Below are 57,671 nucleotides of genomic sequence, written 5' to 3'. Positions count from 1 at the left end.
TTCAAAATAATGAAAGGAAATGGAACTCCAATTCTTTTTGAAGCGGGCGCAGGTAACGATGGTTCTGTCTGGGACAACATTTTGGAAAAAATCCATAAAGTTACGGGTACAACATTAATTACCTATGACCGCTCTGGATTTGGACAAAGTGAATTAAATCCAAAATTGAAAAACGATTCAGATTACGGAATAGAAAATGGAATTAAAGAACTGGAGACGTGTCTTTCAAAGTTGGGGTACGATAATGATATTATTTTGGTTTCCCACTCGTATGGTGGGTTGTATAATTTGCTCTATGCAAATAAACATCCTAAAAAAGTAAAATATGTGGTTTTAATTGATGTAACGCTCAACAATTTTTGGAATGATGAATTACTGACAATGAGAGATAACAATGTTGATATTAGTACAATACCTAATCCTTCAGGAGACTATTTTTTAAATGCCAATTACAATGAAACCATGCGATATGCGAGAAATATACATTTCCCAGAAAGCATACCATTACTAAATATTTTTCCTGAAAACTCTTTACCAGGTTTACCAGAGGTACTTTCGACTAGATGGAGAAAACTTCACGAAGAACTTGATGACAATAAGGATAATGTTACAAACATTATCGCCAAAGGAAGTGGTCATGCCGTATTTCAGGATAATCCTTCGTTAATTATCAATGCAGTTATTAAAGCGTACTCAGAAACATTGGATAAAGAGCAACAAATTGAGCTGTTACCAAAGGCTTTAGACAATGCCATGGAATTATCTGTTGAAACTAAGATGAGTAATCGTTCAGAACAAGATTTGAATGCATTAGGATATTCATTTTTAGGAAATGAAGAATTAGATAAGGCTTTAGAAGTTTTCAAATTAACTACAATTTTATTTCCAGATAGCTCTAATGCATATGATAGTTATGGAGAAGCTTTATTGAAGGCAGACAAAAAAGAAGATGCCGTTAAAATGTATGAGAAATCAATTGAATTGAATCCAGAAAATGAGAATGGAAAAACAGTTTTGCAACAATTGAGAGAAGAATAACTATGTACAACAAAAGCAACCATTTCACAAACCGCTGGATAAGTCAAAAAATAGATTCACATAGGCCCCTTTAGGGCTTTTTTTTATGTCCAACAAGAAGCGTTTGGGCAGCCTTAAAACCTAACCCTAAATCAAACTTAAGAGAATCTAAAAAATACACTTGGTTAGATATTGACTATTTTTTTGCAAACAGAGATAATTAAACTACAGTTGTTTGACAAGATATTTGTACCAACAAAGATTTGGTATGAAATGACATTACAAGAACAACTAAAACAAATGCGCCATGCTTCTATGGAAAGGATGCCGCAATCAATAATGAAAGTCTTTACCGATAGTATTGCTAACATCAGAAAAAGCCAGTTAAAAGAAAATACTCTACAGGTAGGAGACTATGTTCCCGACATGAATCTTCAAAACAGCAATGGAAACAATTTATGGTTAAGCAATTTAATAGAACAGGAATTTCTAATTCTAAACTTTTACAGAGGTGGCTGGTGTCCATATTGCAACATGGAGCTTAGAGAGTATGAACGATTAAGAAAATCTTTTAATCAACTAAATACGGACATTGTTGGAATAAGTGCGGAAATACCCGAACTCGCTAATACAACTACCAATAAAAACGGAATATCCTTCCCGGTTTTAACAGATGTAGATGCACAATCTATGAAAGCTGTTGGTATTGTTTTTCAGCTAGATGAAGCCTCCAAAAAGGAATTCAAAAACTTTGGTATGGATTTTACCAAAATTCATGGCAATAGCAATTTTGAACTGCCAGTGCCGGCCGTCTATGTAATTAATAAAGATATGCAAATCGTGTACACTCATTTTGAAGAAGATTATATGACACGACTTGAACCCACAGAACTTTTAGAAAATTTAAAAAACAATTTGATAACAGAAAACACTTAATATCATGAAAAAAAACAAAATTATTTACTGGGCTTCTACCATATTACTCTGTGCCTTATTCATAATGGGTGCCATGATGTATATTTTTAATTACCCAAGAGCAGAGGGCTTTTTTATAAGTTTAGGGTTTCCTACTTGGATTATCTACCCTTTAGCGATACTCAAAATATTAGCTCCCATTGCCATTTTAACTAAAAAATCAAATTTCTTAAAAGAGTTGGCATACGCCGGTTTTCTATTTGATGCTGTTTTAGCGTTTTTTGCCCATTTGATGGTATCAGACGGAGAATACCTGTTTTCTACTGTAGCTCTTATATTGACCATAATTTCATGGATATACGACCGTAAGGTGTTCGGGAATTTTGTACAAAATTTAAATATCTCTAAAAAATAATAATATGACACAGCAATCTAAAATAGGTGTAAAAGAAACCATTGAAAATCTCATTAAAACAGCCACCAGCTTTGATGTAAATAAACTAGAATCTATATATCACGATAATATTCAGGTTATTATGATTGACCCTTTAGGGCAAAAAACGATTTCTGACAAACAAACATTCATGAATTTATTCAAATCCAAACGAGACAATGGAGATGCTCCTTTAAATACCTGGGCAGAGTTTAATCATATAGAGCATAATGGAAATAAAGGTCATGTTGTTTTAAAACGAAAAGTAAATTTGACTGGAATGGAACAAAAAATAGCCCTAAGTATTGATCTAATTTGGGAAGAAAATCGTTGGCAAGTAACTCGTGAAGTTATTTTTGCACAATTCGATTGATAGTCCAATAAGAGTTAATTTTAAATTCATTGGCTACAATAAACAACTGGGTTAAAAGGTACCGGAGCAAAAAATTATACTTCTTTGTTAACGGAGTCAAATTGTTAATTTTGTTCTGTGTAGATTCAAAAATTAGCACCTTTTAAACACTACGTGTCACGCACTAACCGTTGTTAACGCCAAAAAAATGAACAAAACTTTACAAACAGACTTATTAGAAATTGAATCACTACTTGAACAAGTTAAAAAGCAGGGAATTGATTATCTAAACAAAATAGATGAAAGACAAACCTCAGCAAATATTCACAAAACTGAATTGATTAATCTAGGTTCAAAAGGTCTTGGTGCGCGTAATACTTTGCAATTATTCAACCAAAGGTTCGAACCAACAATAGTATCCTCTTCTGGACCTAGATTTTGGGGTTATGTTATTGGCGGGTCTACGCCAGCATCTATTATGGGAGATTGGCTGGCAACAATCTACGACCAAAATCCGCAAGCAATAAATGGAGAAGGAGATATATCTGCAAATATTGAATTAGAAACCATACAATTAATTTTAGACCTTTTTAATCTTCCCAAATCTTTTGTTGGTGGTTTTGTAACAGGTGCGACCATGTCTAATTTTACTTGTCTAGCTGTGGCCAAACAGTGGTTTGGTAAAAACTTTGGTAAAGATTTTGCCAAAGAAGGTATTACTGAAAAAATAAATATCCTAACAGCCACACCGCATTCTTCTGCTCTAAAATCACTTGCTCTATTGGGCATTGGCAGCAATAACATTACAAAAATAAATACAATAGAAGGAAATAGGGAAGCTATTTCAATAGACGATTTAGAAGCCAAAATTAAAGCCTTAAATGGGCAACCTTTTATTCTTATATCAAGTGCGGGAACAGTAAATACAGTTGATTTTGATAATTTTAATGCTATAAACAAACTAAAACAGAAGTATAATTTTTGGTGGCACACAGATGCTGCTTTTGGTGGTTTTGCTGCTTGTTCTGACGCCTACAATCACTTTGTACAAGACTGGGAGTATTCTGACAGCATAACCATTGACTGTCATAAATGGCTAAATGTACCCTATGAAAGCGCAGTGTTTTTGGTAAAAAGAGAACATAGTTCATTACAAGTTGAAAGTTTTCAAAACTCTAATGCCCCCTACCTTGGAGACCCAATGGAAAATTTTAATTATCTGAATTTTCTTCCTGAAAATTCAAGACGACTAAAAGCTTTACCCGCTTGGTTTTCATTAAGGGCATACGGAAAAGAAGGTTATAAGCAAATTGTAGAAAATGCAATTGATTTAGCTAAACATTTTGGAGCTAAAATAGAAGAATCCGAGAATTTTAAATTACTAGCACCCGTAAGATTGAATAATATTGTTTTTAATCTCAACAGCCCTCAGAACGAAGAAAAAGTTGGTACATTTTTAACTCAATTAAACAAAACGGGAAAAGTATTTATGACACCAACAGTCTATAGTCACCAAAAAGGAATTAGAGTGTCTTTTGTAAATTGGAGAACAACCAAAAATGATATTGAGCTAGTATTTAAACAAATGAATGAAATAATAAAAGAAATGTAGCTCAATAAGCTCATTGTCCAAAACTCAAACTTAATTTTGGGGTTGAACATCATTGATTCTTTACTCCACCCTTTGCCCTTGAGCTGTATATACATATGATTCTCATCATGCACCAGTGCCAATGTAGAAATGTAGGAGTTATAGAATTCAAGAAAACACAAGACAGAACAGAAAATTGCCAAAATAGGTAAGCGCCATTTAAACGTATGAACCCAAAAGAGAATCTAAAAAAACTGAACCTTGAACTTCCAGAAGTATCTACACCGGGTGGGAGCTATGTTTCTGTTAATGTTAGAGGAAATATAGCTTACATAGCCATTCAATTTCCTATATTAAATACAGAATACCGCTATCAAGGACGGTTAGGAAATGAAATTTCTACAGAACAGGGCTACGAAGCAATGAAATTATGTGCTTTAAATGTTTTAGCTCAGGTAGAGGCTAAAATTGGATTTAACAACATTGTTGGCCTTAACCATATTGATGCTTATTTTCAATCAGGAGCCAATTGGGACGACTCCCCAATTGTTGTAGATGGAGCTTCGGATATATTCGTAAAAGTGCTGGAAGAAAAAGGCCAACACTCAAGAGCTATTTTTGGGGTTGAAAAATTACCGCGAAACTTTAGTGTTGGATTGACAGCATCATTTACGGTAAAAACAAAATAGGAGAATAACAAAGATTTCTCATGGCGTTGATGAACATTGGACAACCCCATAAGGTTGAGAACAACGACTTTCACCACCGTTTCTCTTCTCTAGACAACTTAACAATCTGCTGTTTTAAAGGGTAAAAAAAAGCATCAAGAAATATTTGCTGATTGTTTATGCAAAGTATAATCTTAATGATAGCATAGATTTTAAAAGATTTCAATGTAATTTACAATTAGAATTAACCGAAAACCGTATAGCACACATTATCCAATTGAATGCAAAAAGTAGAGAAATTTTCGCCAGAAATTAATAAGGTATACTTCATAGAAAGTCATACCCTTATTCATATTCTTTCAGGAAAAGGAAGCATTCAGGTTGACTTTAAGAACTATTTTGATTGGCAGGACAAAGCCATATTTTTAGAAAAAGGACAATACATAAAATTCTTGTCAGATGATTTTATTGTTAGAAAAATTGTGTTCTCTAACGAAAACAAGTTTTATGACAATGATGTAAGAGTATTGTTTAAACACCTAATATCATTAGGTTATATAGACTTAATAGAGTGTGAAGATTGTAATACCTTCCTGTCTGAAACTGCATTAACAGATAATTCTGCAGACATTATTGACATATCTTCTAAACAATGGTTTTGGCAAAACCCTTTTAAGGCCAATAAAGAAGAATATCAAGTTATTTTTGATGCTAAGGAAATCATAGACAAAGAATATTCTAATAAATTAACTAGTGGTGATTTAGTAAATCTAATTAATGATAGAGGATATAATGCCCAAGCATTAATTAAAAATAAAGTTGGCTTATCGGTCAAAAATTTAATGACCTCCAAAAAGCTTCAAGAAAGCCTTAAAGAAGTTGCCTTCACAAGTAAAAACATTCAAGAAATATCTTATGATCTAGGATATAAAGACGATGCTTATTTCAATAGAGTGTTTAAAAAATCAATCGGTCAAACACCTAAACAGTTTAGAGAAAATTTCGATTTTAAAAACAGAGATTTATTTACACAAGATATTTTAGAACTTCTACAAAAATATCATACACAAGAAAGGTCTCTTGAGTTTTATGCTAATGAAATGAACCTCTCTATAAAAGCATTATCTAACAAAGTGAGGGTTAAAATGAATACTTCATTAGGCCAGCTCATTCGTATAGAATTAATCAACTCTGCAAAATTGATGATACTAGAAGGACAATCAATTGCGTCAATATCTAGACAATTAGGCTTTGAAGAACCAAATCATTTCTCGAGATTCTTTAAACATTATTCAAAATTAAGTCCCACAGAATTCAAACTAAAAAAGTACAATTCTTAGTCCTTTTTTTGTAGCAGTAAAACTTCATTTCGTTAACATCTTTGCATTGTATAATCATAAATACAATCAAGATGAATATTAAAGAACAAGTACTAAAAATGGATGCGATAGTATCTCAAGGAGCTATTGTAGATGCCGTAAAAAAATTCTTTGCAGATGATGCAAACACTTCTGACTACGGAAACGGAGGAACCAACGGAAAACCAGAAATGATTACTAAAATGGAAGGTTTTGCTGGTGCAATTGCCAAAGTAAATTGTATAAAACATCATCATACTATTGTAGATGGAAATGTATCAGCATCTGAATTTACTTTCGATTTTGACATGAAAGATGGCAGTAAAATTTATTGGCATGAAATCATTCGTAGAATTTGGAATGATGAAGGAAAAGTAACTCACGAAGAATACTTCAACGCAGCATAGAGCTTAATCTTAAGCAAATTGTCATGCGGACAATTTTAATAAAGAAGCAGCGCAGAAGAGTTTAATAATAACGATAAAAAATAAAAACAATGAAAAGATTAATAAAAACAACGGTTTTAGGATTAACACTTGTAATGGGTTCAGTAGTATTTGCTCAAGATAAAATGGCGAATAATATTGATAATAGTAATATTGCCCTAGAAGGCTACAGTCCGGTTTCTTATTTAGATTTAGGTTTAGCTCAAAAAGGAAATAAAGCATACAAGTCTGAACACAAAAAAGTAGTCTATTACTTTACCTCAACGGATCAAAAAGCAACATTTGATAAAAACCCTGAAAAATATCTTCCGCAATATGGTGGGTTTTGCGCATTTGGATGTTATGCCGGAGCAAAATTTAGAGTTGACCCAAATAAATTTTTAGTAGAAGATGGAAAATACTATCTGTATTTAAACAATGTTGAACTGGATGCGAAACAACTCTGGTTAGCCGAAAACAACCATAACAAATTAACGGGTGTTGCAGATAAGAACTGGAAAGACCTAAGTAAAACCCATAATTAAAAATTATAGTTATGAAATTTGTAACCAAAAGAATTCACGCGTTTTTAGATTACCCTGTTGCTATTGCATTAATAATACTTCCGTTCTTGCTTGGCTTAGGAGCTACTAACCCATTAGCCTTACAGCTTTCAGTCGTAACAGGAGTAGCTGCTTTTATTCTAACACTGCTAACAGACCATCATTTAGGCGCAATTAAAGTGATCTCATATAAAATGCATTTACTGGTAGATTTTATTGTTGCAATAGTATTTATAGTTGCACCACTTATTTTCGCATTTGAAGGAATGGATGCCTATTATTATTGGATTAATGGCATTGCAGTTCTTACCGTAGTAAGTTTACATAAATCTGAGGTAGTAACTTAAAAACCATTTGAATAAAATAACCAGCACACAGCCCTAGAATAATTGAAATAACAACTATCATAACCGCCTTTTAAGGCGGTTATGTAATTTGGGGATTGAAACAACCTACAATGTTTAAGGAACTAAAACAATCTTTTAAGTTTGTCCTAGCCCAATAAAAATAGACAAACAGCTTTCTTGCTCCCTTGGCCCAATCTTTTTTGTTAACTTGTACAATAGGAGGCAATGGCTTTATGCCGGCGTCGGGCATTATCAAAACTCTAACAACGTTGCTAGTCTAGAACAGTAAAAACAAAACAACACGTTTTAACTTGGGGTGCAACGGTATACTACCTCATTTAGGGAAACCCTTAGCACCAACTTATTGAAAATAAAATGAAAGTTACACCAGAAAAAAACGAAAAGGTTGCCAACATGATATTTCCCTCCATTTATCCGCTTTACTTATCTAGGTTGGAGAAAAATGGAAGAACAAAAGAAGAACTTGATCAAGTAATTGAATGGTTCACCGGTTTTGACCAAAATGCTTTACAGGCACTTATTAATGAAAAAGTAACCTTTAGAACATTTTTTGAAAAGGCTAAAATACACCCAAACGCACATTTGATCAAAGGAGTGGTTTGCGGTTATCGGATTGAAGAAATTGAGGATGAGTTTGAGCTGTACAAACAATGTAGACGTCTGGAAAAACTCATAGATGAATTGGCAAAAGGCCGTAAAATGGATAAAATTTTACGTGAAGAAAAAAAATAGTAACCGTTATTCTGCCAGCAAACAGATATTTTTAAGCCCCTTCACGGGGCTTTTTTTTGTTTATGATTAGAAATGAAAACGTATTTTTAGGTTGTGGTATTGTAAGCTCAACATTCGGCTTGACACCGAACCAATCTTATTGCTATTGACAGAAGAAAAATACATAAAGGACTTAAAACTAAAATTTGAAAGCTATACTCAAATTTCTGCCCAATCTTGGTCTTTAATTCAGTCTATAGTAACGTTTAGAAAGCTGAAAAAAGACGAAACCCTACTCCAAAACGGGCAAGTAGCAAAAAGCATTCATTTTGTATGCAAAGGAGCACTACGGGCATACGTAACGGATGCCGAAGGCAATATTTACAATAAAAACATTTTTTTGGAAACCGATTTTGCCGGTTCTACGGTTTCCTGCCTTTTGGGCAAGCCCTCAAATTTTACCCTAGAAGCTTTAGAGGATACCATTCTCATAAGTCTAAATTATAAAAAGTACAGAGAATTCATTAGCCGCCAAACCGACTTGAAAGATTTCTATATTGCTTATCTAGAATATAATTGGGTCATAGAAAAAGAACAAAGGGAAATTTCCTTGGTTATGGAAAATGCCACGGAACGGTATTTAAAATTGCGTGCCAAACACCCCAATATTGACCAAAGAATACAACAACTCCATTTGGCCTCCCACTTAGGTATAACGCCTACACAGCTCAGTAGAATCCGTAAAGGTTTAAAAAAAAGAGCCTGAATCAACATATGTAAATGCTTGAGGTTTTCCGTTCGGATATTTTTGTCCAATCAATTTAAAACAAGAATATCATGAATTACATAGACCATCTAAAATGGCGCTATGCCACCAAAAAATTCGATGCCTCAAAAAAGATAGCTCCGGACAATCTTGAAAAAATAAAGGAGGCCATTCAACTATCCGCTTCATCATACGGTTTACAGTTGTACAAGGTGCTTATAATTGAAGATCCGTCAATAAGGGAACAGTTAAAAACTGCTTCTTGGGGGCAAGACCAAATTACGGACGCTTCGCATTTAATAGTCTTTTGTAATTATACCCATGTAGAAGATGTGCACGTAGATGATTTTCTACACCGGACGGCCATCACACAGAACATTGAAATGAACAACCTAAGTGACTATGGCAACTTTATGAAAGGGAAAATTAAGGCAATGACAGCATTGGAGTCTTTTCATTGGACGGTCCGGCAGACCTATTTGGCCCTTGGTAACTTGCTCAGTGCCTGTGCCGAACTAAAAATTGACTCCTGCCCTATGGAAGGTTTTGAGGCTGATAAATACAACGCTATTCTAGGCCTTACCGAAAAGGGCTTGAATGCCGCCGTAGTTGCAACCATTGGCTACCGCTCCCATGAAGACCACACCCAACATCGCCCTAAGGTTAGAAAACCATTGGAAGAATTATTTGAAGCTGTATGAACCAGACCGGATTATCTTTGCTAGCCGTGTTAGGTGGAGTTTTTTTGGCTGCGCAAGGTGGTTTCAACTCCAATTTGGCCGTGCTGTTAAAAAATCCCCTATTGGCATCTGTTGCCGCATTTTTTAGCAGTACCATTTTTGCGGTGGCCTTTGTACTCTTAAGTTCTAAAAGCTCCGCAAATTGGACCGAGGTAAAACAGATACCCCTTTACCTTTGGTTTACCGGTGGATTATTTAGTGTAATGGGAATAAGCCTCTACTACTACACCATTCCAAAACTGGGCATATCTACAATGATATCTTTGGGTTTGTTCGGGCAATTGGCCTTTTCTATTGTTGCCGGGCACTTTGGATGGCTAAACCTACCTGTAGAACCCATAACATTTAAGAAAGGGGCAGGTTTTGTTATACTCATTTCAGGAATTATTTTAATCAATATAAAATGAAAACAAGGGCGGAATTAATACATACGAACATAAAGAATCTAACATCGCTCTGGGAAACCGCCGGAGCGGCCTTTGACAGCTACCATAAAACACCGGTTTTTGAATATTGCGAGATTCATGCTTCTGAATGGCCTAATAGGTTATGGCTACATCAACCTATAAATCAAGAAACAGTTGACTTGATCAAACAGAAAATAGGGGAAATGGCCGCACCTATTACCTTACCAGTTTGGGATATTTATGATGATAACCAAAGTGCGCTTTTAGAGAATAACGACTTTGTTTTCATTTTTGAACAAGTGGGCATGTCCTTAAAACCTTCGCACTTTTTTGATATTCAGGGCGATGTAAATATGGAACGGGTTACGGATTCTACCGATGCTAAGTTATGGTCCGTGCTCTTTCAAAAATCGTTCGGATATGAAATTAGCCTGGAGACCGTTAGTAAAACACTCAGTGAACTTGAGTATTACATAGCCTATTCCGATGGACTTGCTGTGGGAACGGCCATACTGCACCAAACCAATTCGGTTATGGGCATTCATGCCATTGGCATACCTCCAGAAATGAGAAGAAGAGGCTACGCAGACCAAATTATGAGATTGCTGATAAACAAAATCATCAAAAACGGATTTGAGTATATAACACTGCAGGCTTCCAACATGGGGTTAAACCTATATCTAAAACTAGGTTTTGAGGAGCAGTTTCTAATAAAAAATTATAGGCTTGCACAACGGTAATCATCCTGCAAGCCTATACTAAACCAATCGTACTTGCTTTGTCTTTGTCCAAAGCACATATAACTTTCAAGAAATAGGCAATTGCCAAAATGGGCCCTCCTTTAATGCCTCATTTAACCCAATTTGGCTTTTGCCTTGTCTTGTACCCAGCGTACTTATGCTTCCAATAGTTGCTTTAATTCCTTGGCCGCCTCTGCAGGGTCTTCTGCTCCGTATATGGCCGCCCCAGCTACCGCTACGGTTACACCGGATTGTTTAACGGCAGTTATACTGCCTTTGTTAACACCACCTGCAATAGAAACGGATACTCCAGATCTTGCGGCTTCATCTATCAAAACCTGAATTGAATAACCATCTTCCGCCTGCTCGTCCAAACCGGCATGTAACTCTACAAACTCAGCACCCAAAGCTATGGCTTCCTGTGCACGCTTTACCCTATCCTTTACTCCAATGGTATCTACCACTACACCTTTACCATGTTCCTTTCCTGCTTTTACTGCTCCTGCTATAGTAGAGTCTCCGGTTGCTCCCAATACGGTAATATAATCCGCTCCAGCCCCAAAAGCCATATTAGCTTCCAACTCACCTGCATCCGCAGTTTTAAAATCGGCCAAGACCAATTTATCGGGAAAAGCATCTTTCATTTTTCTGATTCCGGATAGACCTTCACTTTTAATAAGCGGTGTACCCAATTCAATAATATCAATGTAAGGTGCCACTTTTGTTGCCAATGCAATGGCATCCTCAATTTTTAATAAATCTATTGCTACTTGTAACTTTGCCATAATTTGCTATTTAAATGTTCTATATGTATTTATATTCAAAATCTGTTATTCCATATTTGCGTGTCGCTTCCAAAGCTCAGAGGCAGAACCGCCTTCCAAACCCCATAGCGTCTGTATAAGTGCATCAAACACCAACAGTAACGATTGCTCAAACAAGCTACCTGCGTATTGTTTGGAAATAGTTTCATTGCGCTCCTGTTTCTGCGCGGCAGGTATGGTTACCGTATGGTCTGCCAAAAGCGCTAAACGAGAATCGGCATTAGTGGTAAAACAAAGGACACCCGCACCCACTTTTTCAGCAGTTTCCGCAGCCCTAACAATTCCGCTTGTTGTACCCGAACCTGAACCTGCTATAAGGACATCTCCCTTTTCAATGGCCGGTGCCGTAGTTTCTCCAACTACATGCACTTTATACCCCAAATGCATTAAACGCATGGCCGCGGCCTTCATCATAAGCCCCGTACGCCCCGCTCCCATTATAAAAATGTGTTCTGCATTGGTAATTGCGGGAATCAACTTTGCTATCTCGGAATACGAGATGGTATGAATTAGTTTTATATGCTCATTTATGATGGTATTCAAAGCACTTTCAACCAATTCTGCGTCTTTTTTTTCCAGTACATTTTCCATAACTCGATCAGCTCTAACTATTTCTATTCATTAACGAGTACAAAGTTATCCTAGCAAATAGCCTTTACACTGATACTATTTGACAGATGACTGGTACAATCTGCCCATATGCATTTTATGTGTGGTGTTATTCGCTACTTTTGTGGTACATTTTGGAAATCGTAAATTTTACGGCCGATTTTTCGCCTTTAAACCGCGCCCCTTTCAACCTCTAAAAAACAGCACAGTTATGCTCAGTGATAAAGTATTGTACATCCGAGATTTGGGAAATTGTCCTCCTGAATACTTGAACGATCCGGCAAGACGGGATTTTTATGAAATTGTTTGGTTGCAAAATGAAGACGCCCTTCACGAACCACAACATGATTTTCAGACGCTAAGAGGAGATTGGATTTATTTAATTCCGCCCTATCGTGTACATCAACTTAATAAGGCCGGAAAAAATGGAGTCCTTATCTCATTTAAACAAGAGCTCTTGGAAGGTGATTTAAAGGAATTTTTACTGGACGTTTTCCGTATGTTCAACATACAGGGCGAATTCTCCTGCCTGCAGGTTAACACTGAGAGTTCTAAGGGCTTGGCATCCGTACTCCAGCTTTTAGAAGAAGAGTATAACCAAGAAGCCATTAATCTGGTACTGATAAAAGCTGTTTTAAAGGTATTTCTCTTAAAATTGATTCACTTAAAAGAACAACATTTTACCTTACAGGATATTAATGAAAAACGTGTTTACGAATTCATGCTCTTACTTGAAGCAAATTACAAGACCCAAAGAAATGCTCGGTTCTATGCAGAAAAATTGGGTATAAGTGCAAAACGCCTGAATCAGATTTTAAAGGAAAAACTGGATAAAACCGGAGTACAGCTTATTCACGACCGACTTATACTGGAAGCGAAAAGGCAAATTATACATAGTGAGAATACCATTAAGGAAATAGCGTACAATCTGGATTTTAAGGATCATTCTTATTTTAGTAGGTTTTTTAAACTACACGCAGAGCAAACTCCCCAAGAGTTTCAGAACAAGGTAAAGGAGCACGTAATATCCCATGAAAACACCCTGTATAACTAACACGCTTACTTATAACACTGTTGGATGTAACCCTGCTTAAGCTAAAAATTATATATCCGGGTACTCCATTTTCCTTTGTATTGATTATTTTTCCAAACCGAATATTTCCGCTCAGTAAACACCAATTATGCGTAAAGAAATAGCCATTGAAACTTGGTACAGAAAAGACCATTTTGAATTCTTTTCAAAGTTTGATGAACCCTTCTATGGTATAACCGCGAAAGTAGATTGCACCCAAACCTACACCACCGCAAAAGAGAAAGGCCATTCTTTTTTCCTGTCCTATCTGCATAAATCTTTGGTGGCCGCAAACAGAACGGTTCAATTTAGGTATAGAATTGTTGATGGCAAGTTGTACGAATACGAAACTACGGACGCCTCACCCACCATAAACAGGGCAAACGGCACGTTTGGTTTTTCTCATTTAAAGTACCGCGAAAACTTTGAAGACTTTCTTGACTTAGCGCTTCCCGCCATAGAAAAAGTACGTAATTCTAACCGGCTTATGCCTTCGGAATCCGGCGAAAACGTGATACATTGTTCTGCTATTCCTTGGATAGATTTTACTTCCATATCCCATGCTAGGCATTATGCACGCCCGGACAGTTGCCCCAAGTTTGCCTTTGGAAAAATGACATCTGAAGGCGACAGGTTGTTCATGCCCGTTTCCGTTCATGTACACCATGCCTTGGTAGACGGTTATCATGTAGGCCAATTTATGGAAGAACTCCAAAAACTAATGTAAGCGAAAATCTTGCTTATTAAAACACGATGTTCACAAAAGGTAGTATGGGACTGGTATAAACACTCTCATCTTTGTCATACAAAACATTATACTTTGCACCAATAGCAATTTTATCGGTAATATTCAATCCTGCGCCAATGAACAGTGCAGAATCCCAATAATCTTGTTTTATATCTCCCGTTACCGCCTCTGTTTTAGTGTTTACCTTAAGTTGAGCAAACTCCAAGAGCATAGTAAATCTCTCAACAGGACGATATTGTGTGAGCACATTACCCCCAAAAGTTGTAGTATTCTGCAAATCTTTAATAGAAGTGTAACTTCCTTGAACACCTGCTCCTATACTTACTTTGTTGCTTACGCTATAAACTAAATTTGGAGATAGGGCTATGTTTGTTCCACCAACAAAACTTAAACCAAATCCGCAGCCAAACCTCAGGCGTTTATCAACAACATCCATACTGTCCTTTACGGCAATATCCGTGACCTGTGCAGATGTATCTATTGAAAAAAAGAGCATTCCTATTACTAATGCTAGCTGTATACTTAGTTCTTTCATTTTAAATATTTTCATAATGTGTGAGATAAAATGGTTAGGCTATCGGGATAAATATAAAGTTTTTGTCATTAATTTTAACATTTCCTTTAGATTCTTTTTGTGAATAGAACTAGCACTAAGCAAAGAAAATTAGAGACAAGACTCCTGAAATACTATTCGCTACGCTGAATAATTACTTTTGGAAATATTTAAATGCAACATAATCAAACAAAAAACACTTTACTTTTTTAAAATTTACGGTAGATTGTAGAGAATTACACCAATTTATCCGTACTTGATAAGTTCCATTCAGGCTCCAATAAAAATCATTTATAAAATTTTATGGATTGAGGTATGTTTTTTTCTTTTTGCTTCTATAGATGTGTTTACTTTTTCATTACTTGCTTTAAAACATTTATATAAAAAAGCTATGATAAGAAAAGGAACAGAAGTAAAATGGAAATGGGGCTCAGGAAGCGCCACGGGAAAAGTAGAAAACACTTATGAGGAGTCCGTAACCCGAAAAATTGATGGTAATGAAGTTACCCGTAACGGATCAAAAGACAATAAGGCACTTTACATTAAACAAGAAGATGGAAGCAAGGTCTTAAAGCTTGAGAGTGAAGTTGAGCGCGCAGATTAATTTATTAGGTGAAAGCGTTTTCTTAATTTAGGATTTTGCAAACTCCATTCAAGAAATTGTAACATTCTACCAATTCGTTTTCCGCTTATGAGCAAGCCCTTTATTACAGACAAGACTTATACATCACAGGATTTTACGGGCAGTAAATTGGCAAAAGGAGATTATGAAAACTGCGTTTTTGAAGGATGTAATTTTGCCGATGCCTATCTGGACAACCAGAATTTTATGGACTGTGAGTTTATAGATTGTAATCTAAGTAATGCCAATATTAGGCATACCACCTTTAACGAAATTTCATTTTCCCATTGTAAAATGATGGGACTAAAATTTGAAGATTGCAATACGTTCTTAATGAACTTTAGTTTTAACAATTGCAATTTAAACTATTCGTCTTTTTACGGGCTAACGCTTCTTAAGCAACAATTTATTTCGTGTAAGTTGATTGAGGCCGACTTTACCGAAGCAACTTTAAAGAGTGCATTTTTTGATGATTGTGATTTGCAAGCCGCTATTTTTGCACGTACCGATCTTGAAAACACAGATTTTAGAACCGCCATTAACTATGTCATAGATCCGGAAACAACAAACCTTAAAAAGGCTCGCTTTTCAAAAGATGGGATTATAGGTCTCTTAAAGAAATACAACCTTAATATAGAACCCTAAGCGGGCAAATGCGTTTACAAACGGATAAATCAGTATCTTACTGACATTTAAATTTGTAAACCATGAACCGATTTCTTTTTGTTTTCCTTTTCCTTTCCTTGAGCATTAAAGCTCAAAACACCACAACATTACCGGAAAATACAAAATCGCCCAACGCTACGCTGTCCGATATTTCATGGATGCAAGGCAATTGGTCAGGCGAGGCCTTTGGCGGAATTACGGAAGAAATATGGGGACCACCTTCCGGAGGCTCCATGATGTTCTCCTTTAAACTGGTGGCAGATGGCAAAGTTTCATTTTATGAACTGGGACATATTCGAGAACTTAATAAAACATTGGTATACGAGCTTAAACATTTTAATGCCGATTTAAAAGGATGGGAAGAAAAAGATGATGTACAATCTTTTAAGTTGGTTAAAGTTGAAGCAAACCGAGTATATTTTGAAGGCTTTACTTTTGAAAAAGTAAGCGACAATGAAATTAACATCTATGCGCAGATAGGTAATGAAGATGGGTCTGCCCAAGAAGTCATATTCAATTTTAAAAAGTAATAGGTTGAAGAAAAAATGTTTAGACTGTGGCAGCGAGATCAAAGGCAGAGCAGACAAAAAATTCTGCTCAGATTATTGCCGAAATGCGTATCACAACCAAGCCAATAAGGATAGTAACAACCTCATTCGTAATACCAACAACCGCTTACGAAAGAACTATAGAATACTGGATAGTTTTACGCTAAAGGATGGAAAAACCACTACTCCAAAAGCCAAGTTATTAGACAAAGGGTTTGATTTTGATTTTATAACTAGTCTCTACACCACCAAAAAGGGCACGGTGTACTTTTTTGTATATGATTTAGGTTATTTGCCATTGGATAATGACTTCTACATGATTGTAAAGCGGGAGTAATTAATACGCTTACCATAAAAAAAATGCCTCCCTATTCAGGAAGACATCTTATGTTCATTTTTTTAAGTAATGCGTTTGGGGATAAAATGACATTACCAACTATGCCCGGATAATTTTAGTGCGGCCACTACAATATCCTTTCTACTGATCTGGCCTACTAGAATACCGTCTTTCATAACCGGAAGCCTTCTTCTATTGTGCCTGTCAAAAATACCTGCGGCATCAAAAATTGAGATATCGTGAGGAATGGTCTCAACTTCCTTGGTCATGAACTTCTCTACACTTTTATCCAAAATAGGCTGATTAAAATACCTACTTTCAGAAATCTGTTTCATACAATCGGCCTCAGAAATAATTCCTACTAAAAAACCGTTGTCATCCATGACGGGTCCACCTGAAATATTGTACTTGGTAAACTGCTCCATAACCTCCAAAATGGACTGGTCAGGTGTAAAGGTCACCAACTTTTTGGTCATGTAGTCAGATACTAGAATGGGCGCGTCATATTCTTTCTTTACATCTACTTTTGCCCGTGGGCCTTGAAAACTTTTTATTCCCATATAGTTTAGCTTTTATTGCCTAGCGGCAGATTAGGTTAATTACTAAAGATAAGGAATTTTTTAATGAAATATCCAATTATTCGATGAATCACCCATCATATTCTCACCTATTTAATAAAAATAATATTAATTTTCATTCAAAATACACAAACAAGAAAAGCTATCATCTATTAGAATCTTATGTTTTTAATTGAGAACTTTAACCTATGAAAAGATTTTCCTCCATACTTTCCTTTCTGCTTTTAGTATTTGCCATTTATTGGGGATTTCATACCTCAATGCCCGTTTACGAAGAAGATATCTCCGCTCCTGAAAGCTCTTTTTCTACAGACCGGGCATTAGAACATGTAAAGGCGTTATCCCAAGAACCACATGCCATTGGTTTTCCGGGACATAAAAAGGTACAGGATTATATTATCTCCCAATTAGAAGAAATGGGACTTGAGACTTCGCTTCAAAGTGGGTATTCGGTAGGTGATTGGGGGAACATGAGCAAACCTATAAATATTTTGGCCAGGATACAGGGGAGCGGCAACGGTAAAGCTTTACTGCTATTGTCCCATTATGACAGTCACCCCCATTCTTCTTTAGGTGCCAGCGATGCAGGCAGCGGGGTTGCTACTATTTTAGAAAGTGTACGGGCCTTTTTATCCAAAGGTAAAGAGCCCATTAATGACATCATTATTTTATTTACAGATGGGGAAGAGCTTGGTCTTAACGGGGCGGACCTTTTTGTAAACGAACACAACTGGGCCAAAGATGTAGGATTGGTTCTTAATTTTGAGGCCAGAGGAAGCGGAGGCCCCAGTTATACCTTTATGGAAACCAATAGGGGCAATCAACATCTGGTGAGCGAATTTATAAAGGCCAACCCCAAATTTCCTATGGCCAACTCCCTTTACTACAGCATCTACAAAATGCTTCCTAATGATACGGACCTTACCGTATTTAGGGAATCTCGGGATATTCAAGGATTCAATTTTGCTTTTATTGACGACCATTTTGACTACCACACAGCACAAGATTCCTATGAGCGCTTGGATAAAAACACCTTGGCACACCAAGGCAGTTATTTAGCTCCGCTTTTAGTCCATTTTAGTTCTATTGCACTTGATCAACTACCAAGTCTAAATGACTATGTGTACTTTAACATACCCTTGTTCGGGGTTATTTCTTATCCGTTTGATTGGATTTGGCCCATGTTAGGGCTTGCCATTTTCCTGTTTCTCTTGATTTTTATCTCTGGAATCAGAAAAAAAAGACTGAGCATTAAAGCTACTCTAACAGGATTTGTTCCGCTGTTGCTTGTTATAGCCCTAAATGGAGCCATAGGATATTTTAGTTGGCCCGCTCTTAAATGGGCCTACCCAAATTACAATGATATCCTGCACGGTTTTACGTATAATGGCTACGCCTATATATTTGCCTTTGCCTGTCTTTCCTTGGCAATTTGTTTTGGGGTATACCATAAGTTCAGAAAAATGGCCCCAGCAGATTTGGTGGTAGCACCCCTATTATTATGGTTATTTATCTGTGGCATACTAGCAAAATATTTGCCGGGCGCAAGTTTCTTTATTGTACCCATATTTGCTCTTCTTGCGGCTTGGTACGTGATTCAGAATCAAAAAATGCCCAATGTACTACTAATGGTATTTTTAGGCCTACCAGCTGTATGGCTCTATACCCCGTTGATTAAAGGTTTTCCTGTGGGTCTTGGCCTAAAAATGATGATTGGTTGCACTTTGTTGGTTACACTTACATTTGTGCTTTTGTTGCCTCTATTTGGTATGTACACAAAAAAAAAAAAGTGGGCCTATCTAGGTTTGTTCGGTTTTATAGGTACTATGGCGTATGCCCATATACACTCAGGATTTGACGCCGAAAATGGCAAACCCAGCAGCCTCGTATACATTCTAAATGAGGATAAAAATACGGCCCAATGGGCCAGTTACGACCAAGTGCCCATTGAATGGAACGGAGCCTTTTTAGGAAAAGAAGATAAAATTGACGAAAAGCTGAACGAACACCTCATCAGCAGTAAATACAATACTTTGTTTAAACGTTCCGCAAAAGCTCCGCTAAAGGCAATTGATGGCCCCAAAGTTGAAACCGTAAGAGATACGATTATTGAAAATAACCGTATCATAGAGTTATGCATAACGCCACAACGCGATGTAAACCGACTGGATATCTTTACCAAAAGTATGAATGTTGAAAAAGTAAAAATTAATCAACTTGAGCTTTCCCCATATTATTTAGAAAGTAGAAAAGCTTCCAAATTGGTTACCCATTACATCACGGACAACGCCTATACCGAAATTGAGATAACCATACCCAAAGACAGTATTCTTGAACTCACCTTTCAAGAAGCTTCAAACAATCTTTTGGACCATCCGCTTTTTAGCGTACCAAAAAGACCGAAAAACAGCATCCCTATGCCATTTGTGCTCAACGATGTAATTATCACCACCAAAACCATCAAATTTGAATAAGACAATAGCTATTATAGGCTGCGGTTGGTTGGGCCTACCGTTAGCCAAAAAATTTATAGAAAATGGGTATACCGTAAACGGAAGCACAACATCAACGGATAAACTCCCCTCCCTTTCCGCTGCTGGTATTCAACCCTTCCTTATTTCACTTTCCGAAACCCAAATAACCGGAGACATCAATTTATTTTTAAGCAATGCCGATGTTCTTATTATAAACGTACCTCCAAAATTACGGGGAGAGAACAAAGAAAACTACGTTCAGAAAATGAAACTGATTCGGACTGCGCTACAATCCTCGTCCGTAAAAAAAGTGATATTCGTAAGTAGCACTTCTGTGTATGGCGCTATAGATGGAGAGGTTACGGAAAAAACTACTCCACAGCCCTCAACTGAATCCGGGAAACAACTTTTGGAATGCGAACAACTGTTTCAAAACGAATTCGGATTTGAAACTATCGTTGTTCGATTTGGTGGATTGATCGGGCCAAACAGGAATCCGGTTACAATGTTATCAAAGAAAAAAAACCTTAAAAACGGTAATGCCCCCATCAATCTAATTCATCTAAACGATTGTATAAGAATCCTCTTTAAGTCCGTTCATGAAGGTTGGGCACCAGAACTGTTTAATGCCGTCTTCCCATATCACCCAAGTAAGCAGGAATATTACACGTTACAGGCTCAAAAACTAGATTTACCATTACCTGAATATGATAACGACACAGCCGTAAAAGGCAAGCAAATACAGTCCTACACCCTTACAAACGTTAAGAAATTTGAATTTACTACAACGTTGTAGTTGATTTTCACCACAGCTAGGTATCATTTCACAACAAACTGGCGGGATAGTTGTTAATATACCCTGTATTTCATCGATTTAAAAGTAACTTTGGTCTGTAATTTAAAACTATTTGCCATGGAAAATTCAGGTTTAAGAAGCCGGATTCTGATAGAAATCGAGAATCTGATCGCTTCAAGCTGTACCAAGCAAAAAGTTCCCCCATCAATGAAAAAGTTGCATATAGCGATTTTAAAAAATCATTATAATGCAGCAAAAGTGTCTATAGATTATCATAGACGCAGGGTTGAAATGGACATCGTTATGGATGACAAGGATTATGACCCTAAAAAGGTAAATCTCTCTATCCCAACGTTGCACACCAACCTATGGTTTAGAAACTTATATGATTTTTTAGTATCATGTATTGATCAAGACCCTAAAAGCGTGGCTTTTTATTCCATGCTTTTAAAATCGTATCAAAACAACGAGATTTCACTTGTTGCCTAGTACAAACAACCAAACCGACATAAAAAAGGATGCCCAACGGCATCCTTTTTTCATTTATCCTTTTTCATTATGCTTTTATTCACAGCTACATACCGATAATATTGTTAATTTTGCCAACCGCAACCTAAACGATAGAATCGTAAACATAGTTATACATGAAAAAATTAATTGTCGTATTGCTTTTGAGCATCAGTTTTTCAGCCACCGCACAAACCAAAAGCGATTTGCAAAAGCACTATGAAGCCTTTTATGATGAAATGAGACTTCAAGGAGATGTTAATGGAGTAATAAGCGCTCTTACCCACCTAAATGTTATTTCTCCGTCTAAACAGCGTAAAGACACCTTGGCGTTCGTTTATGCCAACAACAACCAGCACATGCAGGCACTGAACACCATTGGTATTGAGAAAGAACCAACGGATTCAGATATGGCCGTTCAGGTAAAGGCCATCTCATTAAAGGCTTTGAACCAACCTAAACGGGCGTTAGAGCAGTTTGAAGAACTTTTTAAAAGAACACCAAACCCTTATTTGGCGTACGAACTTGCCGATCTAAAAATCCAGACGGGAGCTAATTCTGATGCCGTTGCCAATATTGAGTATGGTATTGCCAACGCAAAAGATGACATGAAATATGCTTTTTACGAAAGACAACAACCTTACGAAGTTCCTTTAAAAGCGGCTTTCCTTCATTTAAGGGCACTTACCATATATGACAACAATAAGGGCGATATTGATGCCGCAATAGCCAAAATAGATGAAGCTCTTGCCATAGATCCTAATTTTAATTTAGCAAGCTTAAGCAAACAAGCCTTGCTGTCTAGAAAAAATCCTCCCCCAGCGGAAGAAGCGAAAAACAAGCAATAGGTTTTTTCTCTTTACTGTACAACATTGCAATACCGCACTTAGGTTTTTCCTATTGTGCGGTATTTTTTGATAACCATCTCTTCATTTTGACTTAACAATGTGGCCTATTAAATATTGGAACTTTAGCACCAACTATATAACCCAAAAATCCATATTTAAAGATGAAAAAACTAGTGCTACTGGGTGCAGGTCTCTGCATGCTAAATTCTTGCGATTACATTGATGATTTTGTTGGTGAGGGTCCCGAGCCCAAATCAGTATCTCCTACTGAAGTTTTAAAAACCAACACGCAATATCTATTGCCCCATACGGTCCTGAACACTATAAACGGAGGTGTTGAAGTTAGAAATGGTGGTTTTGGCTCAGGTGCTACCGCTCACCCTACCGAAGAAGCCGATTTTTATGCTATTACCGACCGTGGACCGAATACCAACTACTTGGATGGAAAAAAATTCCCTGTTGCAGAATACACGCCGCGCATTGGTCATTTTACCGTTACCTCTTCTGGAAAAATAGAACTTCTTGATGAAATTCTTTTAAAAGACCCAAGAGGCAAAACCATAACCGGAATACCCAATCCCGAAGGAAAGGGAGCTACTGGTGAAATACCTTATGATGCCGCTGGAAATGCAATTCCTTTTGATGATTTTGGTCTGGATTCCGAAGGTATCGTAGCATTAAAAGACGGTACGTTTTGGGTTTCCGATGAATACGGGCCACACATCGTGCACTATTCGGCTAATGGGGTTCAAATAGAGCGCATATCCCCAATGGGTGTCAATGAAGGTACGGGAGACCGAAAATTACCTGCTGTCTTTGCCAAAAGACGTGCCAACCGGGGAATGGAAGGTCTTGCTATTACTCCAGACGAAAAGACCCTTGTGGGTATTATGCAATCTTCAATGTACAACCCAGAAAAAATTCAGTCCAATATTACGCGCATCGTAACATTTGATTTGGAAACGGGCTACACCAGACAATATGTATACGTTCAGGAAAAAGCCAACCTTTCCAACTCAGAAATTACCGCAATTTCCAACACCGAGTTTTTGGTGGTAGAACGCGATGGCAAATTTGCCGGTGAAGGACCAGCCCAAAAACACATCTACAAAATAAATCTTAACGGGGCTACTGATATAAGCGGTAACAACCCTAAAGATGAAAACGGCCTCATGATAGGAGATAAGACCATTGAGCAATTAACCATTCAGGAATTGGCAGCTGCAAACATTGTTCCCGTTCAAAAGGAACTAGTAGTAGACCTTGTAGCGGAATTTGGTTATGCCCATGATAAACTTGAAGGCATCTGGGTTATGAACAGTAACACGCTTGCTTTTATTAACGATGATGACTTTGCGGTATCGGACGATGATGGAGACGGTGTTATTGAGCAAAAAATACTGCCAGGAACTACAGATATAGACGCTAGCTCACTCTACATGGTAAAGACAAACTTTAAATAGACCTATCTTTATACCATTCTTATACTAAATGGCCTGTCTGTTATAGACAGGCCGTTTTTTATTTAGAAATCCAAAATCAAATTTGTATCCAGCTTATTATTTACCACAACATTAAACTGGTTCCTGAACGCATTATAGGCTTCTATCATTTGTAAAAGCGACTCATTGGGGTCCGTTCTATAGTATAAATCGCCCTTAACCTTTAACATATAGGTTTTGAATATTTTCTGGCGACTCTTTACTTGCGGAATATCAAATTCTTTAGGGTAAGTAGATTCCGCCAATTGGTTTTGCTTCGTAATCATATCTTCGATCACTAAACTTAAATCTTCCTTATTGGCAACCGTTTGTAGGGCGTCAAAACTGGTTTCAAAAGACGCAAACTCTATCCAGTCTTTCAAAATGGCCTGCGCTTCTGGCTTTATAGGCAGCTTCTTGGGCCATTTTTCATTACCTATTTCATAAGTTGCCGTATCCTCAACAACCAATTCCTGTTTCTGTTCTTTACACGCCATTATGGTCAACAACGCTAAACCAAAGAAGAAGATTCTTTTCATAAAGCGAATGTACAAATTTTAAGAAACGCTATCTTTATTCCCAATTCATTTAACGAGACATTAATGGAAAAATCGATTCTGATTATAGGTGCTTGCGGTCAAATAGGCACGGAGCTAACGTTGTCCTTACGCGATACTTATGGCAACGAAAGTGTAATTGCCAGTGATATTAGAGAAGGAAACGAAAGTTTGATGAATTCAGGTCCGTTCGAGATTTTAGACGCTACGGATTACGATGCTCTTGAAGAGGTTGTGGCCTATTATGAAATTACCGAAGTTTACCTCATGGCAGCCATGTTGAGTGCAACTGCGGAAAAATTTCCGATGCGGGCGTGGAACTTAAATATGAATTCGCTCTTTAATGTACTTAACCTAGGAAAGGAGAAAAAAATAGATAAGATATTCTGGCCTTCCAGTATCGCAGTCTTTGGACCTAACACTCCAAAGGAAGGTACTTTACAAAGCACCATTATGGAACCCAGCACGGTGTACGGCATAAGTAAACAATCCGGTGAGCGCTGGTGCGATTATTATTTTCATAAATATGGTGTGGATGTACGGAGCATTCGTTATCCAGGACTAATAAGTTGGAAAACAATGCCGGGCGGCGGCACAACGGACTATGCCGTAGAAATCTACCACAAAGCACTATCCGAAGGCACCTATACCTGCTTTTTAAAAGAAGACACGGAACTTCCTATGATGTTTATGGAGGACGCCATTAAAGCTACACTACAGCTTATGGATGCTGAACCGGAAAAAGTAAAGGTGCGCTCTTCTTACAATTTGTCGGCCATGAGCTTCACCCCTGCCCAAATGGCAAAATGCATCCAAAAATATATTCCCGATTTTAAAATTTCTTACGAACCGGATTTTAGACAAGCCATTGCGGACTCTTGGCCCGGAAGCATTAATGATTCCGAAGCTCGTAATGATTGGGGTTGGCAAGCGGAATTTGACCTAGAAAAAACCACAAAAGAAATGTTGGAAAATTTGGCTTAGAAAACCAAATTCTCCAACATTTGACCATACACTTAAATCTAGACCAAAAGCCCAAGTTTATTTTTTAGAATTACGGATTTCGTTACTTTGTTTGGAAACAATGATGAAATTGGACCTCCGGTTTTCAAGATGTTTTTCGGCACTACATTTTACGCCATTGGCACATTCATTTTTTAAACGATATTCACCATAGCCATGAGCGCTCTCAATCCTATCGGCATCAATACCTTTTGAAATCAGGTAACGTCTGGTAGATTTTGCACGATTATCGGACAACTCCAAATTATAGTCATCCGTACCCCTAGCATCCGTATGTGACTCAATTTTAATTTTGATTTCAGGGAATTTAGTCATGGCAAAAAGCACCTTTTCCAGTTCTATTTCTGCCCTAACTGTTATATCAAATTTATCATACTCAAAATATATTGGATCTACCTTTATCTTCTCTACATCTCCATCTTTTTCAACCAAACTATCAAAAGGAGTTAAGTATATCTTATTATCCTTAGAAGGTGCTTCCGGGTTTTCTCCCGTTTCAATTACGATTATTTCTTTGGAAAACCCTGCTTTAGAAAAAACCAACGTATTTTTCATATTACAAGGAAGTATTACGTTATAATAACCAAATTCATCCGTTCTATGGACAGAAACAAGTTCATCTGCCGCATTTTTCAGTTCTACATTGGCATTTGCAATGGGTTCGCCGGTTTGCTTGTTCATTACATAACCTGAATATTCCAAACAATCTACAGGTTTCACCTTCTCAAAGCGGTAAATATCATCATCACCCTTACCTCCAGACCGATTAGAAGCAAAATAACCATTGCCCTTTTTATCTGCTCTAATGAACGAAAAATCATCCATATTACTGTTCAAAGGTTTACCCATATTAAGCGGAAGGGAATACTCGGTTTTTGAAGAGATTACAGAACCAAAAATGTCCAGTCCTCCCAATCCATAATGGCTGTCCGAAGAAAAATACAATACTTCATTGCTTACGAACGGAAACATCTCCCTACCCCTTGTATTTATTGCCGGACCCAAATTCATAGGGTCCGAAAGCACATCGCCATCATTGTTTAGATCAACCACATAAATATCCGTCTCGCCAAACCCACCGGGCATATTAGAAGTAAAATATAAATGTCTCCCATCCGGACTCAATGCTGGGTGTCCACAAGAATAATCTTTACTATTAAAGCTTAATGAAGTTACATTGACCAGCTCATTGTTACGTATCGTTCCCCTTAAAATCTGCATATTGGAGAGGCCATCTTCATTGGCACTCAACTTATTTTTCTTTTTAAGATAGTTCCTTGTAAAATATACGGTCTGGCCATCCCAAGAAAACGTCAAAGTTGCATCATGGTAAGAAGACTCTAAATTCTCTAAATATTTTTCCGGGATATAGCTTGCGTCATCAGGTCTAGTAATATAGAGGTCCAAATAAGGCTGTTTGTTCCAAGGATACAATTCCCCATTAGATTTTATGGTGTCCCTGGCAGAAGCAAAAATTAATCCGTCATTAAAAAACATGGGACCAAAATCAGATTTTCTACTATTGAAAGCCAAGTTCGTGGTTTCGTATTTCTCTTTCTCTGCAAGTGTGCTGTCCAAATGTTTTTTTTGTGACAACATCATGTTCAATCTATTTTCATCCGTATAAAAATCCCTCAACAATTGATCTGCCTTTTCTATTTTCATACTCGCCTTAAGGCTTTGCACCAATTTAATAATGTTGCTCTCACCAACATTCTTGCCTTTAATCAAGTACAACTTCTCATACCATTTTACAGCTTCTTGATATCTATTCATATTAAAATAGCTATCGGCAAGATGTTGTATAACTTCCAAAGAAGGTCTCTTTTTTTCCGTTGCCAGATCGCTATATAGTTCAATTGCCTTATCAAATTTGAAATCGGCAAAATAGGCATTGGCCCTTTCTTCTTTGCTTTGGGCGGAAACGCTAAGGTATGCGCCCAAAAATAGGTATAGTATTGTTTTTTTCATGGTTGTCGGTTTTTAGAAAAATCTGGGTGACAATGCTCTTTTCTTAGCATCAAATAAGTTGTATTTGAGAATAATCTCATGCGAACCATCATTATAACTTTCTAAACCAGTTATGGAATAATCATAGGCATATCCTAAGAAGAAGCTTTTAGAAATATGCAACCCAACTAATGCACTCACCGCATCATCATAGCGGTACGCCAAACCCAAAGCCAAGGTTTCCTTTATCAAGAAATTACCGGACACATCTACAGTTATAGGCGCTCCGGCCACATGTTTTGTTAGAATGACCGGCTTGAATTTTAAATTATCGGAGAGGTCCATAACATAACCTGCCATGACATAATACTGACTTTTTCGATCAGTCACCTCTATCTCGTTGTCATTGTAGATTTGAGAATTTAAAAAGTTGTGCGTAGAAACCCCAACATACCACCTATCACTATGAAAGTATGCTCCTGCACCAAATACAGGTCGTAATTTATTTACGTTTTCGGCAAAAATAGGATCTAGTCCGTCTTGGTAACTTCCTTTGGACCAGTCTACTTTTAAAACATCTATACCTGCATTGATTCCCAAAGACAACTTTGTAAAATAGCCCGTAGGAATCTCATAAGAAAAGGTTCCGTTTACATCTAAATTATTAGCTGCCCCAATGTTATCATTGATAGCTGTAAGACCTACTCCTACTCTTTCTCGCAATCTACCCTGAACAGAAAAGGATTGTGTCTCTGGGGCTCCATCTATACCAACCCATTTCGAACTATGTAAAAGCGTAGCCTCTAGAATACCTCTAGACGAGTATCCGGAATTTAAGGCCGCTGTATTATACATGTATTGGGTATATTGAGGCGGTTGTTGGCCATATATTCTGCTCATATTAAAAACAAGATAGCAGAGCATAACTATCTTTATAGTGGTGCAAAGTGATTTCATAACTGGTAAAGGTTTGGTGTGAATAGTTTAAAGAACTTCTTATTATCTAGCCAATTGAAGCCAGCCAACAAGGTTTCTTTCTAATTCAGGAATCTTAATGGAATAGTAGTATGTTCCGGATGGCAAATGATCTCCGTTGTTCAGAACACCTTTTACGTTAGCTAGACCGTTCCAAGTATTGCGGTAGTCTACCGTTTTGTAAACAAGGTTTCCATTACGATTATAAATTTCTACGGTATTTGAGTAATCTTCAATACATTGAACCGTGAAAAAATCATTGAAACCATCATTGTTAGGAGTGAATTCATTGAAGACTTTTAAGCAAAATTCTTCGCCCAGAACCATTCCACAAGAGATTGTCTCAACGTTTAAGGACATCATTTTACTTGGGCTACATATTGAATCATCTGTATACGAAACACTAATTTGGGTGCCGGTTAACTCCGTCCAGCGAACGGTTACAAAGTTATCCGTAGAAGTTCCTCCTTCTGTAATGGTACCACCAACTACAGTCCAAACATAATCTTCTTTGTCAGCATTGGTTTCATACGTATACGAACGCCCTCGGCATACTTCCTCAGATTCTCCGGTTATAGTAATAGGAGAAATACCATCAGCAAATATATTTGCCATAATTCTTAATCGCTCACTACTTTCGCAACCATTTTCAACAGCGGCAACATAATACCAACGGCCATCTTCTATAGGTGTTGAAGGGTCAATTGCGTTTCCATGTAAACGGCTATCATAAAAAACAACATTGGTTTGATCAACTTGAATATCTCCCACCGTAGGGTCATCGCTTTCACAAAAAACCTGACTACTAGAATTTGTCGTGGGCATAGGAACGTCATTCACCTGTACCGTTATCTGCACCCTAGCTAACACGGATGAAGGTATACCTGCAATTCCTGCAAAATAAACTTCACCATCAACCAAAGGAGTATTAGCATTTAATTGCAATCCTGCCGTAAGGTCATTAAAGAACACAATATCATTAAGACCTACTTCCAAATCTGCAACAGTAGCAAAATCAGAGGCACAAAAAACTTGAAAAATATCATCTATAATTAAATCCGGAAGGTCTACAGGAATTTCTTCGGATACGGTACACAAAACACCTTGTACAAAAGCTTCAAGCGTATTATCTATATCTGAAACCAAATCTATAGCATCTACTGCAATGCTGAACGATGAATCTGCCGCTACGACACCATCAAAAAGATTACCGTTAATACTTAAGGATATAGTTTCACCAACCATAACATCACCAGAAACAGTTCCGGTTACATTTACTGAATTGTTACCGTTAAATATATCAATTAGACTATCTAGGCTAACCATTGGGTTGGAATCAATAGATACCGTTTTTGTAAAATCAACAACATTAACTTCAACCGATTGTAAATCGCCCGGAGCATTTTCACAACCCGCCAAATCATGTTTAACGGATACAAAATACGTGTATGGGCCACCTGCTTCCGTTAATCCCGTAATGGTCAGTACACCATTGGAATCTATTTCATAAGTAGCTCCTCCAGAAACCAGACCGTCTGTAATCTCATTGGTTTTGTTTGCATCAAAATACCATGAATATGTACCATCTACAGAACTGGTTGGAACCAATACCACATTATCCGAAGAACAAATGGGGTTTTCATTTCCTAAAACAGTTATATCATCTGCTGTTGGAACAGACTCCACATTTATCGTAACCTCGGTTCTAGGTGATTCTTTAAGACAACCTATTTCCGCAGCTGCTACATAATAGGTAGTATCCGAGTTAAGTATAGGTGTAGTGAAAGCTTGACCTGAGTCTAAGGTTGCCAATAGATTTCCGTCTTCTTCTGAATCGTACCACCTTAACTCAACATTATCGTCGTTCTCAACTTCCGCAACAACGCGAGTGCTAAAACCGGCACAGATATTTAGGTCATCCGAAGTAGAAGTTATTACTGGTCTTGCAGGAGCCCTAAACACATCATAAATTAAAAGTTCCTGATCAATACTGACACCTAGTAAGGATGATAAACGTACAGTTACCCGATCAACAGGGATTGTAGGGTCAAAACCTATTACTGCCGGCTGGCCACTTTCTAACAGACCCAATACATCTAAATCCAATAAACTTGATAAATTATCTGAGTATATAGATTGGCCCGCGCCATCTTGACCAATTACTTCAATTGAATTAGCTATACCCAATTGTAGCAAAGACGGGTCCATTGCCATCTTTATATAATAATTATCCCCTGTATCTTCCGGACTATCAAAATAAAATGTCTGCTCAATCCCGGCTAAAACGTCAACAAGGCCTAAACTTAATTCAGAAAAGGTAGTATCATCACCATCTATGGCAAACTCGGGATTAGCAACTCCGGCTCCGCCTAATCCTAAAAGATCTAGCGTTAGGCCTTCTCCACTAAAAGAAGTATAATTAGGTGCACCGCATGTAGTATCTCCTTCTCCATAATAGGCCCCATACACATTAAGGTCTCGTTCTTGGCCCAGTCCTATTAAGGAGCCAACACTATTGGTTATACTAACCCTATCATAAGGACTAGATGGCGTAAGAGCCAGAAAATAATCTCCGTTCTTATCCTTTACCACACGCGCTTCATCTGATGAAAACGCATTAACAAGTCCTGAACTAGTCTGAAGTACACTATTATCAATATTGAACGCCTCTACAGAAAATTCTTGATTACCAACAAGTAATGTTCCAACAATATCAGAAAGTAGACCACCTAGGCTACCACCCAATAGACTGGATAGTATATCATCTTCAGTAGCAATTTTTATAAAACTGGTAGTGTTTGCTGGTACCGTAGTAGGGTAATTAAGTTCCAAAAGACCGTTATAATTACCAATACCCAATACAATTCCGGAACCGGCCCGTACAATTGCATTGGTTGCTAAATCCGAATCTATGGCGTTATTTGGTTGGGTAACTGAACTTTGGTTTGAAATGGCGTCGGCATAAACCCTATCCTGTGCATAGGAGACCGAACAAACAAAAAATAGCCAGATTAAAAAGTTTTGCTTCAGCGTAGTTTTACGTATCATAGGCAAACTGTGTAGGTTAAGTCTTATAAAAAACTCAAATACGAGAAACATTATTGTTTATGCTATTATATACCCTCGGTGAAATGCGTATTTATTCGATGAAAGGATTTCTTATCGATAAAATGTAGTTTAAAAGTGTCATTTATCGAGTTCCAAAACCTATAAATATTTTATTTACTGATAAACAACACTTTACAATGTTTGTAAAGAGAATAGCCTCAATACTATTCAATGCTAATAAAAAGGACAATATGATTTCCCCATAATTAATGCATAAAAAAAGCCCCCTACTTCATGCGAAATAGGAGGCCTTATATTATAAGGTAACTAAAGATTAATTCAACTCTCTTGTTCTATTTAAAAAACAACTGTGTAAAATAAAGAATACCATTCTCATCTGCAGTAACACTAACCGCTGTATAATTAAAATCACCTTCCATTACTTTCTTATGTGTTGGGCTATTTTTCCACGCTTCAAGAATATCATCAGCATTTGTAAAATCCATACCTAAGTTCTCAGAAACAAAATCCGCATTAGCTTCTACTGATAATTTAGAAGCCCTTTTATCAAAATTATCATGACTGATAACTCCTTCGGAAATCATATACTCGTTGTGTGCATTTGCGTAACCATATGCCACACTGTTAAACTCTACTTCGTTTAAACCAACAGAAACTCTATACTCGTTAACAACATCAATAACCTCCTGCTCTATAATAGATATTTCTACTTCTTCATTTGTTGTTGCAACCACCTTGTACAATTCATCCTCTTCTGTAGTAGAAGTAGAACATGAAGTCATTAAAGTTGCAAGAGCGATAAGCAGTAAAATATTGAATCTGATCATAACTTAAGAGAATTAATTTTTGTAATTCGTTTCCTCTATTTATGAACGGCACATTGTAGGATACTTGACGAAATTCTCTTAAGTGGTACGTTTTACTCGTTAAAGTGTAAAAAACTACTAATCAAATAGTTACACTTACATAAAGTGTGTTTTATAACGGTAAAAAGATGTGCTACACCGATGATTTGACACTTAATCGTAAAAAGAAATTACTTGACCGATAGGCTAATTTTAGCAAACCCGACGAAGTATTAAGAAATGAGGATGAAAAGCACATTAGCCAAAAAAAATGGCGCATTCTAAACTTGTAGGAAAGAAAGTCTCTTGAAATCACGAAACCGGCAATAGATGCAAATTTTACTCTGCTCCCTATCGTAAATATAAAATGCGATTGACATCTACATAATCTAGAGACAATCGCATTTTATAAAAAAGTTGTTTTTTAACTACTTGAACGCTACATACTAAACCTCAGCTTCTTTTCAATAGCCATGATCATTTCATTGGCTATATCCTTACCGGTAGCATTCTCAATACCTTCAAGACCCGGAGAAGAATTAACTTCCAATAATAACGGTCCTTTGTTTGAACGGATAATATCCACACCCGCTACGGCAAGGTTCAAAACCTTGGCTGCTTTTTGAGCAAGTTTACGCTCTTCCGAAGTTATTTTAATAATAGAGGCTTTTCCTCCTTGGTGGATGTTAGCCCTAAACTCTCCTTTCTCTGCCTGACGTTGCATGGAAGCTACCACTTTCCCGTTTACCACGAAACAGCGAATATCCTGCCCATTGGCCTCTTTAATGAACTCTTGCACCAAGATATTGGTATTTACACTTTTAAAGGCGTTTATAACACTCTCCGCCGCCTTGTTGGTCTCGGCAAGCACCACTCCTTTACCTTGTGTGCTTTCCAACAACTTTATGATCAACGGGGCACCGTTAACCATTTTAATAAGGTCCTTGGTATCCATTGGCGATTTTGCAAAACCAGTAATAGGAATATGAATATCGTTCTTGGAGAACAACTGAGAGGCAAAAAGCTTGTCCCTAGATTGGGTAATGGCTTCGGCCGAATTTTGGCAGTATACCCCAAGATTATCAAACTGCCTGATCAAGGCGCAACCATAGAAGGTAACCGATGGCTTTATTCTAGGGATGACCGCATCAAAAGCGTTAAGAATATTTCCTCCCCTATACCGTATTTCGGGTGATCGGGCATCTAACTTCATGTAAGCATGCTCTACATTAAGAAAAACGATTTCATGGCCACGTGCTTCCGCGGCTTCTATAATGCGCTTATTGCTATACAACTGCGGATTGCTTGCCAACAAAGCTATTTTAAGACCTGACTTTTCTTTAAAGTAAGGAGCGTACATTTTGTTTACCTCCTCATCATTAAAGTCCTGTACTTGATAGTTTATAGCCGGATTTACAATATACCTTTCATTAATGGCTTCCCTACCCAAAAGCATACGGAACTCCATAGTATCCCGGTTGGCCAAGGTAAGTTCAATCTCAAAAGTATCCTCTCCTATGGTTACAGGTGTGCGTACCACCAAACGCTCTTCGGAGATACCGGAAGAACTTTTAACCATCCTACGGTCCACCAATCTGGCCTGACAAGGAATGGCTATACTCCGGTTCTCCTGCAAAGGGCTTACCTCGAACTTTACCCATTCTTGAGTACCCTTCATAATTATCTTGAGGTTGGTTGCTTGTATTGACGATGTTTTTGCCCCTGAATCTACCCTTGCCTTAATGGCAGGAATACCCAAGTTTTCAAACACGCACCATTCTTCACTACCTATAATCTTTAAATCAGTCAAACTATACTTTTTTTCTAAGTTCAAAAATATCTTTTCTCCTATCTTTTAAATTGCGTACGGCTCCAAATTGATTGAGTTCCCTAAGTAAATCTATATCTACATCAGCAATCAAAATCATTTCGGTATTAGGAGTGGCCTCTGCTTTTATTCCATTTGTTGGGAATGAAAAATCACAAGGTGTAAATACCATGGATTGGGCAAATTGAATGTCCATATTCTGAACATTGGGCAAGTTGCCTACGCTACCTGCAATAGCTACATAGCACTCGTTTTCTATTGCCCTTGCCTGCGCACAGTGCCGCACTCTTGAGTATCCGTTCTGGGTATCCGTTAAAAACGGAACGAACAAAATATCCATTCCCTCTTCGGCCAATAAACGGCTTAACTCCGGAAATTCCGAATCATAACAGATTAAAATTCCGATTTTTCCACAATCCGTGTCAAAAGCCTTTAACTGGTTGCCCCCTTGCATACCCCAAACTTTAGCTTCATCTGGAGTAACGTGTAACTTTTCGTAACGCTCCATACTCCCATCACGTCTGCACAAGTAACCAACGTTGTACAAGCGGCCATCGATCATTTCGGGCATACTTCCTGTAATGATATTGATGTTGTACGAAATGGAAAATTCCGAGAACTTCTGTACTATAGCACCGGTATGTTTTGCCAACTCCCTAATAGCATCAGGGGTGGACAAATGGTTATCCTTAGCCATTAACGGTGCATTGAAAAACTCGGGGAACAGCGCAAAATCCGACCTATAGCCAGAAACGGCATCAATAAAATACTCTGCCTGCTGTAATAATTCCTCTAAATCTTTATACGGCCGCATCTGCCATTGTATAAGCCCCAGACGAATAACAGTTTTCTTTGCCGATGCTTTTTTGGAAGGCTTTTGGTAATAAATATTGTCCCATTCCATTAAAATGGCAAAATCACTGGATGCTTTATCTCCTTCCAAATAGCCTTTCATAACCTTGGCAGGATGAAAATCATTACTGATCTGGAAATTTAGTACCGGATCTGCAATTTCCTTTCTACGTACCTTGGCAATATATTCTTTTGGAGTAAGCTCGTCTTTATATTTATGGTAATTGGGCATTCTACCTCCAAAAGCTATGCTCTTAAGGTTGAGTTTTTCGCACAGTTCCTTACGGTAGTCATACAATCTACGCCCTAACCTAAGTCCACGAAACTGCGGCTTTATAAAAACCTCTATTCCATAAAGAACATCACCATTGTCTTCATGCGTGGCAAAAGTATAGTTACCCGTAATCTGCTCATAGGTATGCTCATCATCAAAATTATCATAATCTACAATAATGGACAGGGCCACACCGGCCAACTGTCCATTAATCTTTATAACAACCTGACCTTCCGGAAATTTATCGATCAGCGATTTAATGTGCTTCTCTTTCCAGTATGAGCCGGGCATATTGGTATATGCGGATATCATTGCAGTTTTAAGCTCTTGATAATCATCAAGGTCCAAAAACTTTAACTCTATATTCTCTATTTCTTCTATTTTCATTGAACGGACATTATATAATTACTATCTCTATCAACAAAACCTTGGAATAGAACAAGGGGGTTCATAAACCTATTAACGATATTAGTCTTCATCGTCTTGAGCCATGTCTTCTGGGTCAGGCTCCACTACCGCTTCTGGATCATCATCATCAAAATCTTCATAATCATCCTCGTCATAATTCTCCATCGTATACTCAAGCTTGGCACTGATCTTAACCAAATACTTAGTATCCTCCGTTAAAACCTCAACCGCCTCAATACGTTCTCCACTGGCATTTTTGAACGATATTATATTTCTATCATCATACCCATCTGGATATGCCTCTACCAACAGCTTAAGGACTTCAGGCGTCAACTTTTTAAAGTCTACTATAACGCGCTTTAAATTTGTATTTTCTTTTCTGTTACTCATAGGTCAAGAAGATAAGCAAAAATTAATGGCGCAACAATGGTTGCATCGCTCTCAATAATAAACTTAGGGGTATCTATATCTAATTTACCCCAAGTGATTTTTTCATTGGGAACCGCACCGGAGTACGACCCATAACTTGTTGTAGAATCACTAATCTGGCAGAAATAGCTCCAGAAAGGTGTATCCGTTCTTTCCATATCTTGATAAAGCATTGGCACTACGCAAATAGGAAAATCTCCTGCTATACCACCACCAATTTGGAAAAACCCGATTCCGTTTTCGGAATTGTCAGTGTACCAATCTGCCAAAAAGGTCATGTACTCAATACCTGATTTTACGGTGCTTGCCTTCAATTCTCCTTTTAGCACGTATGACGCAAAGATGTTACCCATAGTACTGTCTTCCCAACCTGGACAAACAATAGGTAGGTTTTTCTCGGCGGCAGCGTACATCCATGAATCTTTTAAATCAATTTCATAATGCTCTTCAAGAACACCGGAAAGTAACATTTTGTACATGTACTCATGTGGTAAATAACGTTCTCCCTTAGCTTCGGCTTCCTTCCAGATCTTAACAATATGCTCTTGCAACCTTCTGAAAGCTTCCTCTTCCGGGATACAAGTATCCGTTACGCGGTTCAGGCCCTTTTCCAATAATTCCCATTCATCTTTTGGAGTTAGATCTCTATAATTAGGTACACGCTTGTAATGTGAGTGTGCTACCAGATTCATGATATCCTCTTCAAGATTGGCACCGGTACATGATATAATTTGCACCTTGTCCTGACGGATCATTTCGGCAAATATTTTACCTAATTCTGCGGTACTCATAGCACCTGCCAAAGAAACGAGCATTTTTGAGCCTTGCTCCAGTTGTGCTTCGTACCCTTTAGCAGCGTCTACCAAAGCAGCCGCATTAAAGTGCAAATAGTATTTTTCTATAAATTCTGAGATCGCTCCCTTAGTCTTCGTCATCTTCAAATTTTAAACCGTTATTGCCAGATTTGCTATCAACATCATAGGTATTATCATATTCATCATCTACCGCTTCACCCATAAATTTATAGCTAAGCATTTTATAATACAATTTTGCGGCAAGGAAATCCGAAGATTTTTCGGCTGGGTTAGGGCAAAGTTCAACAATATCAAAACCTACCACATTCTTTTCCTCAAACACCTGTTTTAAGAACTCCAATGTTTCATACCAAAACAAACCGCCTGGTTCCGGAGTACCGGTAGACGGCATAATGGAAGGGTCAAACGCATCAAGATCAAAAGTAATTAGAACATTATCGGTCATTGCTTCAATAACCTTGTCCATCCAGTATTCATCTTGGGCCATATCATGCGCAAAGAACGTTTTTTCCTCATCCATGAACGTTTTCTCAATGGCATCCATAGAACGGATACCCACCTGAATTAAATTCGTGGTCTGGCTGGCTTCATGTACCGCACAAGCATGGTTATACTTTGTACCCTCATAAGACTCACGTAAGTCTGCATGGGCATCTATCTGCAAAACGGTTAAATTATCAAAACACTCGTTAAATGCTCGTATTGTACCTATTGAAATAGAATGCTCTCCTCCAAAAAGGGTAACGAACTTGTTGCGTTTAATGTATTTTTTGGTTCTCTTGTGCACGGCGTTTACCACAGCTTCCGGAGAACTGTTTTCCTTAATGGCTTCGGCTAAATGAATACCCTGCTCGTAAACCTCTGTATTGGTCTCAATATCATACAGCTCCATATTCTCAGAAGCTTCTAAAAATGCTTGAGGGCCTTTATCGGCTCCTTTTCCCCAAGTACTTGTTCCATCGTATGGCACAGGTATTAAAACTACCTTGGCCGTCTCTAATTGTGCGAATTTATCGGGAATTCCCGCATAATTCTTTGTTGTGCTCATCTTGATTAAATGAAGTTTATAGGTTTGATGTAATTTTTTGTGAAATGGTCTCAACACTACCGTTCTTAGCGGTTTTTTCGGTTTCGTAACCCAATATACTAAGCAAGTCTTCTGCTTTTTGTTGCGGACTGAACAATTCATAGGTAAAGTTGCCATTGGCATCCTTATCTATCAATATGTGTTTGGGTTGCGGAATCAAACAATGCTGTAAACCGCCGTAACCACCAATGGTCTCTTGGTAAGCTCCAGTATTAAAGAACCCTATATACAAGGGCTTGTCCCGTCTATATTTAGGCAGATAAATGGCGTTCATGTTTTGTTCGCTGTTGTAATAATCATCGCTATCACAAGTTAAACCACCCAATAAAACACGCTCATACTCATCGTTCCAGCGGTTTATAGGCAACATGATAAAACGTTTGTTAATGGCCCAAGTATCCGGTAATGTGGTAATGAAAGAAGAATCTATCATGTTCCATTTTTCACGATCGTTCTGCTGCTTTTGGTACAGAATCTCATAAATGGCACCACCGCTTTCGCCTACGGTAAAACTCCCGAACTCCGTAAAAATGTGAGGCACGGGTACATCTGCCTCTTGGCATGTAATATTGATCTGATTTAGAATCTCATCGATCATATATTGATAATCGTACTCAAAGGCCAAAGAGTTCTTTATAGGAAAACCACCTCCAATATTTAAGCTATCCAAAGACGGGCACATCTTTTTTAGACGTGTATAGACCTTAAGACACTTTAGCAGTTCGTTCCAATAGTAAGCATTGTCACGAATTCCGGTGTTTATAAAAAAGTGAAGCATTTTTAGCTCTACCTTTTCATTATCCTTAATCTGGTTCTCGTAAAAGGGTACAATATTCTTATAGCCGATGCCCAGTCTAGAGGTATAGAACTCAAATTTTGGTTCTTCCTCAGAAGCTATACGGATGCCTATTTTGTAGGTATCATCAATTACTTCGGACAGCAGGTCAATCTCCTCATAATTATCAATAATGGGAATACAGTTCCTATGACCGTTATTAATAAGTCTAGCAATATTTTCTATGTACTGCTCACGTTTAAAACCGTTACAGATTACATAGGCATTGTCCTTTAATTTACCATCCTTTTTTAACTGCTCTACAATATTAATATCAAAAGCGGAAGACGTTTCAATATGGATATCGTTCTTTAAAGCCTCGTGTAGAATATGTTGAAAATGCGAACTTTTAGTACAGTAGCAATAATGGTATTTACCCTTGTATGCGTTCTTCTCAATAGAATTTGCAAACCAGTTTTTTGCCTTATTAATATTGTCAGATATCTTAGGCAAATAAGTGAATTTTAACGGGCTACCATATTTCTCTACCAGCTCTTTAAGCGGAATATCGTGAAATTTTAAGTGCTCGTTCTCAAGCGTAAACTCTTCTTGAGGGAAAAAGTAAGTCTGATCGATTAGATCGATATATTTATTATTCATTGTTAATTCTTGTGAATGAAAATCGGTATATTTTTTTTAAGTAATGCGTTTGTACGCGTTATGAAATTGTTACCGATGGTATCATATAAGAATTTGTTCCTGGGTAGTAGGAATAAAGAAGTAGTTGTGCTGGCTTTGCACAATAGAAGTGAAAAAATCGGAAGTTAGCTTTAAAATCCGGTCGCCCATCTTATGGGTTGCTATGAGATTTGACTTCCTAATCTCCCATAGCCCGAACATAGAAACACACTGCATGTTGTTCAGCTAAAAGCTCATAATGCCTTCAGTTTTACGTCGCTAAAGACAGGACAAATGAAAACAAAAAAATTGTAAAAACAAGCGTTTTCAAAAAATTTACGATAAAACGCGAAAAAAAGTTTTTACAACTACCACAAAATCAAAAAATGTCAGCTAATTATCTTATTTTTAAGACATTAAAACATCCTTGACAAATGAAAAAAAACAGCATACCCCACCTAAAAAGCATCAGTTTATGCTTACTCTTGGCCCTTACAAACATATTATATGCGCAAATACCTTCAAACACTTACTTTTTTGAGGAAGAAGTTGATGCAAAAAATATCACCCATGAACTCAAAATTGATGGTGATTATTTTACACATACCGTCTACGAGAAGAAGCCGGCCCAATTTATCATGACGCGCGGCGGTTTTGTTCAAGTAAAAGATAACGAACTCGTATTACAATTGGAATTCAACTCTAATTATGAAAATGACCAATTAAAAACGCTCAATATTCCTTTTAAAACCGAAGGTGAAAATCTCATCCTTGAAATGAAATCCAAACAAACCTTTAAACCCATTGCCCCGTTAGAACAAGAGCTGGATGGCAAGTGGCTTTTCGCTACCCGTGGCCCAGATACGGGACAAGAACGAAGGGGAGAGGAAAACCCCAGAAAAACACTAAAATTTCTAAAGAACGGTCGTTTTCAATGGATAGCCTACAATACGGATACCATGAAATTTTTTGGCACCGGCGGCGGAAGTTTTTCTTCTAAAAACGGAAAGTATGTTGAGCATATTGAATTTTTCTCAAAAGATAATTCCCGTGTTGGTGCTACCCTAAATTTTAATTATGAGCTAAAGAATGCGGACTGGCACCATACCGGAAAGAACAGTAAAGGAGAACCTATGTATGAGATTTGGGCCAAGAGAAAAAATTGAAATTATTCGGTCTTAAAACAAGTTATCAACAATTCTTATGATAAAAATATCATAATTCATAAAAATAAAACACAATGTAAGCCTTCATGCGCCGTTATAAACGGACAATCATAATAATGATGGTATGAACCCCCTTACGAAAGAACAGATAAAAGAACTTCAGGAAAAGCTAGAGGAAAACAAAAAAAGGATAGACGAGTTGGTGAAAAAATTTGACGTCTATAAAATCTAGTAAACCATTTCCAAGAAAAGTGACCCCGGCAAGAATCGAACTTGCATCTAAAGTTTAGGAAACTTCTATTCTATCCATTGAACTACGGGGCCAATTAATCCAGAGGGCAAAAATAAAGTTTTTTTAGAAGTGCAGAAACAACCGGACAACTAATTTTAAACCGTTTCAGGTAAAAAGTCTTTGACGCTTACTCTGTTATTTCCTTTACAAAATTAACAATCAACGGTAAGGCCGGATAGACCATGATATGGCCATAACCATCAAGTTCCATGAGCTGTACATTTGGGTGGCCCAAAACCTTCATCATCCTATAAAAGTAAGCTACCTCTTCATAACGTCCTAGCAGCTCCAACTCCCGATTGCCGGTTACCAATAACATAGGCGGCGCATCTTTACGAACATGAAATAAGGGCGCATATTTATCTACAATAGGCTGGGTTCCTTCTATTCCCATTTCTTTACGAATGGTCATATGCGTTATGGTATGCCCGCTTAACGGAGCTAGGCCTGCAATTTTATTGGCATCTACACCATGTTTTTCCAAGTAGGATTTATCCAGCCCAACCATACTTGCCAAATATCCGCCGGCAGAATGACCGGAAACAAAAATCTTATCAGAACTACCATTATACTCAGAGATATTCTTAAAAACCCAAGCTACTGCCGCTGCCGCATCTTCTATATAGACGGGGTGTTTTACTTTGGGATGCATCCTATAATTAACGGCCACCACTATAATACCCTTTTCCTCCAATCCCTCCGGAATATTCTTCTCTCCATATTCCAGCCCGCCACCATGAAACCAAACCACAACGGGAGCACTAATACTATCTTTAGGATAGTAAACATCTAACTTGCAACGTTCTTTTAGGTATTGATCTTGGGGTCGGACGGTTTCCGGGTAATAGGGAATATTCTCCTTTAGGATATATCCCTCTTGACCAAAGGCGGTAGTAACCACCATTAATAAACAGAAAAAAACAACCCTTGCCCTAAATACCATATGCTCTAGCTTTAATCTATAAACAGATTAGGTAAAGCTAACGAAAACCAAGGAAACAAGGTTACCAGAATGAGTACCAAAAAGCTGACCAACAAAAACGGCATACCCGCCTTACTTACCTCCCCAATAGATATTTTACCGATACTAGATGCCACAAAAAGACAAACGCCAACAGGTGGAGTAGTTAAACCAATAATTAGATTCAATACGGCTATTACAGCAAAATGAATAGGGTCAACATCTACTGCCAAAGCAACCTTTAACAAAATGGGAAAAAGAATAAGTAATGCCGCAATAGTTTCCATAAAGGTCCCGACCACTATGAGCAGTAAATTGATTAGCAATAGCACTACGTATTTATTGTCCGTGAAACCTAAAATCTCATTGGAGATACTTTGTGGAATCTGCTCCGTAATCAATATATAACCGAATAGATTGGCAAAACCAACCAGCACCATAAGCGATGCCGAAGTTTTCATGCTGTCTAAAAAAACCACTTGAATGTTCTTGAAATTCAAGCGTTTATAAACAAATTTACCTATTACTAAAGCGTACACCACGGCAATAATAGAAGCCTCGGTAGGAGTGAAAATTCCGCCGATAATACCGTATAGAATAATAAAAGTCATTAAAAGCGACCAAAACGTATCTACAAAACCACGTGCCACTTGCTTAAAACTGCTACGGGCATGTTTGGGGTAATTTTTCTTTTTTGATATGAAATAAGCCGTCAACAATAACCCTATTCCCAAAAGTAATCCTGGCAGCGCACCGGCAAGAAACAATTTACCAACGGAAAGTCCGCTTAAAGTTGCCGCAATAATCATGGGCACACTTGGCGGTATTATAGGCCCTATAGTAGAGGAAGCCGCAGTAACCGCACATGAAAAACCAGTATCGTAACCTTCCTTTTTCATTGCAGGAATCATAATAGAACCCATGCTTGCCGTATCTGAAATAGCCGTACCGGAAATACCGGCAAACAGCATTGATGCTCCAATGTTCACCAAGGAAAGCCCTCCTCTAATATGCCCCAACAAATGGTTACAAAACGTGATGATTTTTTCCGTTAGTCCGCCTTGGTTCATAAGATTTCCTGCCATAATAAAACCGGGAACACTTAAAAGCACGAACACATCTATGCCTGCATACATTTTCATAGGAACGATAATCAATGGAATACCTTTCATCAAAATATAGCTCAAACAAGAAAGTCCCAGCGCAAAGGCTATTGGAAAACGCAGCACAAGACACACGATAAATACAATAACAAGAACCCAAATCATACTTTAGAATTTTTATAATTTCTTTGAATCCTTTTCCACAGGTAATAACTAATAGAAGCAGACATAATGAACATACTAAAAAACGCAATGCCCATATTAAAACCCATACTGGGGGACTTCTCAGGAATACCCAACACTACAAATTGTATAGAATAAATAGCCATGAGTACAAACAAAAGCAAGACTATTACGGGAATAATCTTAACCAACGTACGCTGCATACGTACAGGAAATCTGCTAAAGAACATATCTAAATGCACATAATATTCGCTCTTCATGGCCAGACCGGCACCAAAAGATGTAGCATAGATAAAAAAGAGCCTTGAGGCTTCTTCCGTCCAAGAAGGAGTTGCAAGCGGAGTAAACCTGCAAAAGATTTGTAATAACACCGTGGCAATCAGCCCCCACGTACTTAGTAACGCACCCACTTTTAGAATACGTCCAATAGCTTTATGAAGCATCTTTCTCTGTTTTCAGTTGATCGTAAATTTTTTGCATTTCAGGCGAAAGGCTATTGTAAATAGCTTCTTCACATTTTTGTTGAAAAGCATCTTTATCCACCTCTATAAATTCCATTCCCTTGGCCTTTAGCTCTTCCTGAACACTTTTTTCGTTTTCCAAAAAAAGATGGTGTTCATAGGCCTGCATATCTTTGGCGGCTTCCATAAAAATTTTCTTTAAGTCCGGAGGTAATCTTTGAAACTGCTTTTCACCCACTACTGGGTACACCCAACTTACAACATGGCTCGTTAAGTTCAGGTACTGCTGTACTTCGGAAAAGCCCGCATTGTTGATTAATGCAAACGGATTTTCCTGTGCCTCTATAGTACCTTGCTGTAAAGAGGTAAACACTTCGGAAAAGGCCATGGGCGTGGGTTTTGCCCCAAGGGCTTTCCATAACGTAACAAAGGATGGAACATTGGGAATTCTTACGATGAGCCCGTTTAAATCATCCGGATGCCGGATAGGACGGTTTGACGTTAAATGCCTAGGGCCACGTTCAAAATGACCCAATGACCGTAGGCCGGCCTTGTTTATCATTTCTTCTTCCATCAACTTACCAATAGGTCCATTAATATACCTATTCATATCCGTTGAATCCTGCATCAAAAAAGGAAGCTCACAGAAAGTGGCCACCTCAAACCAATTGGTTAGGATAGAACCCGTGGTAGTCATATCTATCACATCGGCCTGAATGAGCCTAATGGCTTCAACCTCTTTGGCCAACTGTTCGGAAGGGTATATCTCTACCTTTATTCGTCCTTCGGTTCGTTCTTCTAGAATCTGCCCAAAATATACAAAAGCCTTATACCAGGTATGTTCTTCGTTTACCAAAAGGGCCGTTCGTAACAAAAATTCCGGTTCGGGTTTATCGGGTTTACAACTATTGAAACACAAAAGGGTAAAAAGACATAGCACTGCCTTCTTTAAAATATAACTTAACACTCCTTGATTGCACATAATCTAATCTTCTACCTCAACCACCATTTCTATTTCCACGGCAATATTGCCGGGTAACGAACCCATGCCAACTGCAGCACGTGCATGTTTGCCACGTTCGCCAAAAACTTGGACCATTAGATCCGAATATCCATTAATGACTTTGGGTTGATCGGTAAAATCCGGAACGGCATTTACCATACCGCGTACTTTTACAATACGCTTTACCTTTTTAAGATCACCTAATTCCGATTTTAAGACCGAAATTTGATTGATGCCCGTTATCCTTGCAGCCTCGTAACCCTCTTTAATAGTAAGGTCTTGCCCCAACTTACCTGTAATATTCTCACCATTTGCCTTTGTTGGTCCTTTACCGGCAAGAAAAATAAGATTGCCGGTACGTACCGCATTTACATAATTGGCCATGGGAGCGGAGGGCTCTACAAGTTCAATTCCAAGTTCTGCAAGTTTAGCTTCTGGATTATATTCGGCATCATTTTGAGCATTACCCATAAAAGGTATAACTAGGGCAATGGCTACAACTACAAAGAAGATTTTCATAAAGTTTCAATTCGCTGTTGAATGCACAAGATACACATTTACAACTTTCATTAAAACCTTGAATAACAGAAAATAAACTACAAACAAAAAATAGTTTGTTTCAAATATGAAACTAGTTTCAAACTCTATGAAGCTTATATGGGTAGATTCCACCTGCATTCCATTGACATACGTATAGGTTTTTATCATTATCTACACATACATCATGACAGTGCTTAAAAATGGGCTTTTCTTGGAACATTAATTTCAATTTCCCGTTTTCATATGTAGGTTCCGTGCCTCCTGGGTTGGACACTACCTTATTATCCTTATCCAAAATGGTTACAAACCCCTTATTGGCCTGCATATTATAATTGCCTTCTTCCATACCAAAACAAACTCCCGAGTATACATTTTCACCATCTATGACAGGTCTACTCACAAACAAACCGGGCATGTAGTAATCTTCTATATACTCCCCTTCCAAGGAAAATCTCTTGAATGAATTTTTAATACGTGCCGTGCAAAGTAGCGTTGGGTTTGAAGGATCCCTATTATCAATAGCAACACCATGCGCCTGTTTAAATTTTTCAGGCGAAAGAAAACTGTCTCCCCCAAATTTTCTAATGAAATTACCCTTGGGGTCGTATTGCAGAATGAACTGTGACCCATATCCATCGGCAATATAAATATTACCATTGGGCCCTATTGCGGTTTCCGTGGGTTTGAACGGTGCATTTTGTTCATATATACCCTTTGAAGCAGGTGATGCTATCTCTAGTACCACACCTCCATCTAGGTCAGTCTTTATTACCCTTCCCAAAGACGGATCGGTAATGTACAGAAACTCCGCGCCTCCTTCCTCGTGAATTGTAAGGCCATGTGCCCCTGGTAAATTTAATGTCCAGCTGTGTAGCAATACCCCAGATTTATCATATACCAACATATTGTTCTTGGCATGATCCGTAAGCATAAATAACCTTCCCTTTTTATCCATCACCATTTCATGGCAATTATTTACAGGGTGTTTCTTAGGGTCCAAGTCTCCCCAACCCATTTCAACCCGGTATTTAAAATCACCATGTCCAATAATCTCTTCGCTGAGGTTAACTTTTGAATTATTAATATAGAACGGCACAGTGGTCATGGCTAAAATACCTCCCGTACCCATGGTTGTTTTTTTCATGAATTCTCTTCTTGTTGGCATGCGCATTAAGCTAAAATATCTTTTACTACATGACCGTGAACATCGGTCAAACGGTATCTTCTACCTTGGTGTTTAAAGGTAAGCTTTTCATGATCTATACCCAACAAATGCATTATGGTGGCTTGGAAATCATGAACATGTACCCCGTTCCGGGCAACATTGTAGCTAAAATCATCAGTTTCACCATAGACCATTCCCGCCTTGACGCCCGCACCTGCCATCCACATGGTAAAACAACCTGGGTGATGGTCTCTTCCATAACTTTCAGCAGTTAATCTACCTTGCGAGAAACTGGTGCGCCCGAACTCTCCGCCCCAAACTACCAAAGTATCCTCTAAAAGTCCGCGTTGTTTTAAGTCCGTAATAAGCCCAGCAGTAGCTTGGTCTGTGCTCAATGCCTGTCTTTTAATTCCATTGGGGAGCCCGCCATGTTGGTCCCACCCCATATGGTATAGCTGTATAAATTTTACATCTTTTTCCGCTAGACGCCTTGCCTGTAAGCAATTGGCAGCATAGGTGCCCGGAATTTTGGCATCCTCACCATATAATTCATACACATGGTCCGGCTCATTGGAAGTATCTACCGCATCCGGCACCGAATTCTGCATGCGATATGCCATTTCATATTGATTTATTTTAGATTGAATTTCCGGATCTTTCCAGATATCATACTGCTGATTGTTCAAATCCGAAATATAGTCCAGCGCCCGCCTACGGTCGTGATCGTGTACCCCATGGGGATTATTCAAATACAAAACCGGATCTTTGCCCGAGCGAAATTGTACTCCCTGATGGTGGGAAGGCAAAAACCCATTCCCCCAGGCCGCCGAGCTTAAGGGTTGGGCACCTCCTCCTTTGGAAAGCATCACTACAAAATTGGGCAGATCCTTATTATCGCTCCCAAGGCCATAACTTAACCATGACCCAATTGAAGGCCTACCACTTAATTGAGAGCCCGTTTGCATAAACATAACCGCAGGTTCATGGTTAATAGCTTCGGTATACATTGACTTTATAATACAAAGGTCATCTACAACACCAGCGGTATGCGGAAAAAGCTCACTCACCCAAGCACCGGATTGACCGTGTTGTTTAAAATCGAAGATAGACTGTACCAGGGGAAAGGTGCTCTGTGAAGTCACCATTCCAGAATTACGCTGTGTTCCCCTAACCGAATCAGGTATTTCTTGACCATGCCATTTGGCCAAGGAAGGTTTATAATCGAACGTTTCTATTTGAGACGGACCACCACTCTGAAACAAATAAATAATCCGTTTGGCTTTGGCGGGAAAATGGGTTCCGCCCAATGCACCTCCATGAGCGTTTACCAACGAAGGCCTTTTAGAAACCAGCAAATCATTGGCAAAAGATTCTGTTGGACCCAAAAGACTGGACAGTGCAATGGACCCAAACCCCAAGGACGCTTTCTTTAAAAAGCCCCTACGGGTATCTTCAAACTTCTTTTGTTCATGAATATCTTTCATAATCTTCTTCTTATCGTATGGTGAATCCTTCGGTAGTATTCATAATTCCGTTAATAACTGTTGCCAATGCCGCCACCTTCACTGGGTCCGAGGTGTTTTTTATTTTTGTTTCGCCCATATTCAAATAGGCAATGGCATCCTCTTCATGCTCCAAAAACCGGTGGAGTTCATCATCAAGAAACTTCTTCAAAACACCCATTTCCTCCTTTTTGGCTTTTCTACCCGTACTTAGTTGAAACGCCTTTTGCAATAGTCGTTCCGGGTTATAGGCGGTTTCCTCAATCAAACTTTCGGCAAGGACGTACGAAGCTTCTATATATTGAGGGTCGTTCAATAGCACCAAAGCCTGTAACGGGGTACTGGTCTCCCTTCTTTTAACGGTGCACACACTTCGGTCTCCACCATCAAAGATTTGCATAGACGGCGGTGCCGAGGTTCGTTTCCAAACGGTATAAAGACTTCTTCGGTACAAACCCTCCCCAGGCTCCTGTTTGTATCTGTAGCGCCAGGGCTTGTTACTGATTTCGTCCCACAAGCCTTCCGGTTGATAGGGATAAACACTTTCTCCACCAATTTTAGAAACCAAAAGCCCACTGATAGCCAAAGCATTATCTCTCACCATTTCTGCGGTCATTCGCATACTAGGGCCTCGCGCCAATAGGATATTATCCGTATCAATTTCCAACAATTCCGGGGTAAGTTCCGAGCTTTGTTGATAGGTGGCGGACATAACAATTAGCTTGTGTAATTTTTTGATATCCCAACCGGACTCCATAAACGCTACGGCCAGCCAATCCAATAATTCGGGATGAGATGGCAAGCTGCCTTGGTTTCCAAAATCATCCGAAGTGGACACTAAGCCTTGACCAAAATGCATTTGCCATAAGCGGTTTACAAAGACCCTGGCCGTCAACGGATTATTTTTATCGAACAGCCATTGTGAAAGTCCCAACCTGCTTTTTGGCAAATCATCGCCAAAGGGCATTACAACTTCCGGCACATTGGGCTGCACCTCTTCCGTAGGAGCATCGTACATTCCGCGATCAAGAATATAAGTAGGTCTGGGCTTTGGCAAATCTCCCAATACCATAATTTCTTTTATAGGCTCTAATTCATTAAGCTGTTTTTCTCGTTGTTCCTTCAACTTAATTCTTGTCTTTTCCGCCACATTGTCTATACTTAGGTAGTAGAAATCCGTCAATAATTCCTTACCGTTACTCCTTGCTTCTTCTATTGCCGTTTTTGGAGCCATGCTGTAAAGCACTTCCAAAGGGGACAGCTGTCTGTTATAAATTTTGAGATTATCCACCCCACCGTCCTTAAAGGATTTAAACTTTCCACTTACGCCAACAGTAAAACCGGTAAAGGCATAATTATGTGCATTTTTTTTGAATAAGATTGACTTATAAAGGTTGTCTATTTCAATTTCTACCGGCACCTCCTTTCCGTTCAAATACATATGAACTCCTTCCGCTTTTCCCAATCCATCATAGGACACGGTTACGGAGCTCCACTCTTTCTCAGGAATAGATTCCTTTGTTTTTACCTGAATGGCATTGGACGGCCAGGAACGCGCAATTATAAACTTAAGCTTGTTATTCTCTAGGTGCATAGAATACCCTTTTAATCCTTGCCTAACTTCTTCGGAATGCGTGAAAATTGCGGCCTCTTCATAGTTTCTATCCGGTTTTACGGCAATGGAAATGGTAAATGGATCAGATTGATCGAACCACCCTACTTTTCCGGGCATTCTCATGGTGGTATAATCTCCTAAAAAAACTGCTTTTCCGTTTAGACCCTTGTCTATAATTGGTTCCCTGACGGTTATCGACTGTTTGCCTCCCCCGTTGTTTTGGGTGCTGAACGATTTTTTATCCCGAGGTAAAAACGAATCAAAATTTAAACTGGCCTGCAACCCTTTTTTTAAGCTTTTTTGTAGCGAAGTCTCTAGAAACTTAGGATTTCTTGACCAATTGTGTAACTCTTCCGGTGTTTCTTTTTCAACCGAAATCAATTGTTTATGTGTTAAATCGATATCTCTATCTATAAATTCCAACACTTCTTTCTGCTCATCATTTGTCAGCAAAAGTGAAGGTCCTGGTACTTGACCTGGCCCGTATACTGGCGTCCCAATTTCATTTGTACTATTGAAGAAGGCAAAAAGTTCATAATGGTCTTTTTGGCTGATAGGGTCATACTTATGGTCATGGCATCTGGCACATTCCACACTCAATCCTAAAAATGCTTTACCAACAGACAAGGTACGATCTGCCACATACTCCACCCGATATTCTTCAAAAACAATTCCCGCCTCAGAGTTCTTTTTGTGCAAGCGATTAAAGGCGGTTGCCAAAATACTTTCTTGCGATGGGTTTTTAACAAGATCTCCCGCCAACTGCCATGTTACAAATTGCTCGTAAGACATGTTCTTGTTAAAGGCTTTTATGACCCAATCCCTATACGGACTAAAATCGCGATGCTTATCATCCAAATAGCCATCGCTATCCGCATAACGGGCCACATCCATCCATTCGGCAGCCATACGCTCACCATATGCCGGAGAGGCTAAAAGGCGGTCCACTACTTTTTCATACGCATCCAGCGATGTGTCGTTTAGAAAATCCTCAATCTGTAACAAGGTTGGTGGTAATCCTACAATATCGAAACTGAGCCGGCGAATAAGATGCTCTTTTGTAGCCCTTTCAGAAGGGCTTAAATTTTTACGCTCCAAATTGGCCAAAACAAATTGGTCAATAGTATTCTTAGGCCATTCTGCGCGGGTCACTTCCGGAGCTTCTTCTTTTTTGGGCTTTATAAACGACCAATGGGGTTTGTACTCGGCACCTTGCTCGATCCATTTGGTAATCGTTGCAATTTCACTTTTGCTCAAAGCCACGTTAAACGCTACAGGTGGCATCTTCAGTTCTGGGTCATCGGATAAAATTCGAGTTATCACCTCGCTCTCTCCGGGTTTTTTAGGCACAATAGGATGCTTCCCCGAGCTTTCCAATGCTTCGTAAGCACTCTCGGCTATATCCAAACGTAGTCCGGCTTTTTGGTTGGCCATATCCGGACCATGGCAAGCAAAACACTTATCCGATAATATAGGTTTTACGTGATAATTGAAATCTACCCGTTCCGGTAGTTTGGCCATTGCTTCCTCAATTTCTTCGGGTGCGTTCCATCCGCAACTGCTCAAACACAGGCAACAGATAACTAAAAATAGTCTCGATAAAAATCGCATTGGTTTTGGAATTTTTATCAATATACAACCGCATTTTAACTGTTAATGCGTTAAAAAACTGTTTCGTTAACTGTTAATAATTTTAATTATCTTTAAAAAATTCCTTCTTTGAAGCAATGAATTCCAAGGATTACACTTCTTATGTCAACAAGATAATTTCAAGCAAGTCTTTTGGTAATTCCACTACGTACGCCAACCTGTTGCGATACCTTGTACAGTGTACTTTGGAAGATGATGTACCCAAGGAAACTACCATTGCCACAGAAATATTTGCCAAGAAAGAATTTGACCCCTCACAAAGTACACTTATTCGAGTCTATGTCTATAACCTAAGGAAAAAACTCAAGGCCTATTATCAAAATGAAGGGTTAAACGACCCCATCTTGTTGCGTGTACCAAAAGGGAGCTACAAAGTAGAATTTGAAACTAAAAAAAAGACACCGAAAGAATCCAACGGACTTCTATCTAGAAAACAGATACTACTTCTACTTGGCTTTCTCTTATTGACCTCTGTTATTGGAAATTGGATACTATATAGAAACAATAAATCTGTGGACCAATTTTCCGATTCTGTAATTTGGAACGGTATTTTCAATTCAAAAAAGCCCATGATCCTGGTCTTGGGAGACCTTTTTATTTACAGAGAAATAGATACTTCTTCCCATCGTGAGAAAGTGATTAGGAATGCGCTCATAAACGCGGAGACCCAACTTTACGATTCACTTCCTAAAATTGGTAGTGAAGGGTATGTATACGAGCCTATGGAATACAGTTTTCTAATTAGAAATAGTACGGAATGGGTAAAGGATATTAGCAAAGTTCTTACTTCTAAGAACAAAGATTTTAACGTGCGTACGGTTTTACGTTTTGGTCCAAAAGAACTTCCGGAAAACGATTTTATGGTTGTAGGAATGGCGAAGACCCTTGGAATATTTAAAGACTATATTGAGAAGAGTAGTGTGAAATACAATCCCCTTGGCGATACTTTTTCACCCAAAGGGTCCGACACTATTTACCGCCCCAGTGGAGATGCCCAAACATACCATAAAGATTACGCCATAATTATTAAAGCACCAGGCCCTAACAACAATGCCATCTATGTTTTTGCCGGATTATGGGATACAGGAGCATCACAAAGTCTAAAAAACTTCACCAACCCTGTTTTAATAAAGCAATTGGAATCTCGCATGAAAACCGACTTAGGGGATATACCCCAGTTCTTTGAGGTCTTCATGGAAGTAAACGGCATTGACCGGATGGAGCTAAGCTCTAAAATAATTCACGTAAAGGCACTGGAACTGGATTAGAGATTTTAAATCCCTTTTAGGCCATACGCAGCATCGTTCCAGCGTAGTTCTTGTTTAAAGCGATAGAGGTCTGTTTTTTCATCAATCAATAAAAACTCTATATCCATAATTTCGGCGAAGTCCTCAAGTGATTCTGCGGAGATATTCTGACTATAACAGGTATGATGAGCCCCGCCACCATAAATCCAAGCAGCTGCAGCCGTTTGAAGGTCAGGTTTGGCATCCCAAAGCACTCTAGCAACAGGAAGGTTTGGCATATCATTTTTAATTTCTAAAGCCTCTACTTTATTGACCAACATTCTAAAACGGTTGCCCATATCAACAATGGATGCATTTAAAGCATTACCCGCGCCTGCATTAAAAACCAAGCGTACGGGGTCTTCTTTTCCTCCAATTCCCAAAGGATGGATTTCGCAAGAAACATCTCCTTTAGCAATGGACGGACATATCTCCAGCATATGCGAACCCAAAACAGTAGAGTTACTAGGATCAAAATGATAGGTATAATCTTCCATAAAGCTGTTTCCTCCTTCAAGGCCAGAACCCATAACTTTCATTGTACGTACCAATGCGGCAGTCTTCCAATCGCCCTCGCCACCAAAACCATAACCGCTGGCCATTAGTCTTTGTGTTGCTATACCCGGTAATTGCTTCATTCCGTGTAAATCCTCAAAGGTATCCGTAAAAGCGGTATAACCGCCCTCCTCTAGAAAAGCGCGCATACCCAATTCTATTTTGGCCGCATCCTTTAAAGAATTACGCATACTTCCATCAATCTTTATTTTAGATGCAATGATATACGAATCTTTATACTCCTGAATCAATGTATTAATTTCGCTCTCAGTAACTCCGTCTATATATTTAACCAAGTCACCTACGCCGTACCCGTTTACTTCGTAACCGAATTTTAACTGAGCAGAGACCTTATTGCCTTCCGTGACCGCTACCTGGCGCATATTATCTCCAAAACGGGCTACTTTCATATTTTTTGAATCGGCAACGGCACAAGCTACACGGCACCAGTTACCAACTTTTAACAAAACGGACTCACTTTTCCAATATCCAACTATTACCTTACGGTTCAAACGCATCCTTGAAGCCAAGAAACCAAATTCTCGGCCTCCATGAGCCGACTGGTTCAGATTCATGAAATCCATATCTATGGCGTTCCACGGAATATCACGGTTATATTGGGTATGCAAATGCAAAAAGGGTTTCTGAAGTGCTTGCAGGCCAGCAATCCACATTTTTGCTGGAGAAAAGGTATGCATCCACATAACCAATCCTACACAAGTATCTGTATTATTCGCTTCCTTGCACAAAGCACTAATTTCGCTTGGGGTTTTTACCACAGGCTTAAAAACGACTTTAACAGGGATTGTTGGGTTTACATTATAATATTTTGCGATTTCAGAAGAATGTTCCGCTACTTGGGCCAAAGTTTCCGGCCCGTATAGATGTTGACTACCCGTTACGAACCAGATTTCGTTCTTGCTTAAATCGATCATTATTTTTTAAACTTTAATTTTTAAGAAAAATACACGTACATGCCCACTACAATGGAACATATTACAAAGCCAACGGGCTTGGCAAATTTCCATGGAGTAATATCTACTTGCTCCGTATACACCTGTACATACTCATTCTCTCTTGGCCAAAACTTGCCTATAACGAACATTAATAGCACCACCAAAACGAATAATATACCCATAACATGCAGGAAGCTAATATCCGGCTTAACAATATAAAGGGTTACCAAATACGTAACAACGGCGAAAACAATACCAATGTTGGCAGCAATACCCGGTACCTTTTTAGTTAAATACCCTACTAAGATTATAGCTAAAATTGGCACACTGTACGAACCGTTCAATTCTTGCAGATAGTTAAAAATACCACCTTCAACTCCAAATAATAATGGAGCAATGATCATAGAAATTATGGCCAAGAACATTCCGAATAACTTTCCTGCTTTTACCACTTGTTTCTCCGTAGCCTCTTTATTGATGTATTCTTTATAAAAATCGAGACCAAAAAGGGTAACAGAACTATTTAGGGCACTGTTGAAAGAACTAAGTATAGCTCCAAAAAGGACAGCTGCAAAGAAACCGATAAAAGCCGTTGGCAACACCTTTTTAACCACCATAGGATACGCTTGATCTGCATTGGTCAATTCGCCATTAAAAATCTGAAAAGCAATAATACCCGGCAATACAACAATGAAAGGGCCTAAAATTTTTACGAATGCGGCAAGGCTTAGTCCTATTTGACCTTCACGTAAGTTCTTGGCACCAAGCGCTCTTTGAATAATCGCTTGGTTGGTTCCCCAATAATAGAAGTTTACAATGACCATACCTGTGAAAAGCGTCCAAAAAGGCACCGAAGAATCGGGTCCTCCTAAAATGTCGAATTTTTCCGGGAAATTGGTCGTAAGCACGTCCATTCCGGCAAAAAGACTTCCGTCACCTACATACAACAATCCAAAAATTGGTATAAGGGAGCCTCCAATAATCAAGCCTATTGCATTTATAGAATCGGATACAGCAACCGCTTTCAATCCACCGAAAATGGCGTAGATACTTCCAATTAAGCCTATTCCCCAGACGGTAACCCAAAGAGCTCCTTCTTCGCCCATACCCATTGCCTGCGGCAAATCAAACATGGTATTAATCGCCAAAGCACCTGAATAAAGAACGGTAGGAAGCATTGAAATGGCATAACCTCCTAAAAACAGAAGAGACACCAGTGTTTTTGTTGATTTACCATATCGTTTTTCTAGAAATTGTGGAATGGTAGCAATTCCCCCTTTTAAATATCTTGGCAATAATACCAAAGCCGTAAACACCATAGCTATGGCCGCCAAAACCTCGTAAGCCATAATGAGAATCCCCTCGCTATATGCGATACCGTTCATACCTACAATCTGCTCCGTAGAGAGATTTGTTAGAAGCAATGATCCTGCAATTACCGGACCTGTAAGACTACGACCACCTAGAAAATAACCGTCCGAAGAGGTCTCATCTGTTTTTCGGGTTGATAAATAAGCAATTATTGCCACTAACAATGTAAACCCGATGAACGTTGCTATTCCCATAAACTATATTTCAATTAAAACTTAACATCCTTGTCCGTAATAGGCGTCCTTACCGTGCTTGCGCTCAAAATGCTTTTTCTTTAAAGCTTCCTTTAGCGTTGCAGCATTGGGATTTATCTGTAAAGTTAGATGTGCCATTTTAGCCACTTCTTCACAAACTGCGCTATTATAAACTGCCTTGGCTGCCGTTGCTCCCCAAGTAAATGGAGCGTGACTACCAACCAGTATCATGCCTATTTCATTATAATCCAAGCCTCTGTCTTTTAGACAATCAATTATTTGATAACCCGTCATATGCTCATAATCGCCTTGAATATACTCATCTTTCATAGGAGGAGCACACGGAATATCAGCAATTAAATGATCGGCATGAGTGGTTCCGAAGATAGGAATATCTTTAATTGCTTGTGCCCATGCCGTACCATAAGTTGAGTGCGTATGTACGACTCCACCAATTTTATCCCATTCCTTGTAAAGAACGGCATGCGTTTTTGTGTCGGAAGAAGGTCTCATTTTACCTTCCACAATTTTAGCGTCAAAATCACAAATAACGATATCCTCTACTTTTAACGAAGCGTAAGGCACACCACTTGGTTTAATGGCAAAAACCCCTTTATCTCTATCTACGGCACTTGCATTACCAAACGTGAACAGGACCAATCCTAATTCCGGAAGTTGCATATTTGCCTCAAAGGCCTCTTCTTTTAACGCTGTATACTTACCCATTTCTATTGGTTTCGTTCATAATATGTTGTTCCATAGTCTCGCACAGTCTACTGTAGTCGCCATACACCTCTAAATATGCTCGTGCATCGGTAGGGTCAGGTTCGTATATGGTTTCAAAAGGGCTTCCCATTTGCTCCATGGCTTCGGGAACGCTGTTGTACACCTTGACAGCTACAGCACCAAAAACAGCCGCACCTAATGCACAAGCCTGTTCGGAAGCCACTACTTTAATAGGCATGTTTAGCACATTGGCCATCATTTGCATGATAAATGGCGATTTCTTTGCCACGCCTCCCAGCGCTATAATCCCTTTTATGGGAATACCTTCGGAAAGGAACCGGTCCACTATTTTCTTTGCTCCAAAACAAGAAGCCTCTACTAAAGCCCTGAATATTTTAGGTGATGTACTACCCAAGTTAATACCTGCAATGACCCCTTTTAAATTCTGATTGGCATCCGGGGTACGCCGTCCGTTCATCCAATCCAACGCCAACTCTCCCGAAGCTCCAATAGGTTCTTTACTGGCCGCATCACTAAGTTCAGGAATAAGGTTGTTGAGCGCCTCTTTAATCAGTTTTTGTTTGGTATCTTCATCAATTAAGGACGACTTGGATATCAATTCTTCAATTGGCCATGCCAATACCCTGCTATACCAAGCGTAAATATCACCAAAAGCTGACTGGCCGGCTTCTAGGCCCAACATATCCGGAATGACGGAACCATCTACTTGTCCGCAAATACCCTTGACCAATTTTTCCTCGCCTTCCATAGGAGCTACCAAAACATCGCAGGTAGAGGTACCCATAATTTTTGTTAGGTAATACGGTTCTATTTTTGCACCAACAGCGCCCATATGGGCATCAAAAGCCCCCACGGAAACCACTGTATTCTCAGGAATTCCCAATCGCCCTGCCCATTCGGGACTTAAGGTACCTACAGGAATATCCGAAGTATATGTTTTATTAAAAAGCCGTTCCCTTAATCCATCCAAAAGCGGGTCCAAGGCCACAAAAAAATCATTTGGTGGTAGTCCGTTATAACTTTCATGCCAAAGAGCCTTGTGTCCTGCGGCACATCTACTGCGTTTCATTTCCTGAACATCTTTACCTCCGGTCAACAAAAAGGGTATCCAATCACAATGCTCCACCCATGAATAGGCAGCTTTATGCACCGCAGCATCTGTTCTAGACACGTGTAATATCTTGCTCCAGAACCATTCAGAAGAATAGATTCCCCCTTCGTATTGTGAATAGTCTATATCCCATTTCTCACAAAGTTCATTGATTTCGTTTGCCTCCTCAATACCCGTATGGTCTTTCCAAAGCACGAACATAGCATTAGGGTTCTCTTTAAATTCATCTAGCAAAGCTAAAGGGGTACCATTCCGGTCAACCGCCACAGGAGTACTTCCCGTGGTATCTACACCTATACTAACGATTTGAGCGGTAATTTCAGGCCCTACAGCGCCAACCACGGATTTTATGGTAGATTCTATTCCTTCAATATAATCTAGCGGGTGCTGACGGAAACGGTTCTCGGAAGGATTGCAGTATTTACCCTCTTTCCAACGTTTATAATAATGTACGGCAGTAGCAAGTTCTTCGCCCGTTTGGGTGTTGACTAATAGCGCACGGACAGAATCCGAACCAAAATCCAAGCC

General features: G+C 38.6%; 56 protein-coding genes and 1 tRNA gene (1 of these 57 cut by a window edge). 29 read left to right on the top strand and 28 right to left on the bottom strand.

Annotated features, from left to right (window positions below):
- Positions 1 to 9: 9 nt before the first annotated feature.
- The 15 genes from Q4597_RS16150 (at position 10) to Q4597_RS16080 (ending at position 11,054) form a co-directional block, all read left to right on the top strand.
- The gene (locus Q4597_RS16150) at positions 10 to 1,038 is read left to right on the top strand and encodes an alpha/beta fold hydrolase (protein ID WP_303407144.1); all 1,029 of its coding nucleotides are present in this window, start codon (positions 10 to 12) and stop codon (positions 1,036 to 1,038) included.
- 252 nt (positions 1,039 to 1,290) lie between these two features.
- Entirely contained in the window at positions 1,291 to 1,953 is a 663-nt protein-coding gene (locus Q4597_RS16145) for a peroxiredoxin-like family protein (protein WP_303407141.1), read from the top strand.
- Between the two features lie 4 nt (positions 1,954 to 1,957).
- On the top strand, positions 1,958 to 2,347 hold the full coding sequence (locus tag Q4597_RS16140; RefSeq protein ID WP_303407139.1) for a DoxX family protein: 390 nt from the start codon (positions 1,958 to 1,960) through the stop codon (positions 2,345 to 2,347).
- Positions 2,348 to 2,351: 4 nt separating this feature from the next.
- Positions 2,352 to 2,738, top strand: coding sequence for a hypothetical protein (locus Q4597_RS16135; protein WP_303407137.1), 387 nt, complete (start codon positions 2,352 to 2,354; stop codon positions 2,736 to 2,738).
- 187 nt (positions 2,739 to 2,925) lie between these two features.
- On the top strand, positions 2,926 to 4,329 hold the full coding sequence (locus Q4597_RS16130; RefSeq protein WP_303407135.1) for a pyridoxal-dependent decarboxylase: 1,404 nt from the start codon (positions 2,926 to 2,928) through the stop codon (positions 4,327 to 4,329).
- 206 nt (positions 4,330 to 4,535) lie between these two features.
- A complete protein-coding gene (locus Q4597_RS16125; protein ID WP_215913184.1) occupies positions 4,536 to 4,997 on the top strand; it encodes a RidA family protein in 462 nt (153 codons plus the stop codon).
- Positions 4,998 to 5,257: 260 nt separating this feature from the next.
- Positions 5,258 to 6,316, top strand: coding sequence for an AraC family transcriptional regulator (locus tag Q4597_RS16120; protein WP_303407133.1), 1,059 nt, complete (start codon positions 5,258 to 5,260; stop codon positions 6,314 to 6,316).
- Between the two features lie 98 nt (positions 6,317 to 6,414).
- Positions 6,415 to 6,741 (top strand): hypothetical protein, encoded by a 327-nt coding sequence (locus Q4597_RS16115; RefSeq protein WP_303407131.1) that lies wholly within the window; start codon positions 6,415 to 6,417, stop codon positions 6,739 to 6,741.
- A gap of 89 nt (positions 6,742 to 6,830) precedes the next feature.
- On the top strand, positions 6,831 to 7,304 hold the full coding sequence (locus tag Q4597_RS16110) for a YHS domain-containing (seleno)protein (RefSeq protein ID WP_303407129.1): 474 nt from the start codon (positions 6,831 to 6,833) through the stop codon (positions 7,302 to 7,304).
- A gap of 11 nt (positions 7,305 to 7,315) precedes the next feature.
- Positions 7,316 to 7,669: a hypothetical protein gene (locus Q4597_RS16105; protein WP_303407127.1), complete on the top strand. Its 354-nt coding sequence runs from the start codon at positions 7,316 to 7,318 to the stop codon at positions 7,667 to 7,669.
- Between the two features lie 375 nt (positions 7,670 to 8,044).
- Positions 8,045 to 8,422, top strand: a complete 378-nt coding sequence (locus Q4597_RS16100) for a DUF2200 domain-containing protein (RefSeq protein ID WP_303407125.1) — start codon at positions 8,045 to 8,047, stop codon at positions 8,420 to 8,422.
- A gap of 145 nt (positions 8,423 to 8,567) precedes the next feature.
- A complete protein-coding gene (locus Q4597_RS16095) occupies positions 8,568 to 9,167 on the top strand; it encodes a Crp/Fnr family transcriptional regulator (protein WP_303407124.1) in 600 nt (199 codons plus the stop codon).
- Between the two features lie 71 nt (positions 9,168 to 9,238).
- Positions 9,239 to 9,868, top strand: a complete 630-nt coding sequence (locus Q4597_RS16090) for an NAD(P)H-dependent oxidoreductase (protein ID WP_303407123.1) — start codon at positions 9,239 to 9,241, stop codon at positions 9,866 to 9,868.
- Positions 9,865 to 10,314, top strand: a complete 450-nt coding sequence (locus tag Q4597_RS16085) for a DMT family transporter (RefSeq protein WP_303407122.1) — start codon at positions 9,865 to 9,867, stop codon at positions 10,312 to 10,314. The genes Q4597_RS16090 and Q4597_RS16085 overlap by 4 nt, the downstream gene beginning before the upstream one ends.
- On the top strand, positions 10,311 to 11,054 hold the full coding sequence (locus Q4597_RS16080; protein ID WP_303407121.1) for a GNAT family N-acetyltransferase: 744 nt from the start codon (positions 10,311 to 10,313) through the stop codon (positions 11,052 to 11,054). Before Q4597_RS16085 ends, Q4597_RS16080 begins: the two co-directional genes overlap by 4 nt.
- Positions 11,055 to 11,209: 155 nt before the next feature.
- Here the strand turns inward: Q4597_RS16080 and hxlA are convergent, their stop codons facing one another.
- The gene (gene hxlA, locus Q4597_RS16075; protein WP_215436034.1) at positions 11,210 to 11,839 is read right to left on the bottom strand and encodes a 3-hexulose-6-phosphate synthase; all 630 of its coding nucleotides are present in this window, start codon (positions 11,837 to 11,839) and stop codon (positions 11,210 to 11,212) included.
- A gap of 45 nt (positions 11,840 to 11,884) precedes the next feature.
- Complete coding sequence (gene hxlB, locus Q4597_RS16070) at positions 11,885 to 12,469, bottom strand: 6-phospho-3-hexuloisomerase (protein ID WP_215913191.1); 585 nt, start codon at positions 12,467 to 12,469, stop codon at positions 11,885 to 11,887.
- Between the two features lie 229 nt (positions 12,470 to 12,698).
- Between hxlB and Q4597_RS16065 the strand changes: the two genes are divergently transcribed.
- Both Q4597_RS16065 and Q4597_RS16060 read left to right on the top strand, forming a co-directional pair.
- Positions 12,699 to 13,541, top strand: a complete 843-nt coding sequence (locus tag Q4597_RS16065; RefSeq protein WP_303407120.1) for a helix-turn-helix domain-containing protein — start codon at positions 12,699 to 12,701, stop codon at positions 13,539 to 13,541.
- 127 nt (positions 13,542 to 13,668) lie between these two features.
- On the top strand, positions 13,669 to 14,286 hold the full coding sequence (locus tag Q4597_RS16060; RefSeq protein WP_215436045.1) for a chloramphenicol acetyltransferase: 618 nt from the start codon (positions 13,669 to 13,671) through the stop codon (positions 14,284 to 14,286).
- A 16-nt stretch (positions 14,287 to 14,302) separates the two neighbouring features.
- Here Q4597_RS16060 and Q4597_RS16055 read toward each other — a convergent pair whose 3' ends face one another.
- Complete coding sequence (locus Q4597_RS16055) at positions 14,303 to 14,842, bottom strand: hypothetical protein (protein ID WP_289038323.1); 540 nt, start codon at positions 14,840 to 14,842, stop codon at positions 14,303 to 14,305.
- A gap of 409 nt (positions 14,843 to 15,251) precedes the next feature.
- Here Q4597_RS16055 and Q4597_RS16050 point away from each other — a divergent pair, with 409 nt between their 5' ends.
- From Q4597_RS16050 to Q4597_RS16035, 4 genes are all read left to right on the top strand, one after another.
- Positions 15,252 to 15,464: a DUF2945 domain-containing protein gene (locus Q4597_RS16050; RefSeq protein ID WP_215436048.1), complete on the top strand. Its 213-nt coding sequence runs from the start codon at positions 15,252 to 15,254 to the stop codon at positions 15,462 to 15,464.
- An 87-nt stretch (positions 15,465 to 15,551) separates the two neighbouring features.
- The gene (locus Q4597_RS16045; protein ID WP_303407119.1) at positions 15,552 to 16,127 is read left to right on the top strand and encodes a pentapeptide repeat-containing protein; all 576 of its coding nucleotides are present in this window, start codon (positions 15,552 to 15,554) and stop codon (positions 16,125 to 16,127) included.
- Between the two features lie 62 nt (positions 16,128 to 16,189).
- On the top strand, positions 16,190 to 16,678 hold the full coding sequence (locus Q4597_RS16040; protein WP_215436058.1) for a DUF6265 family protein: 489 nt from the start codon (positions 16,190 to 16,192) through the stop codon (positions 16,676 to 16,678).
- Between the two features lie 4 nt (positions 16,679 to 16,682).
- Positions 16,683 to 17,033, top strand: a complete 351-nt coding sequence (locus tag Q4597_RS16035) for a hypothetical protein (RefSeq protein WP_215436062.1) — start codon at positions 16,683 to 16,685, stop codon at positions 17,031 to 17,033.
- Between the two features lie 92 nt (positions 17,034 to 17,125).
- On the opposite strand, the gene Q4597_RS16030 is transcribed toward Q4597_RS16035, so the two are convergent.
- Positions 17,126 to 17,593, bottom strand: a complete 468-nt coding sequence (locus Q4597_RS16030) for a CBS domain-containing protein (RefSeq protein ID WP_215436065.1) — start codon at positions 17,591 to 17,593, stop codon at positions 17,126 to 17,128.
- A gap of 206 nt (positions 17,594 to 17,799) precedes the next feature.
- Here Q4597_RS16030 and Q4597_RS16025 point away from each other — a divergent pair, with 206 nt between their 5' ends.
- The 5 genes from Q4597_RS16025 to Q4597_RS16005 all read left to right on the top strand — a co-directional run bounded on the left by Q4597_RS16025 (position 17,800) and on the right by Q4597_RS16005 (position 23,699).
- Positions 17,800 to 20,085 carry a M28 family peptidase gene (locus Q4597_RS16025; RefSeq protein WP_303407118.1) on the top strand — a complete coding sequence of 762 codons (2,286 nt, stop codon included), beginning with the start codon at positions 17,800 to 17,802 and terminating at the stop codon, positions 20,083 to 20,085.
- On the top strand, positions 20,078 to 20,881 hold the full coding sequence (locus tag Q4597_RS16020; RefSeq protein WP_303407117.1) for an SDR family oxidoreductase: 804 nt from the start codon (positions 20,078 to 20,080) through the stop codon (positions 20,879 to 20,881). Before Q4597_RS16025 ends, Q4597_RS16020 begins: the two co-directional genes overlap by 8 nt.
- Before the next feature lie 117 nt (positions 20,882 to 20,998).
- A complete protein-coding gene (locus Q4597_RS16015) occupies positions 20,999 to 21,370 on the top strand; it encodes a hypothetical protein (protein WP_215913201.1) in 372 nt (123 codons plus the stop codon).
- 155 nt (positions 21,371 to 21,525) lie between these two features.
- The gene (locus Q4597_RS16010; protein ID WP_303407116.1) at positions 21,526 to 22,236 is read left to right on the top strand and encodes a hypothetical protein; all 711 of its coding nucleotides are present in this window, start codon (positions 21,526 to 21,528) and stop codon (positions 22,234 to 22,236) included.
- 161 nt (positions 22,237 to 22,397) lie between these two features.
- Positions 22,398 to 23,699 (top strand): esterase-like activity of phytase family protein, encoded by a 1,302-nt coding sequence (locus tag Q4597_RS16005; RefSeq protein WP_303407115.1) that lies wholly within the window; start codon positions 22,398 to 22,400, stop codon positions 23,697 to 23,699.
- 62 nt (positions 23,700 to 23,761) lie between these two features.
- On the opposite strand, the gene Q4597_RS16000 is transcribed toward Q4597_RS16005, so the two are convergent.
- Positions 23,762 to 24,256, bottom strand: coding sequence for a hypothetical protein (locus Q4597_RS16000; protein ID WP_215436073.1), 495 nt, complete (start codon positions 24,254 to 24,256; stop codon positions 23,762 to 23,764).
- A gap of 63 nt (positions 24,257 to 24,319) precedes the next feature.
- On the opposite strand from Q4597_RS16000, the gene Q4597_RS15995 reads away from it, so the two are divergent.
- Positions 24,320 to 25,258 (top strand): NAD-dependent epimerase/dehydratase family protein, encoded by a 939-nt coding sequence (locus Q4597_RS15995; protein ID WP_303407114.1) that lies wholly within the window; start codon positions 24,320 to 24,322, stop codon positions 25,256 to 25,258.
- Between the two features lie 57 nt (positions 25,259 to 25,315).
- Here Q4597_RS15995 and Q4597_RS15990 read toward each other — a convergent pair whose 3' ends face one another.
- The 10 genes from Q4597_RS15990 to Q4597_RS15945 form a co-directional block, all read right to left on the bottom strand.
- Positions 25,316 to 27,268 carry an OmpA family protein gene (locus tag Q4597_RS15990; RefSeq protein WP_303407113.1) on the bottom strand — a complete coding sequence of 651 codons (1,953 nt, stop codon included), beginning with the start codon at positions 27,266 to 27,268 and terminating at the stop codon, positions 25,316 to 25,318.
- A gap of 12 nt (positions 27,269 to 27,280) precedes the next feature.
- Complete coding sequence (locus Q4597_RS15985; protein WP_303407112.1) at positions 27,281 to 28,204, bottom strand: type IX secretion system membrane protein PorP/SprF; 924 nt, start codon at positions 28,202 to 28,204, stop codon at positions 27,281 to 27,283.
- Positions 28,205 to 28,246: 42 nt separating this feature from the next.
- Positions 28,247 to 31,270 carry a gliding motility-associated C-terminal domain-containing protein gene (locus Q4597_RS15980; protein ID WP_303407111.1) on the bottom strand — a complete coding sequence of 1,008 codons (3,024 nt, stop codon included), beginning with the start codon at positions 31,268 to 31,270 and terminating at the stop codon, positions 28,247 to 28,249.
- Positions 31,271 to 31,623: 353 nt separating this feature from the next.
- Positions 31,624 to 32,118, bottom strand: a complete 495-nt coding sequence (locus Q4597_RS15975; RefSeq protein ID WP_289038293.1) for a CAP domain-containing protein — start codon at positions 32,116 to 32,118, stop codon at positions 31,624 to 31,626.
- A 457-nt stretch (positions 32,119 to 32,575) separates the two neighbouring features.
- The gene (gene rimK, locus Q4597_RS15970; RefSeq protein ID WP_303407110.1) at positions 32,576 to 33,946 is read right to left on the bottom strand and encodes a 30S ribosomal protein S6--L-glutamate ligase; all 1,371 of its coding nucleotides are present in this window, start codon (positions 33,944 to 33,946) and stop codon (positions 32,576 to 32,578) included.
- 1 nt (position 33,947) lies between these two features.
- On the bottom strand, positions 33,948 to 35,477 hold the full coding sequence (locus Q4597_RS15965; protein WP_215913208.1) for a bifunctional GNAT family N-acetyltransferase/carbon-nitrogen hydrolase family protein: 1,530 nt from the start codon (positions 35,475 to 35,477) through the stop codon (positions 33,948 to 33,950).
- A gap of 81 nt (positions 35,478 to 35,558) precedes the next feature.
- Positions 35,559 to 35,888, bottom strand: a complete 330-nt coding sequence (locus Q4597_RS15960) for a hypothetical protein (RefSeq protein ID WP_215436098.1) — start codon at positions 35,886 to 35,888, stop codon at positions 35,559 to 35,561.
- Entirely contained in the window at positions 35,885 to 36,862 is a 978-nt protein-coding gene (locus Q4597_RS15955) for a deoxyhypusine synthase family protein (protein WP_303407109.1), read from the bottom strand. Before Q4597_RS15955 ends, Q4597_RS15960 begins: the two co-directional genes overlap by 4 nt.
- Entirely contained in the window at positions 36,849 to 37,790 is a 942-nt protein-coding gene (gene speB, locus Q4597_RS15950; protein ID WP_303407108.1) for an agmatinase, read from the bottom strand. Before speB ends, Q4597_RS15955 begins: the two co-directional genes overlap by 14 nt.
- A 16-nt stretch (positions 37,791 to 37,806) precedes the next feature.
- A complete protein-coding gene (locus Q4597_RS15945; RefSeq protein ID WP_303407107.1) occupies positions 37,807 to 39,264 on the bottom strand; it encodes an arginine decarboxylase in 1,458 nt (485 codons plus the stop codon).
- A gap of 452 nt (positions 39,265 to 39,716) precedes the next feature.
- Here Q4597_RS15945 and Q4597_RS15940 point away from each other — a divergent pair, with 452 nt between their 5' ends.
- Complete coding sequence (locus Q4597_RS15940) at positions 39,717 to 40,448, top strand: hypothetical protein (protein WP_303407106.1); 732 nt, start codon at positions 39,717 to 39,719, stop codon at positions 40,446 to 40,448.
- 252 nt (positions 40,449 to 40,700) lie between these two features.
- Here the strand turns inward: Q4597_RS15940 and Q4597_RS15935 are convergent.
- From Q4597_RS15935 to Q4597_RS15895, 9 genes are all read right to left on the bottom strand, one after another.
- Positions 40,701 to 40,772, bottom strand: a tRNA-Arg gene (locus Q4597_RS15935).
- A 95-nt stretch (positions 40,773 to 40,867) separates the two neighbouring features.
- Positions 40,868 to 41,683 (bottom strand): alpha/beta hydrolase, encoded by an 816-nt coding sequence (locus Q4597_RS15930; RefSeq protein ID WP_303407105.1) that lies wholly within the window; start codon positions 41,681 to 41,683, stop codon positions 40,868 to 40,870.
- A gap of 11 nt (positions 41,684 to 41,694) precedes the next feature.
- A complete protein-coding gene (locus tag Q4597_RS15925; RefSeq protein ID WP_215436109.1) occupies positions 41,695 to 42,969 on the bottom strand; it encodes a TRAP transporter large permease in 1,275 nt (424 codons plus the stop codon).
- A complete protein-coding gene (locus tag Q4597_RS15920) occupies positions 42,966 to 43,430 on the bottom strand; it encodes a TRAP transporter small permease (protein ID WP_303407103.1) in 465 nt (154 codons plus the stop codon). The genes Q4597_RS15925 and Q4597_RS15920 overlap by 4 nt, the downstream gene beginning before the upstream one ends.
- Positions 43,420 to 44,322 carry a TRAP transporter substrate-binding protein gene (locus Q4597_RS15915; protein ID WP_303407102.1) on the bottom strand — a complete coding sequence of 301 codons (903 nt, stop codon included), beginning with the start codon at positions 44,320 to 44,322 and terminating at the stop codon, positions 43,420 to 43,422. Before Q4597_RS15915 ends, Q4597_RS15920 begins: the two co-directional genes overlap by 11 nt.
- Before the next feature lie 111 nt (positions 44,323 to 44,433).
- Positions 44,434 to 44,970 (bottom strand): RidA family protein, encoded by a 537-nt coding sequence (locus Q4597_RS15910; RefSeq protein ID WP_303407101.1) that lies wholly within the window; start codon positions 44,968 to 44,970, stop codon positions 44,434 to 44,436.
- A gap of 118 nt (positions 44,971 to 45,088) precedes the next feature.
- Entirely contained in the window at positions 45,089 to 46,135 is a 1,047-nt protein-coding gene (locus tag Q4597_RS15905) for a 6-bladed beta-propeller (protein WP_289038273.1), read from the bottom strand.
- A gap of 26 nt (positions 46,136 to 46,161) precedes the next feature.
- On the bottom strand, positions 46,162 to 47,640 hold the full coding sequence (locus tag Q4597_RS15900; RefSeq protein ID WP_303407100.1) for a DUF1501 domain-containing protein: 1,479 nt from the start codon (positions 47,638 to 47,640) through the stop codon (positions 46,162 to 46,164).
- Between the two features lie 10 nt (positions 47,641 to 47,650).
- Positions 47,651 to 50,884, bottom strand: a complete 3,234-nt coding sequence (locus tag Q4597_RS15895; protein WP_303407098.1) for a DUF1553 domain-containing protein — start codon at positions 50,882 to 50,884, stop codon at positions 47,651 to 47,653.
- Positions 50,885 to 51,000: 116 nt separating this feature from the next.
- Here Q4597_RS15895 and Q4597_RS15890 point away from each other — a divergent pair, with 116 nt between their 5' ends.
- Positions 51,001 to 52,191: a hypothetical protein gene (locus Q4597_RS15890; RefSeq protein WP_303407096.1), complete on the top strand. Its 1,191-nt coding sequence runs from the start codon at positions 51,001 to 51,003 to the stop codon at positions 52,189 to 52,191.
- Between the two features lie 5 nt (positions 52,192 to 52,196).
- On the opposite strand, the gene araA is transcribed toward Q4597_RS15890, so the two are convergent.
- The 4 genes in view from araA to Q4597_RS15870 are tightly spaced (at most 21 nt apart) and all read right to left on the bottom strand, a layout consistent with a single transcriptional unit that may run on beyond the window.
- Positions 52,197 to 53,699 carry an L-arabinose isomerase gene (araA, locus tag Q4597_RS15885; protein WP_303407094.1) on the bottom strand — a complete coding sequence of 501 codons (1,503 nt, stop codon included), beginning with the start codon at positions 53,697 to 53,699 and terminating at the stop codon, positions 52,197 to 52,199.
- 20 nt (positions 53,700 to 53,719) lie between these two features.
- Positions 53,720 to 55,285 carry a solute:sodium symporter family transporter gene (locus Q4597_RS15880; RefSeq protein WP_303407092.1) on the bottom strand — a complete coding sequence of 522 codons (1,566 nt, stop codon included), beginning with the start codon at positions 55,283 to 55,285 and terminating at the stop codon, positions 53,720 to 53,722.
- A gap of 21 nt (positions 55,286 to 55,306) precedes the next feature.
- Positions 55,307 to 56,011 (bottom strand): L-ribulose-5-phosphate 4-epimerase, encoded by a 705-nt coding sequence (locus tag Q4597_RS15875; protein ID WP_289038262.1) that lies wholly within the window; start codon positions 56,009 to 56,011, stop codon positions 55,307 to 55,309.
- On the bottom strand, positions 56,004 to 57,671 hold the 3' portion of the coding sequence (locus Q4597_RS15870; RefSeq protein ID WP_303407090.1) for a ribulokinase. The gene runs 27 nt beyond the window's last position; 1,668 of the gene's 1,695 nt are visible here — the last part of the coding sequence; its start codon lies beyond the right edge, outside the window — the gene reads right to left on this strand; the stop codon is at positions 56,004 to 56,006. Before Q4597_RS15870 ends, Q4597_RS15875 begins: the two co-directional genes overlap by 8 nt.

It is taken from the genome of Zobellia sp. 1_MG-2023 (genome assembly GCF_030549125.1).
Lineage (GTDB): Bacteria > Bacteroidota > Bacteroidia > Flavobacteriales > Flavobacteriaceae > Zobellia > Zobellia russellii.
This window is presented reverse-complemented; position numbering and strand designations above follow the sequence as displayed.

What these genes read in the sequence shown, in the direction of transcription:
- Q4597_RS16150 (WP_303407144.1), top strand. Translation starts at nt 10, where the DNA reads ATGAAAGGAAATGGAACTCCAATTCTTTTTGAAGCGGGCGCAGGTAAC.
- Q4597_RS16145 (WP_303407141.1), top strand. Translation starts at nt 1,291, where the DNA reads ATGACATTACAAGAACAACTAAAACAAATGCGCCATGCTTCTATGGAA.
- Q4597_RS16140 (WP_303407139.1), top strand. Translation starts at nt 1,958, where the DNA reads ATGAAAAAAAACAAAATTATTTACTGGGCTTCTACCATATTACTCTGT.
- Q4597_RS16135 (WP_303407137.1), top strand. Translation starts at nt 2,352, where the DNA reads ATGACACAGCAATCTAAAATAGGTGTAAAAGAAACCATTGAAAATCTC.
- Q4597_RS16130 (WP_303407135.1), top strand. Translation starts at nt 2,926, where the DNA reads ATGAACAAAACTTTACAAACAGACTTATTAGAAATTGAATCACTACTT.
- Q4597_RS16125 (WP_215913184.1), top strand. Translation starts at nt 4,536, where the DNA reads ATGAACCCAAAAGAGAATCTAAAAAAACTGAACCTTGAACTTCCAGAA.
- Q4597_RS16120 (WP_303407133.1), top strand. Translation starts at nt 5,258, where the DNA reads ATGCAAAAAGTAGAGAAATTTTCGCCAGAAATTAATAAGGTATACTTC.
- Q4597_RS16115 (WP_303407131.1), top strand. Translation starts at nt 6,415, where the DNA reads ATGGATGCGATAGTATCTCAAGGAGCTATTGTAGATGCCGTAAAAAAA.
- Q4597_RS16110 (WP_303407129.1), top strand. Translation starts at nt 6,831, where the DNA reads ATGAAAAGATTAATAAAAACAACGGTTTTAGGATTAACACTTGTAATG.
- Q4597_RS16105 (WP_303407127.1), top strand. Translation starts at nt 7,316, where the DNA reads ATGAAATTTGTAACCAAAAGAATTCACGCGTTTTTAGATTACCCTGTT.
- Q4597_RS16100 (WP_303407125.1), top strand. Translation starts at nt 8,045, where the DNA reads ATGAAAGTTACACCAGAAAAAAACGAAAAGGTTGCCAACATGATATTT.
- Q4597_RS16090 (WP_303407123.1), top strand. Translation starts at nt 9,239, where the DNA reads ATGAATTACATAGACCATCTAAAATGGCGCTATGCCACCAAAAAATTC.
- Q4597_RS16085 (WP_303407122.1), top strand. Translation starts at nt 9,865, where the DNA reads ATGAACCAGACCGGATTATCTTTGCTAGCCGTGTTAGGTGGAGTTTTT.
- Q4597_RS16080 (WP_303407121.1), top strand. Translation starts at nt 10,311, where the DNA reads ATGAAAACAAGGGCGGAATTAATACATACGAACATAAAGAATCTAACA.
- hxlA (WP_215436034.1), bottom strand. Translation starts at nt 11,839, where the DNA reads ATGGCAAAGTTACAAGTAGCAATAGATTTATTAAAAATTGAGGATGCC.
- hxlB (WP_215913191.1), bottom strand. Translation starts at nt 12,469, where the DNA reads ATGGAAAATGTACTGGAAAAAAAAGACGCAGAATTGGTTGAAAGTGCT.
- Q4597_RS16065 (WP_303407120.1), top strand. Translation starts at nt 12,699, where the DNA reads ATGCTCAGTGATAAAGTATTGTACATCCGAGATTTGGGAAATTGTCCT.
- Q4597_RS16060 (WP_215436045.1), top strand. Translation starts at nt 13,669, where the DNA reads ATGCGTAAAGAAATAGCCATTGAAACTTGGTACAGAAAAGACCATTTT.
- Q4597_RS16055 (WP_289038323.1), bottom strand. Translation starts at nt 14,842, where the DNA reads ATGAAAGAACTAAGTATACAGCTAGCATTAGTAATAGGAATGCTCTTT.
- Q4597_RS16050 (WP_215436048.1), top strand. Translation starts at nt 15,252, where the DNA reads ATGATAAGAAAAGGAACAGAAGTAAAATGGAAATGGGGCTCAGGAAGC.
- Q4597_RS16045 (WP_303407119.1), top strand. Translation starts at nt 15,552, where the DNA reads ATGAGCAAGCCCTTTATTACAGACAAGACTTATACATCACAGGATTTT.
- Q4597_RS16040 (WP_215436058.1), top strand. Translation starts at nt 16,190, where the DNA reads ATGAACCGATTTCTTTTTGTTTTCCTTTTCCTTTCCTTGAGCATTAAA.
- Q4597_RS16030 (WP_215436065.1), bottom strand. Translation starts at nt 17,593, where the DNA reads ATGGGAATAAAAAGTTTTCAAGGCCCACGGGCAAAAGTAGATGTAAAG.
- Q4597_RS16025 (WP_303407118.1), top strand. Translation starts at nt 17,800, where the DNA reads ATGAAAAGATTTTCCTCCATACTTTCCTTTCTGCTTTTAGTATTTGCC.
- Q4597_RS16015 (WP_215913201.1), top strand. Translation starts at nt 20,999, where the DNA reads ATGGAAAATTCAGGTTTAAGAAGCCGGATTCTGATAGAAATCGAGAAT.
- Q4597_RS16010 (WP_303407116.1), top strand. Translation starts at nt 21,526, where the DNA reads ATGAAAAAATTAATTGTCGTATTGCTTTTGAGCATCAGTTTTTCAGCC.
- Q4597_RS16005 (WP_303407115.1), top strand. Translation starts at nt 22,398, where the DNA reads ATGAAAAAACTAGTGCTACTGGGTGCAGGTCTCTGCATGCTAAATTCT.
- Q4597_RS16000 (WP_215436073.1), bottom strand. Translation starts at nt 24,256, where the DNA reads ATGAAAAGAATCTTCTTCTTTGGTTTAGCGTTGTTGACCATAATGGCG.
- Q4597_RS15995 (WP_303407114.1), top strand. Translation starts at nt 24,320, where the DNA reads ATGGAAAAATCGATTCTGATTATAGGTGCTTGCGGTCAAATAGGCACG.
- Q4597_RS15990 (WP_303407113.1), bottom strand. Translation starts at nt 27,268, where the DNA reads ATGAAAAAAACAATACTATACCTATTTTTGGGCGCATACCTTAGCGTT.
- Q4597_RS15985 (WP_303407112.1), bottom strand. Translation starts at nt 28,204, where the DNA reads ATGAAATCACTTTGCACCACTATAAAGATAGTTATGCTCTGCTATCTT.
- Q4597_RS15980 (WP_303407111.1), bottom strand. Translation starts at nt 31,270, where the DNA reads ATGATACGTAAAACTACGCTGAAGCAAAACTTTTTAATCTGGCTATTT.
- Q4597_RS15975 (WP_289038293.1), bottom strand. Translation starts at nt 32,118, where the DNA reads ATGATCAGATTCAATATTTTACTGCTTATCGCTCTTGCAACTTTAATG.
- Q4597_RS15965 (WP_215913208.1), bottom strand. Translation starts at nt 35,477, where the DNA reads ATGAAAATAGAAGAAATAGAGAATATAGAGTTAAAGTTTTTGGACCTT.
- Q4597_RS15960 (WP_215436098.1), bottom strand. Translation starts at nt 35,888, where the DNA reads ATGAGTAACAGAAAAGAAAATACAAATTTAAAGCGCGTTATAGTAGAC.
- Q4597_RS15955 (WP_303407109.1), bottom strand. Translation starts at nt 36,862, where the DNA reads ATGACGAAGACTAAGGGAGCGATCTCAGAATTTATAGAAAAATACTAT.
- speB (WP_303407108.1), bottom strand. Translation starts at nt 37,790, where the DNA reads ATGAGCACAACAAAGAATTATGCGGGAATTCCCGATAAATTCGCACAA.
- Q4597_RS15945 (WP_303407107.1), bottom strand. Translation starts at nt 39,264, where the DNA reads ATGAATAATAAATATATCGATCTAATCGATCAGACTTACTTTTTCCCT.
- Q4597_RS15940 (WP_303407106.1), top strand. Translation starts at nt 39,717, where the DNA reads ATGAAAAAAAACAGCATACCCCACCTAAAAAGCATCAGTTTATGCTTA.
- Q4597_RS15930 (WP_303407105.1), bottom strand. Translation starts at nt 41,683, where the DNA reads ATGGTATTTAGGGCAAGGGTTGTTTTTTTCTGTTTATTAATGGTGGTT.
- Q4597_RS15925 (WP_215436109.1), bottom strand. Translation starts at nt 42,969, where the DNA reads ATGATTTGGGTTCTTGTTATTGTATTTATCGTGTGTCTTGTGCTGCGT.
- Q4597_RS15920 (WP_303407103.1), bottom strand. Translation starts at nt 43,430, where the DNA reads ATGCTTCATAAAGCTATTGGACGTATTCTAAAAGTGGGTGCGTTACTA.
- Q4597_RS15910 (WP_303407101.1), bottom strand. Translation starts at nt 44,970, where the DNA reads ATGAAAATCTTCTTTGTAGTTGTAGCCATTGCCCTAGTTATACCTTTT.
- Q4597_RS15905 (WP_289038273.1), bottom strand. Translation starts at nt 46,135, where the DNA reads ATGAAAAAAACAACCATGGGTACGGGAGGTATTTTAGCCATGACCACT.
- Q4597_RS15900 (WP_303407100.1), bottom strand. Translation starts at nt 47,640, where the DNA reads ATGAAAGATATTCATGAACAAAAGAAGTTTGAAGATACCCGTAGGGGC.
- Q4597_RS15895 (WP_303407098.1), bottom strand. Translation starts at nt 50,884, where the DNA reads ATGCGATTTTTATCGAGACTATTTTTAGTTATCTGTTGCCTGTGTTTG.
- Q4597_RS15890 (WP_303407096.1), top strand. Translation starts at nt 51,001, where the DNA reads ATGAATTCCAAGGATTACACTTCTTATGTCAACAAGATAATTTCAAGC.
- araA (WP_303407094.1), bottom strand. Translation starts at nt 53,699, where the DNA reads ATGATCGATTTAAGCAAGAACGAAATCTGGTTCGTAACGGGTAGTCAA.
- Q4597_RS15880 (WP_303407092.1), bottom strand. Translation starts at nt 55,285, where the DNA reads ATGGGAATAGCAACGTTCATCGGGTTTACATTGTTAGTGGCAATAATT.
- Q4597_RS15875 (WP_289038262.1), bottom strand. Translation starts at nt 56,011, where the DNA reads ATGGGTAAGTATACAGCGTTAAAAGAAGAGGCCTTTGAGGCAAATATG.